This is a genomic window from Azospirillum sp. UFLA03-27 (assembly GCF_059803775.1).
Genome location: NZ_JAUQTX010000003.1, coordinates 1 through 55177, shown reverse-complemented (window position 1 = coordinate 55177; position 55177 = coordinate 1). Strand labels below are relative to the sequence as shown.

The following is a 55177-nucleotide window of genomic DNA, read 5'->3' as shown; positions in this document are numbered from 1 at the left end:
TGTCGGTGGCGAGCACAGTCGTGCTGCTGAAGGCCCTGGAAGAGCGCGACATGCTGAACACCGCCGAAGGCCGCGTGGCGGTCGGCTGGCTGATCGTCGAGGACCTCGCGATGGTCCTGGCGCTCGTGCTGCTGCCGGCCCTGGCGGAGGTCCTGGGCGGCCACGCGCCGGGCGCCGCTGGGAGCGCCGCTGGGAGCGCCGCTGGGGGCCATGGCGCCGGCTCGGACGGTCCGATCTGGCTGACGCTGGCCCTGACGCTGGGCAAGGTCGCGGCCTTCTCCGTTCTGGCGATCGTGCTCGGCCCGCGCGTCGTCCCGGTGATCCTGACCAATGTGGCGCGCACCGGCTCGCGCGAGCTGTTCACCCTGTCGGTTCTCGCCATCGCGCTCGGCGTCGCCTACGGTTCGGCGGTGCTGTTCGGCGTGTCCTTCGCGCTTGGCGCCTTCTTCGCCGGCGTGGTGCTGAACGAATCGCGCTTCAGCCACAAGGCGGCTACCGATTCGATGCCGTTGCAGGACGCGTTCGCCGTTCTGTTCTTCGTGTCGGTCGGCATGCTGTTCGACCCGTCGATCCTGCTGCGCGACCCGCTGGCGGTCATCGCCGTGGTGGCCCTGATCGTGGTCGGCAAGTCGCTGATCGCTTTCGGCATCGTGATCCTGCTGCGCTTCCCGGTGGGCATGGGTCTGGCGGTGTCGGCCAGCCTCGCGCAGATCGGTGAATTCTCCTTCATCCTCGTCGGGTTGGGCATGTCGCTCGGCCTGTTGCCGGAGGAAGGGCGCGACCTCGTGCTGGCCGGCGCTCTGCTGTCGATCACCTTGAATCCGGCGGTCTTCGCGGGGGTCGCCGCGCTGCGCAAGCATCTCCAGGCCAAGCGCGCCGCCGGCGTGCCGCCTTATGGCTGGGAGCAGTTCGAGCAGCTCCAGAGCAGCCTCGCCGACGCCCGCCACCAAGCGGAGGAGCGCGAGAAGGAGCACGACCTGCAGATCCAGGCGCTCGCCAAGACCTTCCCGGTGCTGTCGCTGCTGGACGCCCATGAGCAGGAGCGGTTGATGATGCTGTTCCGGCCCAAGTCGGCGGTGCCCGGCGAGCGCATCATCCGCAAGGGCGACCGCGCCAACGCCATGTACTTCATCGCCTCCGGCGCCGTGGAGGTGCTGATGGAGGGCCAGACCATCCGCCTGGGCGCCGGCACGATGTTCGGCGAGATGGCCCTGCTGAGCGGGCAGCGGCGCAACGCCGACGTCGCCGCGGTCGACTACTGCCAGTTTCAGGTGCTGGAGCGGCGCGACTTCAACCAGTTCACCGCCCGCCACCCGGCGCTGCGCACGGCCCTGATCGACATGGCCGCGCAACGGCGCAAGATGAACCAGCCGGACGCCGCCACCGACGAGGCCGTGGCCGCATCGGAAAACGCCGCCTGAGCGGACGCGGTTTCCGCGAGCCGGTCCGATGGCAAAGGCGATGAAAAGGCCTTGGAGGCGACCGACTCCGAGGCCTTTTCTTCGTCCGGACCATGGGGCGGAGCGACAGGATTTGACCCTGAACCGCGGGTCGCTTCAGGGTGCACGACCGTTTTCGACGCATCGTCCGGCACCGGGTTGGGGGCGACCAGGAGCCCAAGGCACCAGCCAAGGTAAAAACGAAGATCCTCATAGAACGCTTCCGGCGTGTAGATCTGAAAACCCGGACTTTCGATCATGCCGGAGCCCGCCTGAATTCCCCAGGCGAGCAGCATCCAGCCCCCTGCCACCCATGCCGTCAGTTGCGCCAACTCGGGAATGGTCTTCGCATCCCAATGGCGAAGCACCACTCTGCTGCCAAGCAGCGCGATCAGAAAGCCCGGCACGGCGCTCGTCGCCACGATCGGCCAACCCCACCCATAAGCGTGGCCGACGACGACAATCCAGACGCACGCCAAGCCCGTCGCCGGAAGAGCGAGCCGGCGCGATGTCCCCGCGACGAACCAGGCGGCTGTGACCGCCGCCGGAATCGAAGCCCACTCGCTGGCGCTGTCGATCGCCCGTGCCAGACTGGCTTGCTTGGCCCCGTCACCGGCGTGCTCAGCGCCGAGATACGCGATCATCGCTTCATGGATGCACACGACGACAATCCCAAAGACCAGCGACACCAGGACGCCAAGCAGCATTCCACCGGATGGCGCATGCGCCAAACGCCACCGCCCCGCCTTGAACCGCTCTACCAGCGGTTCGACGAAGAAGGCGAAAAGCGTGCCGATGAACAGTGCGGAAAACAGTTCCGCGGTCCCGAAATGCCCGCGCAACAGCACGAACCCTTGCCAGAGAAGTTCCGGGGCAAAGGCGCAAACCGAAACCCACAACGTGTAGACCGCATAGGCCAAGGCACGAGTGAACGGCACGGATTGCCTCCCTCATCGAACGGCCACGCCGAGGTGATGCTGGTTCCCGTCCAGTCTCGCCGGAGAAGCCCCCTACGCGGCCGGCGCAAAATTCACCAACGGAGCCGAACGTCGGCAGAAATCGGCGAGGTTGGACTGCGCCGCGACGAACACGCGCAGCGGCGTGTCGATCTCGTACCGGCAGATGTTGGGCAGGAAGCCCATCAGTGCGGTGTCGGTGCTATGCGGGGCATCACCGAACAGGAAAGGCCGGTCCGCCAAGGTCCCCGCGATGACTTCCAAGTCAGTGAGACCGCGGCTGTAGATCTGGTCGGGCTCGTAACGGCCGATGCCCTGGACATGGTAGCGTTTCAGGTTGTACTGCCGAGCCGCCTCAAGCAGTCCCTCCGTAACGTTTGGATGCGTTTTGAGAAATTCATCCCGAAACAACGGCCAGAACCGCGCATCGGACCACCGTGAGTAGGACATCACCCAATACAGATCATCGAGGGTGCGCCGGATCATACAATCCATGCGCCGTTCGGCCTCGCCGAGATCATCGTCGATCGAAAGGTGATTTCGTCGGATCAGGTGCGCGATGATGAAATCGCTGTCTCCGACCACGGTGTCACCGTCCAGGATGTACGGCAACTGCGCGCGGGGGGCGTCATGGACGTCGACGATGTGCTCTTGTCGATAGGGCAATCCACACAAGCGCAGAAACGCCACGACCTTGAGGCCATACGGGTTGTTGTCCGCCAAGCCATAAAGGTTGGGGTAGGTGTACAGCGTGATCATAGCCGGCTCCATCCACTTGCAGCCCGGCCGGGGCCAAGATCCGGTTCCGCAGGGGACCAGTCACGACCAACTCCCATCAGGCCAAATCCCCTCAGGGCCGCCGTTCAGCTTGGCATGGAGTGGCGACTGTTGGATATCCGATCATTGGAACAGGAGATGGGGGTGACCGGCGCGAAATAAGGTGAAATGGCCCCTGTTTCCATTCTTTCAGAGACCGTCCTGGTCATCCCCTCAATGGCCGGCTTCTTCCAGGCATTGGTCAGCGCCTGGAGCCAACTGCCAAATAGGATTCGCAAACAGCCGAGAATGCCGGGTCGCAAACAGCGCGGATGATGGGCAAAGAAAAAGCCTTGGAACCGTTGAGTTCCAAGGCTTCTCTTCCGATCCGGAACTTGGTCGGAGCGACAGGATTTGAACCTGCGACCCCCAGACCCCCAGTCTGATGCGCTACCAGGCTGCGCTACGCTCCGTTCGACGGACCGCCCTTCGTTCCGGAAGGGAGCGGGACTATAGCCGGGACCTTGGTCCAACGCAAGCGCTACAGTTCACTTTTTTTCATACCCCTCGAATTTCCTTATCTTCCCCCACTGCGAGCAGAAGACGCGCCTCCCTCAACTCGTCGAGGGCCTGGGCGATGGCCTGCCGGATGGTGTCCGGCAGGCTGTCCAGCGCAACATCCGGAGCGGCCTCCTCCATGGCGGACAAGGCCACGGGTGCCTCCTCCGCAGCGGCCTCGACGGCATCCGGCTCGTCCGGCCCGACGTCCACCCTGCGGGATTCGGGCCCGCGGGATTCGGAATCGTCGTCGACCTTCCCGTCCTTCAGAAGACGCTGGACACCCTTGATCGTGTAGCCCTCGCCATACAGCAGGTTCTGAATCTGCCGCAGCAGGTCCACATCCTCCGGGCGGTAGTAACGCCGCCCCCCACCGCGCTTGAGCGGGCGGAGTTGCGGGAACTTGCCTTCCCAGAAACGCAGCACATGCTGAGGCACGTCCAGATCGGACGACACCTCGCTGATCGTGCGGAACGCCGTGGCGGACTTCGTGGTGCCGCGCGCCTTCATGTCCGGGAAACCTTTCCGGGAAACCTACGTTGTCGGCCGGTCCGTGCGGCGGCTCAGGAAGCCGCCTTCACGCGCTGCGCCTCGGCTTCCTCCGCCTCCACGACCTCGTTGATACGGTTCTTCAGGACGTGGCTCGCCCGGAAGACCAGAACGCGCCTGGGCAGGATCGGAACCTCTTCGCCGGTCTTCGGGTTGCGGCCGACCCGCTGCCCCTTCTGCCGGATCTGGAAACTGCCGAAGGACGAGATCTTGACCATCTCGCCGCGGGCCAGAGCGTCGGAGATCTCCTCCAGGACGCTTTCGACCAGATCGGCGGACTCGTTGCGCGACAGGCCGACCTCTTGGTAGACCGCTTCGCTGAGCTGCGCGCGGGTGACGGTGTTCTGTGACATGGTTCGCTTCCCCCCCGAAACCATAGGGGAAAAACCGTAATCCGGGGAAAGAACCCGGTCAATTCAAAAGCTTGGATCGCGTCGTTGTGAGCGGCGCAGCAAACGCACCCGTGCCGGAAAGCGAAGTGGGTGCGCCGCTTACCAGCGCACCATCGCGGCACCCCAGGTCAGGCCACCGCCGATGGCCTCCATGAGGATCAGGTCGCCACGCTTCACACGGCCGTCGTGCACCGCCTCGCACAGCGCCAGCGGGATCGAGGCGGCGGAAGTGTTACCGTGGCGATCCACCGTCAACACAACCTTGTCGGAGGGCAGCTTGAGCTTGCGGGCGATGCCGTCGATGATCCGCTGGTTGGCCTGGTGCGGCACCAGCCAGTCCACCGCCGACGGCTCCAGACCGTTGGCCGCCAGGGCCTCCTCGACGACCGAGGACAGCTTGCTGACGGCGTGGCGGAAAACATCCTGGCCGTTCATCCGCACATGCCCGGCCGTGCCGGTGGTCGACGGGCCGCCATCGACATAGAGCAGCCCGTACTGGGCGCCGTCCGAATGCAAGTGCGTGGACAGAACGCCGCGGTCCGCCGACGTCCCGGCGGCGTCGTAGCCGTCCATCACCACCGCCCCGGCGCCGTCGCCGAACAGGACGCAGGTGGTGCGGTCCTTCCAGTCGAGCAGGCGGGAGAAGGTCTCCGCGCCGATGACCAGGGCGCGGTTGGCCTGCCCGATGCGGATGAAGTTGTCGGCGATCGCCATGGCGTAGACGAATCCGGCGCACACCGCCTGGATGTCCAGCGCGAAACCCTTGGTCCCCAGAGCCGCCTGGACCTTCGTCGCGGTGGCCGGGAAGGTGTTGTCCGGAGTCGTCGTCGCCAGCACGATGCAGTCGATGCTGGCGGCGTCCACCCCGGCATGCTCCAGCGCGCGGGTCGCCGCGGCGATGGCGAGGTCGGAGGTCAGTTCCCCGTCGGCGGCGATGTGGCGCGACTTGATGCCGGTGCGCTGGACGATCCACTCGTCCGAAGTGTCCACGCGGGCTTCAAGGTCGCGATTCGTGACGACGTTGGCCGGGAGGTAGGAACCGCAGCCGAGAACTCGGGAACGCTTGACCATGATGTTAGACCGCCGCCGCCTTCGTGTCGGGAAGAGGCTTGGCGTCGGCGAGACGCTGCATCTCTTCCTTGATTCGGTCGTTGAAACCGTTTGCCGCCAGATTGTAGGCCACACCGATGGCGTTGGCGAACCCGATGGCGTCGGTGCCCCCGTGGCTCTTCACGCAGACGCCGCGCAGGCCCAGGAACATGGCGCCGTTGTAGCGGCGCGGATCGGTGCGCTGCTTCAACCGCTTGAAGGCTCCGCGGGCCAGCAGGTAGCCGAGACGCGCCGTCCAGGAGGACTGGAACGTCCGGCGCAGGAACTCCGTGAAGAGCTTCGCCGTGCCTTCGGCGGTCTTCAGGGCGACGTTGCCGGTGAAGCCATCGGTGACGATCACGTCCACCGTGCCGGTGGCGATGTCGTTGCCCTCGACGAATCCGTGGAAACGCCCGGGCAGCGGCATTTCGCGCAGACGGGTCGCGGCGGCGCGCACCACCTCGTTCCCCTTCACCTCTTCCGAACCGATGTTCAGCACGCCGATGGTCGGCTCGGACAGGTTCAGCGCGGTGCGCGCGAAGACCGCGCCCATCACGGCGAACTGCACGAGGTTCTCGGGCTGGCATTCGGTGTTGGCGCCGAGGTCGAGCATGACGCTCTCCCCGCGCAGGGTCGGGAAGAAGGAGGCGATGGCCGGACGGTCGATTCCGGGAATCGTCTTCAGCACGAACTTGGCCATGGCCATGAGCGCGCCGGTGTTGCCGGCGGAGACCACACAGGCGGCTTGCCCGCCCGCCACCGAGTCGATGGCGAGACGCATGCTCGACTGGCGCCCGGCGCGCAACGCGACCGACGGCTTGGCGTCGCCGGCCACGGCGTCCGGGGTGTGGCGCACCTCGGCCACCGCTCTCAAGGCGGGCCGCTGCGCGAGCAGCGGCTCGATGCGGGCGGTGTCCCCGAACAGCAGGTAATGCACCTGCGGGTGTCGCTCGCGGGCGATATCCGCCCCGGCGATCACCATGTCGGGTCCTTTGTCACCGCCCATGGCATCAAGGGCAATGGTCAGGCGCTGGCTCACCGCGGACAGGCTCCCTGGCTAGGACGTAGGGCGGCCAACCAAACCGCCATCAGGCCGCCGGAGCGCTCTGAACCACTTCGCGCTGGTCGTAGTGACCGCAAGAGCCGCAGACATGGTGCGGGCGCTTCAGCTCGCCGCAGTTCGAGCACTCGGCGTAGGACGAGGTCGGGAGAGCGTGGTGCGAGCGACGCATGTTGCGGCGCGACTTGGAGGTCTTCTTCTTCGGAACAGCCATGGCCGTAAACTCTCTTCATTGTAAAAGGCGGCCCGAAGAGGGGCCGCCTGACGCGAGCGGCATTCAATACGGCAATTGCCCCCGAAGGGCAAGCCCGTTCCGCCCTCAATTCTGTCGTTTCAGACGTTCCAGCGCGGCGAACGGGTTCGGCTTCTCCGGATCGGCGCCGGCATCATCATCGGCGGGGGCCGCAGCCTCCTCCTCCTCTTCGCCTTCGCTGTATCCGTCGAACGCCACGCCTTCTGCATGAGGATAGGGGTCGAGCGCCAGGGACAAATGCTGGGCGGCCAATTCGCCGATGTCGATGCGTCCGTTGGTCATCGCCTCCGGAATGTCCTCCTCGGCGACGTTCGGGTCGATCTCGATCTCGTCCTCCTCGCCGGGGACCATCGACTCCGGCGCGAACAGAGCGCCAAAGCGGTCGGAAACCTGGGCGGGCACCGGCTCCAGCGTGATGACGCAGGTCTGCACCACGTCGGCCTCCAGTTCCCCTTCGACGCGCACCATCTGTCCGCCGCGCACGGAGCGCAGGCGGACCCGGGCGATCAGTCGTCCGATTCCCTCCAGTTCGAACCGCTCGGCCAGCGCCTTGCGCTCGGCCTCCGTCGCCTCGATGGTTTCGACCAGATCGCTGTCGCGGTGGACGGCGTCGGCGCGGACGATGCGCGAGAATTCCGGAGCGGGGCCGGCGGAGAGCGGGGGCGTGTTGCGCATATCAGGCAGTTCCTTGTCACAGCGCCCGTTCTGGAGCGGGCGCCTTCGTCTCAGTGTCAGATGAATTCGGACGCCGGGAAAGGCAAGTCCAATTGGCGCGGCCTATAGTAAGGAGAGACCCGATGGGTGCGATCAGCCGGCGCCGGGAGGCGGACCGAAGCGGACCTCTCCGGCCATGAGCGACTCCAGCGGTTGCGTCTCCAGCCCGGCGGCCTCGCGCCGGACATAGGCCGCCAGGACGGCCAGCCGCTGCGGCGGGACCTCCGATGCGGTGCCATAGACGTTGTTGTCGAGCGCAACCTGCAACGCCGCGTCGCCTTCGTCACCGTCTTCGGCGGCGAGCGCACGGTCGTAGACCTCGATCCGGCCGGCGATGCCGCGCGCCATGGTCTTGATGCGCCGCCCGACTCCGCTGTCGCCCACCCCCTGCTCCATCAACGACTTTTCGAAATGATCGATCATTGCCTCGAAGAGCAGGCGCGAGCGGTCCGCGGCAGCAGCCCCCTGCCCTTTCAGGCGGCGCATCACCAAGAAGACGTGAAGCACCACCATGTCAAAGCGCCCGTCCAGCGTGTCGGGAACCCCAAGGTCACGGTAGAAGGCCGGCAGGCGGGCCTGCGCTGCGATGGTGAGATAGAAATCGGCGACGGCGCGGGCTTCACGCCGACGCCGGAACAGGCGGTCAAGCACGGTTTCTCTCTCGCTCGGAGTTTCGTTGACAGGACAAACCGCGCGATGCGATTGTCCCGGCATTGCGGGCGGAGTCCGGCCTGCCGCAAGGGTCCGGCGGTCCTCCCGCGCCATCATAGCCTGAGCACCATGACGAGATCGATTCCTTCGGCGCTGTGCGCCTTCGCCTTTCTGGGTCTCGCCGTCTCCGCGTGCTCGCCCACCGTGGCGACCCGCGGCAACATGGCGGACCCCGACCGCATCGCCGAGATCAAGGCCGGCCAGTCGCGGCGGGAGGATGTGGCGGACATCCTCGGCACGCCGACCTCCGTGGGAACCTTCGACCAGAATGTCTGGTACTACATCGGCCAGAAGACGGAGAAGGTCGCCTTCTTCCAGCCGAGCGTGATGGAGCGCCGTGTCGTCGTCGTCCATTTCGACGACGATGGCGTGGTGACGGAGATGAAGCAGCTCGACGCCACCGACGGGCAGCAGATCGACATCGTCGATCGCAGCACCCCCACCGCCGGCCGCGAGCTGAGCTTCCTCGAACAGATGCTCGGCAACGTCGGGCGCTTCTCCGCCAAGGATTCGCGCAACCGTGGCCCCGGCCGCTGACATCAACCAGTCTGCAGAGACGCGAAAAGCCCCGCTTCCGCGGGGCTTTTCTTTTGGTGCCGATCCGGTAGGCGACCCGTCGATCCGCCTCAGCCGATCTGGGCGAGGATTGCCAGCAGCAGGATCGCTACGATGTTGGTGATCTTGATCATCGGGTTGACCGCCGGGCCGGCGGTGTCCTTGTACGGGTCGCCGACGGTGTCGCCGGTCACCGCCGCCTTGTGCGCGTCGGAGCCCTTGCCGCCGTGGTTCCCCTCCTCAATGTACTTCTTGGCGTTGTCCCAGGCGCCGCCGCCCGAGGTCATCGAGATGGCGACGAAGATCCCCGTCACGATGGTGCCCAGCAGCATGGCGCCCAAAGCGGCGAAAGCCTGCGCCTGACCGGCGATGGCCGCGATGACAATGTACAGGACCACCGGCGCCAGCACCGGCAGCAGCGACGGGATGATCATCTCCTTGATCGCAGCGCGGGTCAGCATGTCGACGGCACGGCCATAGTCGGGTTTGGCGGTGCCCTCCATGATGCCGCTGATCTCACGGAACTGGCGGCGCACCTCGACCACCACCGATCCGGCGGCGCGCCCGACCGCGGTCATGCCCATCGCCCCGAACAGGTAGGGCAGCAGGCCGCCGATCAGCAGCCCGACGACCACATAGGGATCGTCCAGCCGGAACTCGACCGCCACGTTCGGGAAATAGTGCTTCAGATCCTGCACATAGGCGGCGAACAGCACCAGCGCGGCCAGACCGGCGGAACCGATGGCGTAGCCCTTGGTCACCGCCTTGGTGGTGTTGCCGACGGCGTCCAGCGCGTCGGTCGTCACGCGGATGTCCTTCGGCATGTCGGCCATTTCCGCGATGCCGCCGGCGTTGTCGGTCACCGGTCCGTAGGCGTCCAGGGCCACCACCATGCCGGCCAGAGCGAGCATCGTGGTCGCCGCGATGCCGATCCCGAAGATGCCGGCCTGCCCGTAGGCGATGATGATGCCGACGCAGATGACCAGGACGGGAAGCGCCGTCGCCTCCATCGACACGGCCAAGCCCTGGATCACATTGGTGCCGTGCCCGGTCTCCGACGAGCGGGCGACGCTGCGCACCGGGCGGAAGGCGGTGGAGGTGTAGTATTCGGTGATCCACACCAGCAGGCCGGTCACGCCCAGCCCGACCAGGGACGAGACGAACAGGTTGCCGCCGGTCACATAGCCGCCGCCGTTCAGGGGAATCGGCCGGGTGAAGCCGAACATGATCGCGGTCACGATCAGGATGAGCACCAGCGAGATGCCCGCGGTAGCGGCCAAGCCCTTGTAGAGGGCGGCCATGATGTTGTTGTTGCTGCCCAGTTTCACGAAGAAGGTGCCGGCGACGGAGGCGGCGATGCAGACCGCGCCGATGACCAGCGGGTAGACGAGCAACAGGCGGATCACCTCGCCCGAAAAGAAAATCGCCGCCAGCAGCATGGTGGCGACGATGGTGACGGCGTAGGTTTCGAAGAGGTCGGCGGCCATGCCGGCGCAGTCGCCGACATTGTCGCCCACATTGTCCGCGATCACCGCGGGGTTTCGGGGATCGTCCTCCGGGATGCCGGCCTCGACCTTGCCCACCAGATCGGCGCCGACGTCGGCTCCCTTGGTGAAGATGCCGCCGCCCAGCCGCGCGAAGATGGAGATCAGCGAGGCGCCGAAGCTGAGGGCGACCAGGGCCTCCAGCACGGAGCGGACCTCGATCGGGTCGGTCACGCGGTAGATCATGGTCAGGATGCCGTAATAGACACCCACCCCCAACAGACCCAGCCCGACCACCAGCATGCCGGTGATCGCCCCCGCCTTGAAGGCGATGTCCAGCGCCGGGGCCAAGCCATGGGTCGCCGCTTGGGCCGTGCGCACGTTCGCCCGCACCGACACGTTCATCCCGATATAGCCGGCTGCCCCCGACAGGACCGAACCGATCAGGAAGCCGATCGCCACATGCAGGCCGAGGAAGGCGCCGAGGATGATGAGAAGAACCACGCCGGCGATGGCGATGGTGGTGTACTGGCGATTCAGATAGGCTCGGGCGCCCTCCTGCACGGCCGCAGCGATCTCCTGCATGCGGTCGGAACCGGCGGAGGCCGCCATGACTTGCTTGCCCGCGTAGTACCCATACGCCAGCGCCAACAGGCCGCTGGCGATGATGATGACGAACGCTGCTGCCATCGGTTCCCCCAAATTCTTATGGTTTCGGGCCCGATTACCGCCTTGTCGTGAGAACGACCCGTACAAACGAAGGTGGATGACGGGCGAGTTGTTCCGAAAAAGGATGCCGAAGAGAATGGCACAATGCAACAGCCGCCACGCCCGAATAGGCGCGGCGATTTGGCCGAGGCGCTCCTGACTTTCGGATAGGCTTTTTTCAGAACGGTTACAAATTGCGCTGTGTAACCACCTGAACAAGAACATTTTGCACCACACCCTCTCCCACGACTTTCGCAGCGGCGGCGGCAAGTTTTTCTTTTACGGCAATGATGTTGACCAAGTTGCCCGTCATCACCGACCGGTCGTCCACGGCGGCGTAGAGGGCCGACAGGCAGCGGTCGTAGACGAGCGGCTGGCGGGCCTGGACATAGGGAATCTTGTCGAGAACGACCTCCAGCGTGACGACCACGGTCACGAACTGCTCGACCTTCTGCGTGCCGATGGCCGGAACGACAAAGGGAGCCATGCGGACAAAGCCGGTGGGCGGCTTGGGCGGCGGCTCCTCCTTTTTGGGGGCCGACTCCTCATGCTCGACGAAATACTTGTTGTAGATCATCCAGCCGCCGAAGCCCGCGCCACCCAGCAGCAGCAGGCCCAAAACCAGCAATATGACGGCCTTGATCACACCCATCCCTTCCCGGATACGGAACGGATCGAGCCTAGTGCCGCCCTGCTTTCGATTGCGTTAAGCGGAGTCGCGCCACCGGGAGGCTGTCAGAAATGGTCCCAGCCGCGAGTCGGTAGGTCGAGAACCCGCCCCTGCGCATCGGTCACTGTGACGTCTCCCGCCGCCCCCTCCACGAGATGGCCGATGGCCGTCACCGGAACGCCGGTCTCCGCCGACAGGGCGGCGAGCGCCGGCGCGGCGTCCTCCGCGGCGGTGAAGAGCAGTTCGTAATCGTCACCGCCGGTCAGAGCCATGGCGAAGCGCACCGGATCATCGCCGATCACCGTCCTTGCGGCGTCCGAGAGAGGCACGCGACCCGACTCCAGAACGGCGGCGCAGCCCGATTCCTCACAGAGATGGCCGAGATCCGCGACCAGACCGTCGGAGACGTCCAGGCAGCCGGTCGCCAGCCCGACCAGACGCGGCCCCAGCGTGGTCCGCGGATCGGGCCGCCGCAGACGCCCCAGCAGCACGGCGCGCGCCGAGTCGTCGGTCACCTCCAGCGTTCCGTAGGCGATCCGCAGGCCGAGCGCCGCGTCGCCGATGCTGCCGGTGACGTAGACTCGGTCGCCGGGGCGCCCGCCCCAGCGCGGCACCGCCCCGCCCTTCGGCACCAGACCGAAGGCGGTCACCGACAGGGTGATGGGTCCGGAGGTCGAGACCGAGTCGCCGCCCGCCAGCGCGATTCCGAACCGGGCCTGATCCTCGCCAAGACCGGCGGCGAAGCCGGCCAGCCAGTCCTCCCCCACCGTCTTCGGCAGGGCGGTGACCAGGGTGTAGGCGTATGGAGCCGCCCCCATGGCGGCGAGGTCCGACAGGTTGGTGCGCAGCAGCTTTGCGGCGATGTCGCCGGGCGCGTCGTCGGGAAAGAAATGGACGCCCGCCACCATGGCGTCCGTGGTGACGACCAGTTCCTGGTCCGGTGGAACGCCGAACACGGCGGCGTCGTCGGCAAGCCCTCGGGCGCCCGGAAAACCGGACGCCAGCGGCCTGAAGTAACGGTCGATCCGCCCGAACTCGCCGAGCGGCTTGCCGGTCTGTGCCCTAGCGGTCTTTGGGCTGGTCACGGCTGGGGTCCGGCTGGGCCAGTTCATCCGGCCGCAGCGCGCGGGCCACATGGTCGAGCACGCCGTTCACCATGCCCGGCTCTCGCCCCGCGAAGAAGGCGTGCGCCACGTCCACATACTCGCTGATGAGGATGCGCGGGTGCGTGTCGTTGTGGACGAACAGCTCATAGGCGCCGGCCCGCAGGATGGCGCGCATCAGCAATTCCAGGCGGTCCAGCGCGTAGCGCGGCTCCAGGGCCGAGGCCAACATGCCGTCGACCTCCGCCCGGCGGTGCGCGACACCACGGACGATGTCGGCGAACAGCTGCGGATCGGCGGCGACGAACTTCGCCCCGTCGATCTCCTCACCCAGCCGGTGATTGACGAATTCGCCGATTACGGATTCCACGGCGATGCCGGTCGGTTCGATCTGGTTCAGGTCGATCTGGTACAGGGCCTGGACGGTGGCAAGGCGCGCGGCCTTGCGCCGGGCCTTGGCCGATCCGCCACCCGTCCGGTTCCGGGAGCCGCGCTTCTGTTTCGCGCGGCCAGCCGCGTCGTCGTTGCTCATGATGCTCTTACTGTCAGGAATTGCACCGCGGGGTTACCGCGGATAGAGGCGGAATTGGCGCTTGAGTTCGATCATGTCAAGGCAGGCGCGCGCCGCAAAACCACCCTTGTTCTTGGCCGTCACGGAAGCCCGCGCCCAGGCCTGCTCACGGTTCTCCACCGTCAGCACGCCGTTGCCGATGGCCAGCGCGTAGCGCAGCGCGAGGTCCTGGAGACCGCGGGCGCTCTCGTTGCACACGATGTCGTAATGGGTGGTCTCGCCACGGATCACGCAGCCCAGCCCGACATAGCCGTCGAAGCGCTTGCGCGCCGTGAAGAAGTCCATGGAACGCAGGGCGTACAGGATCGCCGCCGGGATCTCCAGGCATCCCGGGACCGAGACGCGCTGGTAGGTGGCGCCCTCCTTCTCGATCTCGGCGATGGCGCCTTTCACCAGCTCGTCGGCGATGTCCTCGTAGAAGCGGGCTTCCACGATCATCAGATGGGGCTTTTCTGTCATCTCGGGTCGCTCGGCTGGCGGTTACTGGTCTTGCAGGGGGATCGGGCGGTGGCCGAGCACGGTCAGGCCGTACCCCTCCAGCCCGATGATGGACTTCTTGCGGTTCGACAGCAGAACCATGTCGCGCACGCCCAGGTCCAGCAGGATCTGCGCGCCGACGCCATAATCCCGCAGGGCGGGAGTCGGGTTCTCGTGGCCTTCCAGCCGCGCTTTGACCGATTCCGTGAGGCTGTTCGCCATCGGCTCGCGCAGCAGGACGATCACGCCGCGGCCCTCGCGCGCGATCATTTCCATGGAGGCCTGAAGCTCGCCGTCACGCGCGGCGCTCCGGTCGCCCAGCACGTCGTCCAGCACCGACAGGGCGTGCATGCGCACCAGCACCGGCTCGTCGCCGGAGATGTCGCCGCGCACCAGCGCGATGTGCTCCGCGTAGGCCACCTTGTTGACGTAGACGTACATCTGGAAACGCCCGCCGAAGCGGCTGTCCAGCGTCGCCGCGAGCTTCTGCTCGACGATCGTCTCGGTACGGCGCCGGTAGGCGATCAGGTCGGCGATGGTGCCCACCTTCAGCCCGTGGAACTGCGCGAACTTCACCAGATCCGGCAGGCGGGCCATGGTGCCGTCGTCGTTCATGATCTCGCAGATCACGCCCGCCGCGGTCATCCCGGCCATGCGGGCGATGTCCACCGAGGCTTCGGTGTGGCCAGCGCGGACCAGCACGCCGCCGTCGCGGGCGAGCAGCGGAAAGACATGGCCCGGCGTCACGATGGCGTCCGGTCCGGCGGTCGGGTCGATGGCGACTTGGATGGTGCGGGCGCGGTCGGCGGCGGAGATGCCGGTGGTGACACCCTCGCGCGCCTCGATGGAGACGGTGAAGGCCGTCTGGTGGCGGGTGCCGTTCTGCTGCGCCATCAGCGGCAGGCGCAGCCGCTCGATGTGGTTCTGGTCCATGGCGAGGCAGATCAGGCCACGCCCGTACTTGGCCATGAAGTTCACGGCCTCGGGAGTCGCGCACTGGGCCGGGATGACCAGATCGCCTTCGTTCTCGCGGTCCTCGTCGTCGACGAGGATGAACATCTTGCCCTGGCGCGCCTCCTCGAGGATCTCCTCGGGGCGCGACAGATATTCGTGAAACTCGGACGTCATTCCTGCCCTGCCAGCCGCGCCACATACCGCGCGAGCATATCGATTTCCAGGTTCACCCGATCCCCGGCCTTCAGCGCGCCGAAGGTGGTCGCATCCTGGGTGTGCGGGATGATGTTCACGCCGAAGCGCGCACCATCGACCTCGTTCACCGTCAGCGACACGCCGTCCAGCGCCACCGAGCCCTTGGAGGCGATGTATTTCGCCAGGGTGGCCGGCGCCTCAAAGGTGAAGCGCTTCGACTCGCCGTCGGCGCGGACCTCCACGACCGTGGCGACGCCGTCGACATGGCCGGACACGATGTGCCCGCCCAGCTCGTCGCCGACCTTGAGCGCCCGCTCCAGATTGATGCGCGTGCCTTCGGCCCAGCCGCCCAGTGTCGTCTTCGACAGGGTCTCGGCGGAGGCCTGCACGGCGAACCAGCCCGGGCCCTTCTCGACCACGGTCAGGCAGACGCCGTTGTTGGCGATGGACGCGCCGATGGGAACCGTCTCCATAGCGAAGACGGTTTCGACGGTGAACCGGGTGTCGCCCTGCCGTTCCACGGCCCGAACGCGCCCAACATCGGTGATGATTCCGGTGAACATGGGCCGGCAATTTAGCAGGTTTTCAATCGTGTGAAAGATTCATCCGCACGGCGCGGCACGCAACGGACTGTTGCGCCCGGCACGGTGCCGGACGCCGCACATCCCCGACCGCTCAACCGCGCCGGACGTAGCTTTCCACGAGGTCGTCCCCGGCCTGCCGCAGGTCGGTCCGGCGGAACAGCGCCATGCTCTCCAACCCGTCCACCCCGAAGGCATGGACCGCCGGCAGCCCGTCGCCCCCCATGACGGAGGCGGCGCGGAACCACTCCAGCCGGTCGACCAGATTGGCGCGCAGCAGCGAAGCCGCCAGAGTAGCCCCACCTTCCACCAGCACGCGGGTCAGACCGCGGCGGGCCAGTATGGCGCTCGCCTCGACCAGATCCGGCAGGCCCGCGGAGTCGGCGGGCACGCGGATCACCTCGAGTCCGCAGTCCTGGAAGACGGCCAGACGGCTCGGGTCCGCGTCCTCGCGGGTGACCACCCAGGTCGGCACGGACCGCGCGCCCACGGCCAGTTTCCCGGTCAGCGGCAGACGCAGCCGGCTGTCCACCACAATGCGCACGGGCGAACGGTGGACCAGCCCCGGCAGACGGCAGGTGAGTTCCGGGTCGTCGGCCAGGGCGGTGCGGATGCCGATCATGATCGCGTCGTGGGTGGCGCGCAGCCGGTGCCCCCACGCCCGCGCCGTCGGACCGGTGATCCATTGCGACTGGCCGCTGTGGGTGGCGATGCGCCCGTCGAGCGTCGTCGCCGCCTTGAGTGTATAGAGTGGCCGTTCGTCCTGGATGCGCCGGAAGAAGCCCTCGTTGAGCGTCCAGGCCACGTCCTCGCAGACCCCGGTGTCCACCGTGATCCCGGCGGAACGCAGGCGCTCCAACCCGCCCCCCGCAACCCGCGGGTCGGGATCGCCGCAGGCCACCACCACCCGCGCCACCCCGGCCTCCACCAGCGCCAAAGCGCAGGGCGGGGTTTTCCCGTAATGGTTGCAGGGCTCCAGAGTCACATAGGCGGTCGCACCGTGCGCAGTCCCACCGGCGCGGGCCAGCGCTTCCGTCTCGGCGTGGGGCCGCCCGCCCGGCTGGGTCCAGCCGCGCCCGACCACCACACCGTCGCGCACGATGACGCAGCCCACCGCCGGGTTCGGCCATGTGTTGCCGAGCCCGCGCGCCGCCAGGGCCAGGGCAGCCCGCATGTGGCGGACATCGTCGGGATGGATGGCCTGCTTCGCCATGGGCGCCGCCCGCCCCCTCACCCGTTCTGGGCTTCGGGGGCGAGCTGCTCGACGAACTCATTGAAGTCCGACGCCTCGCGGAAGTCCTTATAGACCGAGGCGTAGCGGATGTAGGCGACCTGATCGAGCGTCTGGAGCGCCACCATGATCATCTCGCCGATCTGCTTCGACGGGATTTCGCTCTCGCCGGAGGATTCGAGCTGGCGCACCAAGCTGTTCACCACCCGGTCGATGCGGTCGGCGTCGATCGGGCGCTTGCGCAGGGCGATGCGCATGGAGCGCAGGAGCTTTTCGCGGTCGAAAGGCTCCCGCTGGCCGGTGCTCTTCACCACCGTCAGCTCACGGAGCTGAACGCGCTCGAAGGTGGTGAAGCGTGCACTGCAACTGGGGCAGAACCGCCGCCTGCGGATCGCCGAGTTGTCCTCGGTCGGTCGCGAGTCCTTGACCTGGGTGTCCTCGTGTCCGCAGAACGGGCAGCGCATGTCCGGCCTTTCCCCTTTAGTCGGTCTTGATGATTACAGGGTCGGGTAGATGGGGAAGCGGCGGCACAGCTCGCGCACCTCCTCCCGCACCTTCGCCTCGACCGCCGCGTTGTCGCCGGAGTTGCTGGCGGCCAGACCGTCCAGCGTCTCGACGATCAGGCGGCCGACCTGCTCGAACTCGGCCACGCCGAAGCCGCGGGTGGTGGCCGCCGGGCTGCCCAGACGGACGCCGGAGGTGACCATCGGCTTCTGCGGGTCGAACGGGACGCCGTTCTTGTTGCAGGTCATGCCGGCGTGCTCCAGGCTCGCCTCGGCGGCCTTGCCGGTCAGGTTCTTCGGACGCAGGTCGACCAGCACGATGTGGCTGTCGGTGCCGCCCGACACGATGTCCAGGCCGCCCTCGATCAGCACCTTCGACAGGGCGCGGGCGTTGTCCAGCACGCTCTTGGCGTAGGTCTTGAACTCCGGACGCAGCGCCTCGGCGAACGACACCGCCTTGGCGGCGATGACGTGCATCAGCGGGCCGCCCTGCAGGCCGGGGAAGACCGCCGAATTGATCTTCTTGGCGATCTCCTCGCTGTTGGTCAGCACCATGCCGCCGCGCGGGCCGCGCAGCGTCTTGTGGGTGGTGGTGGTGACCACGTCGGCATAGGGGAACGGGTTCGGGTAGACGCCGCCGGCGATCAGGCCGGCATAGTGGGCGATGTCCACCATGAAGTAGGCGCCGACCTCGTCCGCGATGGCGCGGAAGCGCTGGTAGTCGAGGACGCGCGGATAGGCGGAGCCGCCGGCAATGATCAGCTTCGGCTTGTGCTCGCGGGCCAGACGCTCGACCTCGTCGAAGTCGATCAGGTGGTCGTCACGGCGCACGCCGTACTGCACGGCCTTGAACCACTTGCCCGACAGGTTCGGAGCGGCGCCGTGGGTCAGGTGGCCGCCGGCCGCCAGCGACATGCCGAGGATGGTGTCGCCCGGCTGGAGCAGGGCGAGGTTGACCGCCTGGTTGGCCTGAGACCCGGAGTTCGGCTGGACGTTGGCGAAGCCGCAGCCGAACAGCTTGCAGGCGCGCTCGATCGCCAGCGTCTCGGCCACGTCCACATACTCGCAACCGCCGTAGTAGCGCCGGCCCGGATAGCCTTCGGCGTACTTGTTGGTCATGACCGAGCCCTGGGCCTCCAGAACCGCCTGGGAGACGATGTTCTCGGACGCGATCAGCTCGATCTGCTCCTGCTGGCGGACCAGCTCGTCGCGCACCGCGCGGGCCAGTTCGGGATCGGTCTCGGCGAGCGAGGCAGCGAAGAAGCGGCCGATCTCGGCGCGGGGGTCGGCGTTGGTCACGGTCATGGCAGGGCAGGTCCTTGGTTCAGAAAGCAGTCACGGGCCGGGTGAAGGGCCGTCTCATCCCATCTTGGCGATTCGCCGGCTGTGCCGCTCACCGCCTTCGAAATCGGTCGCCAGGAAGGCGTCCACGCAATCCTTCGCGATCTCCGCGCCGATGATGCGGGCGCCCAGAGCCACCACGTTCGCGTCGTTGTGCTGGCGCGCGAGGCGGGCGGTGGTCACGTCGTGCACCAGGGCGGCACGGATGCCCGGATGGCGGTTCGCCGCGATGCTGATACCGATGCCGCTGCCGCAGATCAAGACGCCGCGCGCCGCGCGCTTGCCGTTGATGGCACCGGCCAGCGCCGTAGCGAAATCCGGATAGTCCACCGATTCCGGACCGTTGCAGCCGAGGTCCAGCACCTCGTAGCCGGCGCCGGCCAGCCAGGAGGCGATCTGGGCCTTCATCTCGTACCCCGCGTGATCGGACGCGATCGCGATGGTGGTCATGAAAGAAAAACTCCGTGCACGAATACGAATGGCGCCGGCCCGTGGGAGCACCCGGCGGGAACGGCGGCACAGCGCGCAAGCTACCAGATATCGCCCCGAACCGCCAGAAGGACACAACGCACAGGGGCTTTGCGCCGGGCACAGAACCGCAAAAGGGGAGCGCCGGGCGTCGACACGGCGAAGGGAAGCCCATCCACGATGCATGCCGAGAACAAATGTTTCTCTATTTCCCGCCACCGTTGACGTTAACGGCCAGTAAGCAGATCGACCGATTCGGTCTCGCATCACGAATCGGTCAGTTGCGGTGCCCGATTCTCATGGTCTTGCCTAGCTTCTCCGCACTAGACGATGCCTAAACGTGGGGCAGTGCAGCCGCAGCCCGGCCATTTCCTGGGACATCTGATTTGCCACGCCTTGTAACTTCATGCAGTTTGCAAATAACTTAATTCGCTGCTCTCGAAATTATATTGACACCCAAATCACGCTGTGCAACTTGGTTGCTAGGGACAAAATGAAAAATCAGGACTAATGGCAATGAGTGACCAGCTTCGCGCCGATGTGCCCGATAACGAGCTTCTGCGGATGACCGCGGACATCGTCTCCGCATATGTCAGCAAGAACGTTCTGCCGGCGCAGCAGATTCCCGAGGTGATCAACACGGTCTACTCGTCGCTGACCGGGCTGAACACGCAGCCCCGAGAAATTCCTTCAGAGCCTCTGAAGCCGGCCGTGCCGATCCGCAAGTCGGTGACGCCCGAATACATCGTGTGTCTGGAAGACGGCAAAAAGCTGAAGATGCTGAAGCGCCATCTTCGCTCCACCTACAACATGTCGCCGGACGAATACCGGGCGCGCTGGAGCCTGCCGCCGGATTATCCGATGGTCGCGCCGAACTACGCGGCGCAGCGCTCCGAGTTCGCGAAGCGGATCGGCCTCGGCCGCAGTTCCGGCCGCCAGACCCGCCGCAAGGCCGGCTGAGCGCCAGCACCGTCCTGAACGAACAGGGCCGGCCTCCCCGATGGGAGGCCGGCCCTGTATTGTTTCGCCGTCATCTCGTTTTGGCCCGGGATCAATCCGAGCGTTACGCGGGCGGGTTTTGCCGAACCCGCCCGCGCTGCTCATCACCCACAGTTGCGACCCGACAGACGACAGTTGAATCGTTCTACATTGCGGGTCAGTTCCTGCCCTGTGCTGGTGTTTTCCTCGTTCAGGCAGCGCAGATAATCCATCGTCTTGTCCACGTATTCCTTCACCTCGAACTGACAGGCGCCCATCTTGTCCGCGCTGACGAAGGTGGTGGTGTCGCTCATGCAGAGCGGAACGCCGGGCTTCGTGCAGATGATGGTGGTTTCCGACCACGCCGCCGGGCTTTGCAGCGCCACGGCCAGCACCAGCAGCGTGGCCGCCGGCTTCAGGGTCTCTCTCAACAGCACGGGCAATCTCCGCAAGACCGTCACGCGACGCATTGCGATCGTCTCCCTCCGCATTCGGTCAGGACCGCCGCGCCAGGAAAACACTGTCTGGAAAGCACGGCGGTCCGTTCGTTCGTGGAACGGTTTCTACAGGCGTTACATCCGATGCACCAGTGCCCACGGCGCGGCATAGGTCTAGAGTCGGAGTTGAGCAGTTCACCCCTGGACCGGTTCCGCAGGTCCGGCACCGGGATGTCAGTGCTCACCATCAGCAGAAGCCAAGACTAGCCGCGCCCCCCGCCCCGCCGGGAGGGCGCGCTTCTTGGCGTCTGTATTCGCTGATAAGACTCAGCGTTTGGCTGCATCGCGCTTCATGACAAACTGGAGCTTGCTGATCGCGGTCCGTTTCAGCAGTTCCAGACTGCCGGTGGCCGGCCCGACGACCGATACCTCCGTCGCGGTGACCGGATCAATGGCCATCACCTTCAGATAGCTGCCAACCCGCTGGAACTCGAACAGCACCTCGCCCAGACCGCTTCCTGCGCCATTTCCAGCCGGCTGGCCTTTCCCGGGCGCCCGATTGCCCACCATCGCATTCTCTCCATCGCCGGCCTTCGCCGGTTTCGATACCACCTTAGCACAGCGCAACCGTCCCGGAACCCCGTCTGCCACGTCCTGTTGTTGGCGGACGACGCACACAGCAAGGGAGTACCGGCACCATGGCTGCCAAGACCATGCAGGATCTGCTGATCGAAGAACTCCGCGACATCTACCACGCCGAGAAGCAGCTCACCAAGGCCCTGCCGAAGCTGGCCAAGGCGGCGCATTCCGAAAAGCTCCGCACGGCCTTCGAGTCCCATCTGGAAGAGACCCGCGGCCAGATCGAACGGCTGGAGCAGGTCTTCGAGGAGTTGGACACCCGCACCCGCGGCAAGCATTGCGACGCGATGGAAGGGCTGATCAGCGAAGCCCGCGAGATCATGGAAATGGGCCTCGCCCCCGAAGTGCAGGACGCCGCCCTGATCGCCGCCGCCCAGAAGGTGGAACATTACGAAATCGCCAGCTACGGCACCGTCCACGCCTACGCGACCGCCTGCGGCCTCACCAAGGTGGCGGAACTGTTGGAGCAGACTCTGAACGAAGAGAAGGAGACCGACAAGAAGCTGAACATTCTGGCAATCAACGATGTGAACAAAAAGGCGATCCAGGCCAGCGGGCAGAAGGCGGCCTGACAGCGGCACGCCACGTCATAAGCCGAATCTCTTGTTACAGCGGGCGCCATTGAAGACGGGCGGGTGAAGCCCTACTATCGGGGCCATCCAATCGATTTTTCTGGTGCCCGCCAATGCGCAGGGTCGCATCCATTCTCGTTGCCTTTCTGATCGCCGCCACCGCTGCCGGTTCGGGCATGGTGGCCCAGGCGGCGGAGGGGCCGGCGGCCCTGCCGCCCTCCGTCCGCATCAAGCCGGTGATGGTTCCCATCGTCACCCGCGGGCAGGTGGAGCGCTACACCCAGATCGAGGTGATGCTGGAGGTGGCGAACGCCACCCGCCTGGGTGAAGTTCAGGTCGCCATCCCGCGGCTGCACGACGCCACGTTGCGCGCGGTCTATCTGGGTATTGAGGAGGGATGGATCGTCCGCGGCAACATCGCCAACATGCCCGCTCTGCGCCGCAAGATCGACGAGGAAAGCGTCAAGTTGTTCGGCAAGGACGTCGTCAGCCGCATCCTCATCACCCCGCTGTCCCGGCAATCCTCCTTTCCCTGACAGACTCCTCCTTCCGGTTGCCTCGTCAGCCACTTCGCGGCAGCATGGCTGCCTGACCGGTAGGGAAACGCGAAAATGGCCGTGGTTTATGTGGCGCGCAGCGCCGCGCTGACGAAATGGGCGTCCGACGTCGGACAGGGAAAACACATCTTCAAGCTGGGCGTGGCCGCCGACAATAACGAGGCCAAGGTCGCCATCGAGGCCGGCTGGGCGGGCGAAGCCGACTGGCGCCTGATCCACAGCCAGGAGGTGCCGGACCTTGAGGAGGAGGCGGTGATCGAACGCCTGATGCGCAAGGAGAAGGTCATCGATCCGACCTACTACCCGAAGCTGAAGGGCGCCACCGGCGTCTTCCGTATCACCCTGACCAACGTGCAGAACAGCCTTCTCGTCGCGAAGGCAATGTCCGCCGACGAGCCGCTGACCGACGTCAAGGTGAAGCCCAAGGACATCGGCGAATACATGATCCGCAACGCCCTGCCCTCACCGTCATGAGCAGCAGCCCGACGCTCTACACCATTGGTTACGAAGGCGCCTCGTTCGACTCCGTATTGCGCGCATTGAAGGCGCGGGGGGTCGCGGTTCTGCTGGACGTGCGCGAATTGCCCTTGTCCCGCCGCGCCGGCTTCTCCAAGAGGCCGCTGTCCGCCGGGCTGGAGGAGGCCGGAATCGGTTACGTCCATCTGAAGGGGCTGGGCACGCCCAAGGAGGGCCGCGTCGCCGCCCACCAGGGCGATCTGGACCGCTTCTGGTCGATCGTCGAAGCGAAAATGCAGACTCCGGAAGCCGAGCACGACCTGAGTCGCGCCGCCGCCCTGGCGCGGGAACGCCCGGCCTGCCTGCTCTGCTTCGAGGCCTCGCCGCACCTCTGCCACCGGCTTCGCGTCGGCGAGCGTCTTCACAGCCGTTTCGGCTTCACGGTGGAGCATCTGGCTCCGGCCGAACCTTCCTTTTAAGGGCTGACATGCACTCCCGTTGGTACCGCTTCGCCGATCTGTCCGCCGGCACCTTCCACGACATGCTCCACCTCCGCCAGAGCGTTCTGGTGGTGGAGCAGGCATCGCCTTTTCCCGACTTGGACGGGCGGGACCCGGCCGCGCAGCATCTGGCTCTTTACGACGACGGCGCGCCGACACCGGTCGGCTATGCCCGCGTCTTCGGCCCCGATCCGGAAACCGGCGCCACCTCCTTCGGGCGGTTGGCGGTCGCTCCGGCATGGCGCGGCAAGGCGCTGGGACGTCGGCTGGTCGCCGAATGCCTGGAACGGCTGGCCCGGGAATGGCCCGAGCATGACGTGCAGATCAGCGCGCAGCTTTACTTGGAGAGCTTTTACGGCGGTTTCGGCTTCCGGCGCGTCAGTGAAATTTACGACGATGTCGGCATCGACCACATCGACATGCGGCTGAGCCGATAGATTGGAAAACGGTCACCACAGAGTCTCGGAGACACAGAGAGATGTTGACTCTGTGCCTCCGTGTCTCTGTGGTTGAAATCATCACTTCTTGGCGTCGGCCAGGATATCACCGGCTTCCTTGCGGATGACGTTCAGGTTCTTCAGCAGGATCGCCAGCGCCTGATCGTAGTTGAACGCCTCCTCCGACTCGTCCGGGATGTCGGTGTCGTCGGCGGCGACGGAGACCTTGGCCTTCTTCTTCACGGTCGCGAAATACTCGCTGCCGGTCTTCTCGAACCCCTTGATCGCCTTCTGCAGGGCATCGACGTCGTTGGCCCGCGTCGCGGCGTCCAGCGCTTTCGTCGCCTTTTCCAGACCGCTCGACGCCCGGAAGGCGAGCAGGAAGCCCTCGGCCGGCTTCTTCTTGCCGGTCAGCGCCTCGAACATCTTCTTGGCGGCGGTCCAATCGGCGAAGAAGGTGGTGGCGGGCATCTCCTTGGCGCCGCCCGCCTTCTCCAGCTTCTTCAGAGCGGACAGGGTTTCCAGCTGGGCCATCTGCTCGACGTTCATGGCGCCGCCCAGCATGTCGGCCGCCACTTCGACGGCGCCCTCGTTCTTCGCCTTCTGCGCCTTGACGATGACCGCGCTGAGCTTCGCCCGGAAGATCTTGGTCGCCTGGAGCAGATCGGCCAGCGCGGCGCGCAGCGCCTTGGCGTCCCCGGCCTTGTAGGCCTTGTCCCAGGCCGCGGCGGCCTTCTCCACATCACCGGACTTTTTCACCACCGCCAGGGCGTCGCCCGAATTGGGGATCTTCTTCGCCTCGGCCTCGCACTTCGCCTTGTGCTTCTTGAACTCGGGAGCGGCGGCGAACGGCATGGTCAGGTCTCCGGCTTGATGTCTTCCCGCTCGACCGCAGCGAACGGTTGCAGAAGACTACGCGCCATCCCGTCGGCGTCAACGCGGACCCGGTTCAAAATGGAAGAAGCGCCGCTATAGCCGCCCAGCCTAGCCGACGACCATAGCCTGAAGCGTTTCCAGCCGGTCGGCCTCTGCCGCCGGCTTGTCCCAGCGGATGCGGTGGACGCGCGGGAAACGCATCGCCAGACCGCTCTTGTGGCGGTTTGACGGGTGAACGCTGTCAAAGGCGACCTCCAGAACCAGCCCCGGCTCGACCTCGCGCACCGGGCCGTAGCGGCGGGTGGTGCGGTTGCGCACCCAGCGGTCGAGTTCCACCAGCTCGGCGTCGGTGAAGCCGAAATAGGCCTTGCCCACCGGCACCAGTTCCTCGCCGCGCCAGACGCCGAAGGTGAAGTCCGAATAATAGCTGGACCGCTTGCCATGCCCGCGCTGGGCGTACATCAGCACGGTGTCGAGCGTCAGCGCCCCACGCTTCCATTTGAACCAGGGTCCCTTGGGACGCCCGGCGACGTAGACGCTGTCCTTGCGCTTCAGCATCAGCCCTTCGATGCTGTTCTCCCGGCTGCCCTCGCGCAGGTCCTTCAGCGCCTTCCACCCCTCGAACGGCACCAGCGGCGACAGGTCCATCCGCCGTGGCCGCACCGCGTCGTGCCAGCGCTCCAGCCGGGCGCGCCGCTCGGTGAAGGGCAGGCTGCGCAGATCCTCCTCGCCGTCGAACAGGATGTCGTAGAGCCGCACCCAGGCGGGAAACTCCTTGAGCATCGCGGCGGTCACCGTCTTGCGGTTCAGCCGCTGCTGAAGGTCATTGAAGGGCGCGATCGCGCCCTCGTCGCGGGCGACCAGCAGCTCGCCGTCCAGCACGGCGTCGAAGGTCATGTGGTCGGCGATGTCCGGAAAGGCGCCGGACACGTCGTCGCCGGTGCGGCTGTAGACGCGCCGCTCGCCGCTGCGGGCCGCCAACTGCACGCGGATGCCGTCCCATTTCCATTCCGCGGCGTAGTCGGTCGGATCGAGCCCGGCCATGTCCTCCTCCTCCAGCGGGTGGGAAAGCATCAGCGGGCGGAAGCCCGCCCCCTTCCCCGCCGCCGGCCGGTCGGACTTCCCCTCCAGCCAGCCGAATAGGTCCGCGTAGGGCGGGGTCAGCCCATGCCAGCACTCCTCAAGATCGCCGAGATCGACCTTGCCCCACTCCGCCAATGCCGTCTTGGCCAGCCGCGCCGACACGCCCACCCGCAGGCTGCCGGTGATGAGCTTGAGCAGCGCGAAGCGGCCGGAGGAGTCCAGCGTGTCGAGCCAGCCCTCGACCAGCCCCATCACCTGCCCGCGCTTGGCCGCGCACAACGTCTCCACCACCTCGGTCATGGAGGGAGGCAGGCTGTTCGCCCGCTCCGGACGCTCCGGCCAGATCAGCGCCACCGTCTCGGCGAGATCGCCCACATAGTCGTAGGACAGGGCGAACAGGTCCGGGTCGACTCGGGTGGCGACCAGCTGCCGGATGGCCGCCGGCTTGGCCTCGTGGAAGACCAGCGATTCCGTCAGGGCCGCCAGCGCCCAGCCGCGGTCGGGGTCCGGCGTGGTGGCGAAGAAGTCGGCGAGCAGGCGGATCTTGCCGTTGCGCGCCGGCATGAAGACCAGCCCGTCGATCAGCGCGGAGAAGTTCCTCACGCCCCTTCCTCCTCCTCGAAGCCGACCATGGCCAGGGCGCGGGCGCGGATGCCGCGCTGGGTCGCGTGGTGGACCAGCGCCTCCTCCCGACCATGGGTCACCCAGACCTCGGGTGCCGCGACCTCGTCGAGCGTCTGGGTCAGCTCGTCCCAATCGGCGTGGTCGGAGATGACCAGCGGCAGTTCGACGCCGCGTTGGCGCGCCCGCTGGCGGACACGCATCCAGCCGGAGGCCATCGCCACCACCGGGTCGGTCAGCCGACGCGCCCAGCGGTCGGCCACCGCGCCGGGCGGGGCCAGCACCAGGGCGCCCTTCAGTTCCTCCTTGGCCGCGACGGTGGCCGGGCGAAGCTCGCCTAGAGGCACGCCGAAGCCCTCATAGAGTTTGCAAATCGGCTCCAGGGCGCCGTGCAGATAGATCGGCCGGTCGTAGCCGGCGGCCCGCAGCAGAGAGATCACCCGCTGGCATTTGCCCAGCGCGTAGGCCCCGACGACATGGCTGCGCTCTGGAAAGATCGACAGCGAGTGCAGCAGCTTGTCAATCTCCCCCAGGTCCGGCGGATGGCGGAAGACCGGCAGGCCGAAGGTCGCCTCGGTGATGAAGACGTCGCAGGGCACCGGCTCGAACGGGGCGCAGGTTCGGTCGAAGCGCCGCTTGTAGTCGCCGGACACCACCACCCGCGTTCCGGCATGCTCCAGCACCACCTGCGCGCTGCCCAGCACATGGCCGGCGGGGACCAGACGCACCATCACATCGCCGATGCGGATCGCCTCGCCATAGTCGAGCGTCTGAGTCGCCGCCCCCGCCCCCTCGCCCAGCCGTTGCCGCATGATGGCGAGCGTCCCGGCGGTGGCGAGCACATGGGCGTGACCGGGCCTTGCGTGGTCGGAATGGCCGTGGGTGACGACCGCACGCTCCACCGGGCGCAACGGGTCCACGTAGAAGCCGCCGGGCTCGACGTAGAGTCCCTCGGGGCAGACCTTCATCCAGCGTTCGGCGGGGGGACGGGAGGGGCTTTGTGCAGGCATGCCCTGCAATATAGGCCGTCCTCGCGAAAGGACAAAATTCCGATTCCCCCGGTTGCGCCGGCGCGAACCACAGCGCAGGATGCGGGAGAACGAGGGAGACTCCGACCATGCACGACCGCCTGTCCCCGACGCCCGAGGTCGCCGCCTCCCTGGCCGAGGGCCGGCCCGTGGTGGCGCTGGAATCCACCGTCATCTCCCACGGCATGCCTTACCCGAAGAACCTGGAAACGGCGACGGCGCTGGAGGACGCGGTGCGGGCCGAGGGGGCGGTTCCCGCGACCATCGCTGTTCTCGACGGGCGCATCCGCGTTGGGCTGGACAGTGAGGCTCTGGAGCGGCTCGCCAAAGGCGGTACCGGCGTCATGAAGCTGAGCCGCCGCGACCTGCCCGTCGCTCTGGCGAACGGAGCGCTGGGCGCCACCACGGTGGCCGCCACCATGATCGCTGCGCGACTGGCCGGGATCCCCGTCTTCGCCACCGGCGGCCTGGGCGGGGTGCACCGCGGCGCTGAAACCAGTTTCGACATGTCGGCGGATCTCGACGAGTTGGCACGCACCAGCGTCTGCGTCGTCTGCGCGGGTGCGAAGTCGATTCTCGACCTGCCGAAGACGCTGGAGGTGCTGGAGACCCGCGGCGTCCCCGTCCTGGGGCTGGGCACCGACGAATTTCCGGCCTTCTACAGTCGCAACTCTGGTCTGCCCGTATCTCATCGCTGTGACAACGTGCACGAGGTCGCGGCCATCCTGCGGACCAAATGGGAGCTTGGGCTGGAGGGTGGCGTGGTCCTCGCCAACCCCATCCCGGAGGCTGACGCGCTCGATGGCGAGGCCATGGAACGAGCCATCGCACAGGCGCTAAAGGATGCGGAACATCATGGAATTACGGGAAAATCCGTCACGCCGTTTCTCCTCGCCGCGCTGGAGCGGATCACCGGCGGGCGCAGCCTGACCGCCAACATGGCGCTGATCCGAAACAACGCCGTCACCGCGGCGCGGCTGGCAGCGGCTTACGCGGCGCTGACGTCATGACTGGTCATAGGCCGTTACGCATAAGAGGTAAGCCGTCCGTGACGTCCGGATTTAAGTCCCCGTTAACCGAAGCCGGGTGAATCTGCGCTCGTTCTTCACGGAGGTCTCTATGCGTGCGCCCAGCCCGTCGAACCTGGTTTCCCGGATGATCGCCATGGCCGCCCAGCCCGACGAGGGCATCGGCGAAGCCGACAATCGCCCGGCTGCGCGGGTCAAGAAGATCGTCTGGGCCTCCCAGGCGGCGAAACTGCGGGGGTCCCTCTCCTCGCGCCTCGTCCATGAGATCGAATGCGCGGTGTCCGCCGACCTCGACAGCATGGAGCTGCCGGAGGTGTTCTTCACGTCCGTCGAGTTCGCCGGCCGCGTCATCACCTGCGACCTGGACGCCTCGGGCACCGCCTCGATCTTCGGCCTGATCGAGATCAGCGATTATGACGAGCTGGTGGAAGAAGCCGGCGACGACGCGCTGTTCGGCGTCGATTGGGACGGCGTCTACGTCACCCCGGCGCGCACCCGCCACTGAAGCTATCCGCCCGATCCCTTTCCAAGCGATCCAAGGAAAAAGCCGCGGGACCCGGACGCACGCCGGGTCCCGCGGCTTTTTGCGTTGGCGTCCTCAACCCAGCGCGCGGGCGAGGATGACGTCGAGATTCTTCAGCATCTCCGGGTCGCGCTTGTCCGGCGCGGTCATGATCGCGTGGTCGAGCGCGGTGTGGCAGCCCTGGGCGCACAGCCCGTCGCGCACCTGCAGCTTCGGCGCGAGCGTCTTGACCAGCGACCGCGCCTTGCCGGCGTTGGCGACCACCACGCGGATGACGGCGTCCACGGTGACGTGGTCATGGTCGGGATGCCAGCAGTCGAAGTCGGTGACCATGGCGACGGTCGCGTAGCACATCTCCGCCTCGCGGGCGAGCTTGGCCTCCGGCATGTTGGTCATGCCGATGACGTCGCAGCCCCAGCTCCGGTACAATTCGGACTCGGCCTTGGTCGAGAATTGCGGGCCTTCCATGACCATGTAGGTGCCGCGGCGCTGGTGTGGCACCTTCAGCTCCACCAGCGCCTCCTCAATCAGGTCGCCCAGCCGCCCGCAGACCGGATGGCCCAGCGCCACATGCGCCACCAGACCGGTGCCGAAGAAGCTTTTGTTGCGGGCGAAGGTGCGGTCGATGAACTGGTCGATTACCACGAAGGTGCCCGGCGGCAGATGCTCCTTCAGCGAACCGACGGCGGAGACCGACAGGATCTCGGTCACGCCCAGCGCCTTCAACGCGTGGATGTTGGCGCGGAAGTTCAGCTCAGACGGCGGGATGCGGTGACCGCGGCCATGGCGCGGCAGGAAAACCAGCTTCTGTCCATCCAGCTCGCCCGTCAGCAGCTCGTCCGACGGGTCTCCGAAAGGCGTTTCCACCTTCACCCAGCGCTGGTTCTCCAGCCCGTCGATGTCATAGACGCCGCTGCCGCCGATCACGCCGAGCACCGGCGCGGACCCGGTTTCCGCCATAGTCACATGCCTCCGTCAATGGGAGGGCGCAGTATTCCGCCCCGGCCCGGCAAAGGCAACGGTCACGGCAGGGACGGTCACAGGGTGCGCAGCAGAACCACGACCAGCGTCAGATAGACAGCGGCCTTCGCCGCGGTGCTGAGGCGCGCCACGCTCCACAGCGCCACGCCGGGACGGCGGAACAGGGCGACCAGCGCCATCCCCGCGCCGAACCCACCGAGATGGGCGGCCCAGGCCACGTCGCCCAGGCTGGAGTCCCGGGACGGCGGCATCAGCGTCATCGCCACGTTGATCGCCAGGAAGCTGCCCACCACGAAGGAGGCCGGAACGCGCGGCCCCGGCGTCACGCCGAGCGTGGCCTGCGGGTGCAGCAGCAGGAAGGCCCCCATCACCCCGCAGATCGCCCCGCTCGCTCCGACCAGCGGTGCCATGGGATCGACGGCCAAGGCCCCCTCCACCATGGCCCCCGCTGCGGCGCAGAGCAGAAAGAACAGCAGGTAGCGCAGGCTGCCCATCGCCAGTTCGACCGCGCCGCCGAAGGCCCACAGCGCCAGCATGTTGCTGACCAGATGCACAATGTCGCTGTGGATCAGGACATGGCCGAACAGGCCGCGCCACACCGCCCAGCTCGGCAGCGGCCCGGCCGTCTCCACCGTTCCGAAGAAATAGGCGGGAACGAAGGCGAGGGATTCCGGCGGCACGCCCAGCACGAAGGCCAGCGTGCAGGCCATGACGATGCCCTGGTTGACGTAGGGAATCCTTCTGGCAGCGCGCACCGCTCCCCCTTCGCCGATGACCGGAGCCTTGGCGGCCCGGCCTTCATCCTTGCTCGATATGGGGGCTCTTGCGCCGATGACCAGCGCCCGAAAGCGGCTCGCAAACAGGTTAGAAGGTCGGACCTATCAGTAATTCCACTCCCATTTGACACCGACGCGGGTGTCGGAATCGGCGCCGACATCCGCCTGGGCCTTGATGTTCTTGGTGATGTCGACCTCGACCGTGGCGCGGCTCTGGTTCGCGCCGATGCCCTGCTCCACCCCGACATAGACGCGGTCGCTGACGTAGCGCCCGGCCTGCACCGCCCCACCCTTGCCATCGGCCCCGCCGGTGAATTCCAGCCGGTCGATGCCGAGACCGCGCCGCAGGTTGCCAATCAGGCCGGGGCCGCCACCGCCGAATCCGGCCAGGGTCGCCGCGGACTGGGCGAGCTGGACCGCCTCCACCGCGTTCAGACTGCCGACCGACTTCCCGAACAGCACCGCGGACAACACCTCGTCCTGCGGCAAACCCTGCGGGGAGGTCAGCTCCAGCTTCGGCTGTCCGGCGGTGCCGGTGACCAGAACCTGCGCGGTCACGTCGTTGGCGGTGGCCTCCGCCAGGAAATCCAGCCGCGGGTCGATGGTGGGACCGCCGTCGAACTCGATGATGCCGCGCTTGAAGACGAAGGTCTTGGCGAGAAGGTCCAATTCGCCCTTCAGCATGTTCAGCCGCCCGCTGACCAGCGGCTGGCTGGAGGTGCCGGCGACGGCGAGTTGCCCGGCGAACTCCGCCTCAAGCCCACGACCCCGGACGAAGATCTGGTTCTGCGCGCTGATCGTCAGATCGAGGATCATCGCGAAGGCCGGCTCGGGAGGCGTGGCCTGCCCGTTCTTCAGGCTGACCGGCTGCGCCTTGCGGCCCCTGCCGACCTCGACGACCTTCAGGTCCACCACGTTGGGCGGGGTCTGGTTGGGGATCTGGATCTCCGCCCGCTCGATCCGCACGGGACCGGCCAGCCGCGGATTCAGGAAGCTGCCGCTCAGCGTCAGGTTGGTGCCGATGGTGACCGCTGCCAGATCGTTCTGCACCAGCCGCGCCCGGTCGGCTTGGATGGCGAGGTCGAGCTGCTGTTGCGGGTCCGCGGCGGCAGGACGGATCACACCGCGAGCGCTGATCTCGCCGCCGTTGGCGGTTCGCCCGCGAAAGGTCTGGATGGTGAAGACATCGCCGTCGCCGACGATGCGGGCGTCGATGTTGCTGATGATGGCGCCGCTCGCCCGGTTCTCGTAGCGTCCGTTGGCCAGGGTCACCGTGCCGCCCAAGCGGGGCGCCGCCACGGTGCCGTCGACGCTGACGTCCAGCCGCAGCGTGCCGCGCGCCCGGTCGCCGCTCGCCGCCAGCAGGTCGTTGGCGAGCGAGGCGTCGATGGCTCCGCGGAGCGCCGCCTCCAGCCGGCCGCGCTCCGGCACCGAGAAGGCCAGCGTGTCCGGATTCATCGCCAGCGGCGCGGCGGCGGTCAGCGTCACCCGGCCGGCGTTGTTGCTGGTGGCGACGTCGCCGTCCACCGACAGGCGGGCCTCCCGCCAGCGGGCGTTGACAGTGGCGTTCAGGCCCGGCACGCCGGCCTGGGTGGTCTGCTGCGCCTTCAGGTTCGCGACACGCACCGTGGCATCGGCCTGCGGGCGGCGGACGGTGCCGCCGAGAGTCGCCTGCGCGTTCAGCGTGCCGTCCAGCCGGAGGGCCGGGTTCGCCAGCCGGGCCAGCGCCATCGGCACGCGGTCCAGCCGCAGCTCGCCCGACAGCCGTTCCCCATTCAGGCCGAGATCGGCGGCGAGTTGGGCGTTGCCGCTGACCAGCCGCAGGCCGGACACCTCGTAGCGCCGCTCGCCCAGGGCAATGGCGGCGGGCTGGGTCAGCCGGAAGGACTCGCCGCTGTAGCGCCCTTGGAGCCGGTCCAGCCGGATGCGGTTCAGCGCTCCGCTCTGAGTGAATTCCCCGGCCAGATCGAGCCCCAGCGGGTCGCGCCCGGCTCCCGCGGCCTCCGCCCGGAAGGCCGCCTTGGCGAGCGAGCCATCCACGCTGGCCGTCACACGGGACAGGTTGTTGCCGGCGGCAGCCCCGTCCTGAAGCTCCACACGCGCCTTGCCGCTGGCACTGCCCAGCGCATCGGCGACGTCGGCGTTGGCGGTCAGGCGGCGCGCGGCAAACAGCGGCCCGCCCTCCCCCTCGACGCGGAGATTGGTAGCGTTGGCGGTCAGGTTGGCCGCCTGCTTGCCGTTCGGTGCGTCGAGCGCGATCGTGAAGCCCGCTGCCCCGGTCAGCGGCACGCCAGCCAGCTCCGACAGGGTCTGAAGCTGCGGCAGGGTGCCATCGAGCTTGCCGGTCGCGGTCATGGCGTCCAGCGCGACGCGCACCGCACCGGTGATCCGGTTCGGCCCGTTCGCCAGCGCGAGGTCGCTGATGCGCAGCGCCTGCCCCTCCAGCGCGTAGACGGCGTCCGCCGTCAGCCCGGCGCCGGCCAGTTCGGTGCGGGCCGACACACGCCCTTCCGGGGCGGCCGGCAGGTTCTGCGCGGTGGCGTTCAGCCGCGTGTCGCCGAAGCGGCGCCCCTGCACGACGAGGTTCCGCGCGTGCAGCGCCGCCTCGGCCACCAGCTTGTCCAACGGGCCTTTCGCCGTCGCGTCGAGCGTCAGGCCGCCGGCCATCTCTGTCCCGGCGGCGGTGCCCACCGGGGCGAGATCGGCGATCTCCAGCCGGGTCTTCGCGTCCACGTCCCCGTCCACCAGAGCCGCAGCACCCGTCAGCCGCCCGTTGCGGCCATCCACCGTCAGATCGGTGAGACGCATGGCGCCGCCCGGCTCCATCACCGCCTGCGCCCCCAGGCTGACGTCGCGGCCGAGCACGCCGTCGGCGGGCGTTCCGGTTTCCAGACCGCGCAGTGCGCCGCTAAGGTCCGCCGTCAGCGTGCCGTCCTCCTGCCGGCGCACCGGCCCGGCCACGGCCAGCGACCCGGCCAGCGGTTGCCCGGCGAGCGCGGAGAGGCGGGACAGGTCGTCGGCGTTCAGCGACACCATCACATCGGCGGTCTGGCCCCAGCCGGTCACGCTGCCCTGCGCCCCGGCGCTGGCCGCCGCGGTGGTCAGGGTCACCCCCTCGATTCCCACCGCTCCGGTGTCGGCGTTGATCCGCGCCCGCCCGTCCAGCCGCACCTCCGGCCCGGCGACCGAGGCCAGGGCGGGATCGTCGGCGGCGAGGTCGCGGATCAGCCCCTCCACCGCCACGGTCAGCGCGTCCAGCGTGCCCTGGGCGGTGCCCGACACGGTGCCCTCCCGCCAGGCGATGCCGGGGGCGAAGCCGTGCAGGGCAGAGTCCGGCCCGGCCTGAATCTCGTAGCGCAGATCGAGGCTGCGGCGGTCGGCGCCGATGCGCCCCGAGAGATTGGCCGTGGCGGCGGCGGTCTCGACGGCCACCGGCTGCAGGGTCAGGGCACCGTCCGGAGCGACCACCACGGTGCCCTTCAGCGCCGGCTGCGGCCCGGCCAGCGGCGCGATGTCGGGGCCGAGCAGGGAGGCCACGTCGCCGGTCGCCGCGATGGTGACGGCGTGCCCTTCCGGCACCGCCTTGATCGTGGCGTCGGCGGCCAGCCGGGCGGCGTTCTCCGCCGCCGCGGTAAAGGTGCCCTTCCAGTCGTCCAGCGAGCCCTGCCCGTCCAGCGAGGCGCTGACCGGCGGCGCGCCGGGGATGTTCAGCGCGGTGGCGATCAGCCCGCCCGCCGGCTCCGAAGCCTTCAGGTTCAGGTCGAGCCGCTTGTCGTCGGGGTTGAAGGCGACGTCGAGCGCCACGGTGCCCGGCTGTTCGCCCAGACGGTCCACATTCAGATGCGCTTCCAGCGACGACCCGCCCGACGCCAGGTCGAGCGCCCCGTCGATCTTCAGCCGCGCCTCCTGCCCGATCAGCGGCTCCGCCAGGACCAGCTCAGCGATGGCCAGCTTGTCCACGGCGACGCCCACCGGCAGGCTGGGCAGCAGGGAGGTCGGCCCCTGGTCGGGCGGCGGCTCCGGCCCCTCAGCCGGCAGCGGCGCGCGCTCCACAATCACGCGCTGCGCCTCAATGGCGTCGGCCTTGGCCCGTCCGGTCAGCAGCGCGGTGGGGGCGAGGTTGACGCGGAGATCCTCCAGCCGCAGCCACACGCCCTCGCGGTCGGCGACGGTGACGTCCGAAATGGTGAAGTTGACTGGGACCGCGCCGCCGATGGTGCCGATCCGGACCTGGAGGTCGGGGCCGTTCACCGCCTTCTCGATGGTCTGGGCGATCCAGCGCCGGACGGCGTTGGCCGGTCCCCAGCCGCCCCCTTCGGAGTCGGCCGCGCGGGCGGCCTCCGTCAGGACCGCCCCGGTCAGGACAGCGATGGCCAGAAGAAGGACGATCAGACGACGCAGACCCGACACCACGCACCCCGTTGCGGCATTCCCCGAATGGTATAACGGGAAAGAGCATGGGCGATCCCGATCCAAGTGGCAAAAATGCGACCCGACCCGGCATCACCGGTTGAAAGGACGAATCAGAAGGCCTGACCCAGACTGAGATAGAGCTGCCACTTCGCATCGCCGGAGTCGGCGTTCAGCGGGAAGGCGACGTCGGCGCGCAGCGGCCCGAAATCGGTGTAGTAACGAGCGCCGATGCCCGCGCCGACCTTCAGCGGCTCCTTGAAGTCCGGGAAGGCGCTGTCGAAGACGGTGCCGGCGTCGACGAACGGCACGATACCGACGGTCTCCGTCACCTTGACGCGCAGTTCCAGCCCGGCTTCGAACAGCGACCGCCCACCGGTCGGGTCGCCGTAGATGTCGCGCGGTCCGGCCTTCTGGAAGCCGTAGCCGCGCACCGACCCGCCGCCGCCCGCATAGAAGCGGTGATCCGGCGGGACTTGATCCAGCGACGCACCCACCGTGCTGCCGACGCCGATGCGCGCCGCAGCGACGTAACGCCCGTCGTCGGACAGATCGCGGTAGGCGGACGCGTTGATCTGGAAGCTGGTGAAGATCGAGTCCGTATCCCCGGCGTAGGGGAACCAGGGGGTGGCGAGCAGCGAGGCGCGGTAGCCCTTGGACGGGTTCAGCAGATTGTCCGAGCCGTCCCAGGCGATGCCCAGCGGCACGCCGATGAATCCCGTCTGATACTCCCGCAGGTTGGAGCGCACCCGTCCGCGCTCCCCCGACACGCCGTAGGAGATCTTGAGCTGGTCGGTCACCTGCCGCTCCAGCGAGGCCGAGCCGATGGTGGCGACGCGGTCGTAGGCCGGCGGCTGCTCCGACGCGACCTGGAAATCCAGGATCAGCGACTGGCGCGGCGCCAGGAAATCGGGCTTGCGGAAGTTGGCGGACAGCCGGATGTCCGGCAGATCCAGGGTGCCGCGTGGCCCCTGCGCGGCGCCGTTGTCGCCGCCGATCCGCCCGACCTCCACGCCCAACCGCAGCCGCTCCGCCCCGCCGAACAGGTTGCGGTGGCCCCAATAGGCCGAGCCCCCCACGCCATCCTCCGACGAGTAGAAGGCGCTGGCCCCGATGAAGCGGTGCAGCTTCTCTGCCAGGGTCACGTCCACCGGCGTGACGCCGCCCGGCCCCGGCTCCTCGGCCAGCCGCACCCGCACCGTGTCGAACACATCGAGCTGGGCGATCTGCTGGCGCGCCCGGTCGACCTTGGCCGGGCTGTAGATGTCGCCCTGCTTCCAGGGAAGACGCCCGCGGATCAGCCCCTCGTCCACGCTGGCCAGCCCGTCGATCTTGGTGTCGCCGAACATCACCAGCGGGCCGGGATTGACCGAGTAAGTGACGTCCATGCTGTGGTCGTCGTGGTCGACCACCACCCGCCGCTCGGCGACGGTGGCGAAGGGGTGGCCGCGGTCGGACATCCGACGCAGCAGCGCGGACTGGGCGTCCACCACCTGCGGCGCGCGCGCCCGCTCCCCCACCGGCAGGCCGATGTCGCCGGGGGTCACGTCGCCGCCCGGCAGCGGCGCGCCGTCGGTGGAGGCGATGGTGATGGTCTTGAAGCGGTAGGGGGTGCCGGGCGTCACCGCGACGGTCACCTTGGCCGGCGTTTGGGCCGCGTCCACCCGGATGTCGAGCACCGCGTCGTAGAAGCCGGCGGAGCGCAGCGCCGTCTGCAGGCGATCCCGGTCGCTGTCGGCGCGCCGTTCCAGCCCCAGCACCGACGGCGGCGGGTCGTTCTTCAGGCTGACCAGCGAGGAGCTGTCGCGCAGCAGGTCGCGCAGCTCGTCGTCCTCCATCCCGGTGAACTCCACCTCGTAGGGGATCTGCGGGCCGGGTGCGTTGGGCGTGGGGTCATCCTGCCCGGAACCGTCCTGCGCCGCGGGCGGCGGGGCCGCCTCCTGAACCGGGTCCGGCGCGGAGTCCTGCGCGCGCAACGGGTCGCCCGGCACGGCGGCGAGCGCGCTGGACAGGAGAATGACGGCGAGGCGGGAAGCGGAAACGCGGCTGGTCATCACCGGACCATGTGGGATTCCGCGACGCAGACGCCAATGATTCGGTCGCCGCGGCGCAAGGAAATTCCGCATAGGCGCTTTGGGCGAGTTTCCCCTACCACGCCGCTTGCGTTATGAAGCCGGATCATTATATTGCGTCGCAACAGTTTCCCCGGCAGAGCCCCCCGATCGATCTCGGAGGGTTTTTTTGTTGTGCGCGGCCGACGTGCCGCGGTGTCGGGGCGGCATTGCGCAACGGAAGCCCCAGAGCGGATTTAAGAGTCCCCGACACATGAATCTTCGTAACGTCGCCATCATCGCGCACGTCGACCACGGCAAGACGACCCTGGTCGATCAGCTCCTCAAGCAGGCCGGTTCGTTCCGCGAGAACCAGCAGGTCGCCGAACGCGCCATGGACTCCAACGACCTGGAGCGCGAGCGCGGCATCACCATCCTGGCCAAGTGCACGTCGGTCCTGTGGAACGACCTGCGCATCAACATCGTGGACACCCCCGGCCACGCCGATTTCGGCGGTGAGGTCGAGCGCATCCTCTCCATGGTGGACGGCGTGGTCCTGCTCTGCGACGCCGCCGAAGGGCCGCTGCCGCAGACCAAGTTCGTGCTGGGCAAGGCGCTGAAGCTGGGCCTGCGCCCGATCGTCGTCATCAACAAGGTGGACCGCCCCGACGGCCGTCCGCACGAGGTGCATGACGAGGTGTTCGACCTGTTCGCCTCGCTCGACGCCTCGAACGAGCAGCTCGATTTCCCGACCCTGTTCGCCTCGGGCCGCAACGGCTGGGCGACCACGGACCTGGAGAATGGCGCCCGCGAGACGCTGACCCCGCTGTTCGAGCTGATCCGCGACCACGTCCCGCCGCCCAAGGTGGAAGAGGACCTGCCCTTCGCCATGCTGGCGACCACGCTGGAGGCGAACCCCTATCTGGGCCGCATCCTGACCGGCCGCATCCAGACCGGCAGCGTCAAGGTCAACATGGCCATCAAGTCGCTGAGCCGCGACGGCAAGCTGATCGAGAACGCCCGCATCAGCAAGGTGCTGGCCTTCCGCGGCCTTGAGCGCGTTCCGGTGGACGAGGCGCACGCCGGCGACATCGTCGCCCTGGCCGGCCTGACCACCACCACTGTGGCCGATACCATCTGCGCGCCGGAAGTGGCCGAGCCGCTGGCCGCCCAGCCGATCGACCCGCCCACCCTGGCGATGACCTTCTCGGTCAACGACAGCCCGCTGGCCGGCCGCGAAGGCGACAAGGTCACCAGCCGCATGATCCGCGACCGCCTGATGCGCGAGGCCGAAGGCAACGTCGCCCTGCGCGTCAGCGACACCGAGGGCGGCGATGCCTTCGAGGTGGCCGGCCGCGGCGAACTGCAGCTCGGCATCCTGATCGAGACGATGCGCCGCGAGGGCTACGAGCTGGCCATCAGCCGTCCGCGCGTGCTGTTCAAGACCGACCCGCTGAACGGCCAGCGCCTGGAGCCGATCGAGGAAGTCGTCGTCGACGTGGACGAGGAGTTCTCCGGCACCGTCGTGCAGAAGATGGCGGAGCGCAAGGCCGACCTCATTGAGATGCGTCCGTCGGGCGGCAACAAGACCCGCATCGTCTTCCACGCCCCATCGCGCGGCCTGATCGGCTATCAGGGCGAGTTCCTGACCGACACCCGCGGCACCGGCATCATGAACCGGCTGTTCCACGGCTACGCCCCCTACAAGGGCACGATCGCCGGCCGGCGCACCGGCGTGCTGATCTCCAACGCCGACGGCACCGCGGTCGCCTACGCGCTGTGGAACCTGGAGGATCGCGGCCCGATGCTGATCGATCCGGGCGTTCCGGTCTATCAGGGCATGATCATCGGTGAGCACACCCGCGGCAACGACCTCGAGGTCAACGTCATCAAGGGCAAGCAGCTCACCAACATCCGCACCACCAGCAAGGACGAGGCGGTCCGCCTGACCCCGCCGATCCAGATGACGCTGGAGCGCGCCCTGTCCTACATCGGCGACGACGAGCTGGTGGAGGTGACGCCGAAGTCCATCCGCCTGCGCAAGCGCTACCTCGACCCGAACGAGCGCAAGCGCCACGCCCGCGCGGCGGAAGCCAGCTGAGGCTGACGGGCAAGGCAGCGTTGAGATCGCGGGAGGGCTTCGGCTCTCCCGCTTTTTTTATGGCCCGTTTTCTTTTCAGCGGCGGTGGCCGCGGTTACCCTCCCGGAAACACATCCGGAGGGACCAATGTCAGGGCGCGAACACCGGTACGAAACGACGCTCACCTGGACGGGCAATCAGGGAACCGGGACCTCAGGCTACAAGGCGTACAGCCGCGACCTTGAGATCGTGGCTCCCGGCAAGCCGCCGATCCCCGGCTCGTCCGATCCGGCCTTCCGCGGCGATCCTGGGCGCTACAATCCCGAAGACATGCTCGTGGCCTCGCTCTCGGCCTGCCACATGCTGTGGTACCTGCATCTGTGCGCCGTGAACGGCGTCAGCGTGATTGCCTACACGGACGAGGCCGCCGGAACGATGGCTGAGGATACCAATGGCGGGGGCCGCTTCACCGATGTCGTCCTGCGCCCCCAGGTCACTCTCGCCGCCGGAAGCGACTCCGCCAAGGCCGTGGCCCTGCACCACGAAGCCCACGAGAAATGCTTCATCGCCAACTCAGTGAATTTCCCGGTTCGGGTCGAGGCGCGGATCGCCGTTGAATGACAAAGAAAACCCCCTTCCGGATGGAAGGGGGCGATTCCTAGTCCCGCAAACTCTTCTTCTTGATGTCGGGCTTCTCGCCCAACTCGTCGAACTTCTCCTGAACGGGCTTGTCCGGGTCGCCCGAGGCTTGCCCGGTTTCCTTGATGAGCTTGTCCTCGATCCGCTGGGCGGCGTCGGACGGGGCGTCGTCCTTGCGATGCCCCCGCTCCTCCGCGCCCATCACTTGTCGCCTTTGAGGATGTCCTTCACCTTGCCGACGACCTTGTCCAGCTTGCCCTCGGCCTTGTCGGCGCGGCCCTCGTCCTTCAGATCCCGGTTGCCGGTCAGGTCGCCGGCCTGCTTCTTGACTTCGCCCTTCAGCTCCTTGCCGGCACCGGTGATGCGATCGGTGTTCATGGTGCCTTCTCCTTCGATTGGTGATTGTTTCAGCGACCGTAAACAGGGCCGCAAAAGAAACGTCACGCCTTCGCTTGTTCGCAAAGGGAGAGGGGTCCGTCGCGTTCAGCTTGGCCGGGCCTCACTTTTGGCCCAACCCCTCCCCGATCTTTCGGATAAGGCTGTCCCGCTCCTTCGGGCTGTAGCGCTCCGCGAAGCCCGACCCCCACACCGGCCCCGGCCATGCCGGGTCCGCCTTGGAGCGGGCGATGACATGGATATGAAGTTGCGGGACCAGATTGCCCAAGGCCCCAACGTTGATCTTGTCAGGGCCGAACAAGGTTTCCAGCGTGTGCGAGGCCAGGGCGATCTCGTCCACCAGCCGGTGCCGGTCCTCACGGGGCAGTTGGTGGATCTCCGTCAGGCCATGCCGGGCGGGAACCAGGATCAGCCACGGCCACATTCGGTTGTCCATCAGCAGGACGCGGCAGAGCGGCCATTCGGCGATCGGGGCGGTATCGGCCTGCAAACGGTCGTGGAGATGGAACATCGTCATGGGGTCCCGTGTCTTCCCTGTGCTGACTTCCCTTCGGTCCGTAAGGATTTCCTTGCGGTGTCCGGGGAAGAAAACGCCCATCCGGCACGTTCGTCCAGTGGGGATTGCCGCCGCTGCAGGTCTGGGCATCGGCGCGTCGGAGTGGGACTGGTTGCGGGACTAGGAAAAATGTATAAACTGCCGCACGATCTTTATTCGGTCCGGTGATGTTCCGGTCGGAGGCGTTCGGTCTTCCGGCTTATACGGATCGCGCGGCGGATTGAGACGTGTCCTGCAACCAGGGTGGTGGGTACGGGTGTTCGGTCCGAAGGCGGTGTCGGGGCGGCGAGTCCCCCTGCGTGCCGATCCGGTTGAACCCCTTCGCTGAATTGAAAGATGCCCGGCCGGGGCGGACAAAGCCAGGACGGCCGGCAGACGTTTGGGACAAAGAAAGACGGTCATGCGCAAGTCGGCGATCGCGGCTCTTCTTCTCGTGATCCTGGGCAACATCGGAGTCTGGGCGCTGTGGAACCGCCCGGTCGCCGAACGGTCCTGGGGCGGCGCCATCAGCGGCGTCGGCTACACGCCCTTCCACCCGGACAAGAGCCCGTCCAAGGGCGACAAGGCCTCGGCGGAGGACATCGAGAAGGACATGAAGGCCCTGGAGGGGTCGGTCAAGGGCGTGCGCATCTACTCCACCACCGACGGGTCGGAGCAGACGGCGCCCATCGCCCGCAAGTACGGGATTCCGATCACCGCGGGCGCCTGGATCGCCGGCAAGCCGGAGATTGACGAGCCGGAGATCAACGGCCTGATCAAGCTGGCGCGCGACAACAACAACGTCCGCCGCGTCCTGGTCGGCAACGAGGCGATCCTGCGCGCCGACGTCACCGTCCCGCAGGCCATCGAGTACATCAAGCGTGTGAAGAAGAAGGTCAACGTCCCGGTCTCCACCGCGGAGCCGTGGCACGTCTGGCTGGAGCATCCGGAACTGGCCGACGCCGTGGACTTCCTGGCCGTCCACCTGCTGCCCTACTGGGAAGGCGTGCCCGCCGACCAGTCGGTCGATTACGCCATGTTCCGCTACAACGAGCTGAAGACCAAGTTCCCGAACAAGCACATCCTGATCTCGGAAATCGGCTGGCCGGCGGACGGCCCGTGGCGCCGCGGCGCCGAGGCGAGCCAGGTCAACCAGGCCAAGTTCATCCGCACCTTCCTGAACGTCGCGGCGCAGAACAAGCTCGACTACTTCATCATGGAGGCCTTCGACCAGCCCTGGAAGCGGGAGATCGAAGGCACCGCCGGCACCAGCTGGGGCCTGTGGGACGCGTGGCGCAAGCCGAAGTTCCCGATGATCGGCGAGGTGACGGAGTTGCGGAACTGGCCGCTGCTCTGCGGCATCTCCATCGCCGTAGGCTTCCTGCCGCTCGTCTTCTTCCTGTGGCGCCGCGGCGGCGACCTGAAGTTCGGCGGGCAGGTCTTCTACGGCGCGATGATCCAGGGCGTGTCGTCGGTGCTGGTCTTCACCTTCACCGCGGCCAGCGTCGCCGGCCTCGCCACCACCACCGAGATCGCTTGGGGCATCCTGGTCTTCTGCCAGCTCGTCCTGCTCGCCGTCATGCTGATCGACGGGCTGGAGCTGACGGAGGTCGTCTGGCAGGACCGCTTCAAGCGCAAGTTCCAGCCCTGCTCGGCCGCGCCCCTGCCCAACGCGCCGAAGGTGTCCATCCATGTGCCCTGCTACAACGAGCCGCCGCACATGGTCATGGAGACGCTGGACGCGCTGGCCCGGCTGGACTACCCGAACTACGAGGTCCTGCTGCTCGACAACAACACCAAGGACCCGGCGGTGTGGCGCCCGGTCGAGGAGTATTGTCGCAAGCTGGGGCCGAAGTTCCGCTTCTTCCACTTGGACAACTGGCCGGGCTTCAAGGCCGGCGCGCTGAATTTCGGCCTCGCCCAGACGGCGCCGGACGCCCAGCACATCGCTGTCATTGACAGCGACTATCAGGTCCACCCCGACTGGCTGAAGGCGACCATCCCCCATTTCAACCGGCCGGAGGTCGGCTTCGTGCAGTCTCCGCAGGACTACCGGGACTGGAGCCACGACCTGTTCCAGCGGATGATCAACTGGGAATACGCCGGCTTCTTCCACATCGGCATGATCCAGCGCAACGAGCGCAACGCGATCATCCAGCACGGCACCATGACCATCATCCGCAAGTCCGCGCTGGAGGAGGTCGGCCGCTGGGGCGAGTGGTGCATCACCGAGGACGCCGACCTCGGCCTGCGCCTGTTCGAGCACAAGTACGAGGCCGTCTACATGCCGGAGAGCTACGGCAAGGGCCTCGTCCCCGACAGCTTCTCCGCCTACAAGACGCAGCGCTTCCGCTGGGCCTACGGTGCCGTTCAGATCCTCAAGCACCACTGGCGCGACCTGCTGCCGGGCGGCCCGCGCCTGACCGCCGGGCAGAAGTATCACTTCATCACCGGCTGGCTGCCCTGGTTCGCCGACGCCGCCCACATGATCTTCGGCATCGCCGGCATCATCTGGTCGCTCGGCCTGCTGGCCTTCCCGAAGTATTTCGAGTTCCCGCCCAGCGTCTTCATGATCCCGACGCTCAGCGTCTTCGCCTTCAAGGTCGGCGCCTCGCTCTGGCTGTACGAGGCGCGGGTGAAGTGCGGCTTCTGGGACAAGGTCGGGGCCGCCATCGCCGGCATGGCGCTGACCCACACGGTGGGCCGCGCCATGTGGCTGGGCATGTTCACTTCCGGGCGCCCCTTCGTCCGCACGCCGAAGTGCGAGAACCAGCCGGCGCTGATGCAGGCCTTCCTGATGGCGCGGGAGGAGATCGCGCTGCTGCTGGGCCTTTGGGGCGCCGCTCTGGCCATCGTGGTGGTGTTCGGTCACGAGAATCGCGACGCCTTTATGTGGTCGGGCCTGTTGGTCGTACAGTCGCTGCCCTACCTGTCCGCCTTCATCACCGCCCTGATCAACGCCTTCCCCAACATCGGGCTGGGCAAGCGGCGCCCTGAACCCACGGAAGCCGCCGGAGCCGGGGCGGACTGACCGCCCCATCGGATCGCCAACCCGAATCGCACGCATGAAGGGAGCCCCGCCGGAATGGCGGGGCTCCCTTCATTTCGCCCGGAAATGCGTGCCGTACGCTTTCTTAGTCCTGGGAACCGCCGTCCGCCATCTGCCCGATCCCGACATGCGCCGACGCAGGATGGGTGGCGTTCACCTGGATCATCAGGCGCTCAACGATCTGCAACGCCACGCGATGCAGATTTGGATCCTCACCCTTTGGATCGCGATTCTGGTGGGCGGCAGCGGCGTCCTCAAGCGCGGCATGCGCTTCCTCGAGCCGTAAGACCCCGCGTTCCACCAATGCGAGCATAAGGGATTCACAAATCGAGAGGGCAGCCAGTCCCGCCGCATCCCGCTCCGCCGCCATGCCGCCCCCCGCACTGATCTGTTACCACCGCCGGCCGTTCAAAACCCCATACGGCCAATGCCACCAACAGTTTTGTATATGATCCCTCACCTGTCCGGTCGAGAAAATCTAACCCCTATTAACCTATGTTATAGATGGTTTTATCGTTTGGCTTAATCGTTCGAGGCCGCCCGGAATTGGGCTGGCAGTGGCACTCGCTTCGGGGCCATAACAATTGGACGATCAAAGGCTGGAACAGAAATGACCCGCGCCCAGGCCAACATACCGTCATCTCCACTGGGGCGCAAGATAACCAGTTACATGAGCCTGACAGACGAGGAGAAGAGTTTCCTCAACGAGTTGGAGCGCAATGTTACCCGGCACGGTTCGCGTTCTGATCTTCTCCAGCAGGGGGAACGCTACGGTTGCGTGCGAGTGATGCGCAAAGGCTGGGCAATCCGTCACAAAGCGCTTCCCGACGGGCGGCGGCAGGTCGTCAATTTTGTCCTGCCCGGGGACATCATCGGCTTTTACTGCAACCTGTTCGAGACGGCGGACCATGGCGTCACCACCCTGACCCCGGCGGAGGTCGCCAACTTCCAGCCGGAACGAATCATCGAACTGTTCAAGCTCTTCCCCCGTCTGGCCGCCGCCCTCGCCTGGTCGGGCGCCAAGGAGGAGGCGATCATCGCCGAACGCCTGCTCAGCGTCGGCCGCCGCACCGCGCTGGAGCGCACGGCCCACCTGATCGTGGAACTGCTGCGGCGGTTGAGCATCGTCGGGCTGGTCGAGGAGGGGCGTTTCACACTGCCGGTCACCCAGGAAATCCTGGCCGACGCGCTGGGGCTCAGCATCGTCCACATCAATCGGACGCTCCGGCGGCTGCGTGACATCGGGCTGATCGATCTGGCCGGACAGCAGATCACCGTCCACGATGTGAAGCAGCTCGCCTCCGTCGGCCAGTTCGACGAGTTGTACCTGCACCTGATCCAGGCACCCAAACAGCTGGAGCACGCCTTGGACGCCAAGTCCGACCGAAAGCGCGCGGGGGACTGATCGGTTTTTCAACCCTCTTCGATATTCCCTTCCGATTAACCTATGACAATGCGTCGGCGCGCCATTCGATATAGAATCTTAATTACCTGCACAGATAACTGAGCAGACCGACCACGGAGCGGACAGCGGCCACCCCCGCAACAGCTTTCCCAAACACGCTGGACGGGCGGCATCGGGCAGCCGGTATCGCCGTCCTGCTGTTCACCGGTTTCCCCGCTGTTCATTGGATAACGCATGACCGACGCCCCCCTCGCCGGCCGATCCGCAAGCTCCGGCACACTGACCGTCGCCCTTCTTGAGGACGACATGGTGCTGTGCCTGTGCATGGAAACCCTGTTCGAGGATTGGGGAATGGTGCTGGTCAGCGCCCCGACGCCAGACGCGCTCCTGGACGCGCTGAACGGCGGGGCGCTCCCCGACATCCTGGTCGCCGATTACCATCTGGGACGTCACGGCAAGGCGCCGGAGTCGGTGCGGGCGGTGCTGGAGGACGTCGGCTCCGCCCTGCCCGTCATCATCACCACCGGCGACGAATCCGCAGCCACCCAGGCGGAGATCCGCGCCGCGGGCTGGCATTTCCTCCCCAAACCCTATGATCCCGAATCGCTTCGCGCCCTGATCCTGACCGTTCTCGGGCGGACGGACTGATACGCCCTTTCCGGCTGCCATCCCCTCACGCGCCGGCCCGGACATCCTCCACCAACGCCTCCAACCGGTGCAGGTCGCGCACGACCAGCGCATCGGCCCGCCGCTCCACCAGCCCATCGCGGGCAAGATCGTTCAGCACGCGGGCGACCGTCTCGCGTGCGGTGCTGACCCGGCTGGCGATGTCGGCATGGAGGGGAATCGGAGCGATCACCGCCGTCGCCCCTTCCACCCGCCCGCGTTTGGCGAGCCGCAGCAACTCGGCGTGGACACGGTTGTTGGCCCCCAGCGTGGACAATTCCATCACCCGGTCGGTGGCGATGCGGACGACCCGGCACAGCCGCCGCATCACCGCCATGGCGAGTTCCGGGTGGCCGGACACCAATTCCTGAAAGGGTTGGGGCGCCAGGAAGGCGATCAGGGTCCCCTCCTCCAAAGCCATCGCGGAGGCCGAGCGGGGAAGCCCGTCGATGGCCGCCATCTCTCCCAGGAACCCGCCGGCCTCGATGTCGTCGAAGCTGATCTCGCGACCCGCCGGGGAATGGCTCAGCACCCGCACGCGCCCGTGGACCACCAGCACGACGTCCCGCGATTCTCCCTGGTGGTCGATGATCTGCTCGCCGGCGTGGAAGCGGCGCCAGCGGCACTGGCGCGCCAGGGCGACACGCTCCTCCTCGGACAGTGGGCTCAACAGCGTGATCGCATCCAGCCGGGACAGTCCAGCGTCAACAGGCACGGGGCTACATCCTTTTCTGACAGCCACCCTCAAGCACAACCCTGAGCATAGCCGGGCCTGCGCAAAGGTGGAACCGCCTCCCTCCAACGGGTGTTGCTAACGTCCCGTTAACCCTGAAAGCGGCAGAACGGACGGGACGCGCCCACCGGAATTGAGAGAGCCATGTCGTTCCAACTGCCCTCCGGCCCCGTTCCCCGCAGCCTGATCCCTTATGCCGGCCGCGTGGATTCGCAGCGCCTGCTGTCGGTCGTCGCCATCCCCTTCGCCGCGGCCATCGCCATGGCGACCGCCGTGGCGGCGATGGGCGGCGTGACAGACCCCATCGCCGAGGCCGGCGGGCCGATGTACTTCGTCCTGAACTTCGTGAAGTTCTGCTATCTGGCGGTGTCGATGGCCCATCTGTCCGGCGCCCTGGCGGAACGCGCCAACGGCGGCTTGCCCGCCGGCCTGTGGCTCGACGAGATGGACCGCTCGGAGCCGGAATCCCGCGAGTCCTTCTGGCACGCCTTTCCGAACCACCTCGACGGGGCGGCCATCGCCGGCTGCGTCACGATGCTGTGCTTCCTGCTGACCTGAGCGCGCGCCGTCCGGACAGCGCGCCGTCCTCGACACGGATGCGGTGCAGGGTCAGCGGCACGTTCAGCAGCGTGGCCAGCACCGCGATCCACCACGCCCCGAAGACCAGGGGCAGCACGGCCAGTTCGCCCGCCACGACCAGATAGTTGGGGTGGCGGATCCAGCGGAACGGCCCGCGCCGCACCAGCGGCGCGCCGGGCAGGGTGACGATGCGGGTGGTCCAGAACCGCCCCAGCGTGGCGATCACCCAGACCCGCCCGGCCTGCAACAGCACGAACAGGGCGAGCAGCCAGCCGTTGATCGGCGCGTCCGCCGGAACGACGGCGAACAGCAGCGCAAGCCAGCCGGCGTGCAGCCCGACGAACAGCGGGTAATGGGCGGCCCCGACCTCCTGCGCGCCCTCGGCCAGGAGGCAGCGCGTGTTGCGTTGGGCGATGACGAGTTCGCCCAGACGCTGGGCCGCGACCAGCAGCAGGATGACGTGGGGCCAGCCCAGCGGCAGCGTTTCCATTCCAAGCGCTCCTAGAGGTCGACCTGGGCCATCGCAGCGGTGAAGCCGGGGCCGAGCGCGGTCATCAGGTGGGGACCACGGGCGCCGGACGCGATGCGCCGCTCCAGCACGAATAGCACGCTGGCCGCCGACATGTTGCCGCAGCGGCGCAGCACCACCCAGGCGTCGTCCAGCCCGGCAGAGACCGGGGCGCAGACCTCCTCCAGCGCATGCAGTACCTTGGCGCCGCCGGGGTGGCAGATCAGCCCGGCGAGGTCGCCGCGAGCCAGCCGCCGCCGCTCCAGGAAGCCGTCGAGGACCGGTTCCAGCCGGTTGCGGATCAGCGCCGGGATGCTCTGGCTGAAGATCACGCCGAGACCGTCATCCTCGACCCGCCAACCCATCACGTCCTGCGTTCCCGGCCAAGTGTGCTCCGCACCGTCCACAAGGCGCGGCCCCTCTCCCTCAGCATCGGCACGCAGCACCGCCGCCGCTGCGCCATCCGCGAACAGGGCGCTGGCGACGACGTTGGTCGGAGTCGCCTCTGCCGAGCGGAAGGCCAGCGTGCAGAGTTCCACCACCAGGAACAGCACCGTCTGCCCCGCCATCGCCTGGGCGATCTGGCCGGCGCGGGTCAGTCCCAGCACGCCGCCGGCGCAGCCCAGCCCGAACAGCGGCAGACGCACCGTGTCGGGAGGGAAGCCCATGCGCTCCAGCAGAAGGGCCTCCAGGCTGGGCGTGGCGATTCCGGTCGTCGAGGCGCAGACGATGGCGTCCACGTCCTGCGGCCTCAGGCCGGCACGGGCCAGCGCCTGCCCCGCCGCTTCTTCCAGCAAGGCCAGTGCGCCGTCGCGAAAGGCGGCGGTGCGCTCCGGCCAGCCGCGCGGCTCCATGTACCAGTCGATGGGCATGACCGCGTGGCGCGTCTCGATGCCGGTGTTGGCGAAGACCGGCACGAGCCGTTCGAAGTCGCGCATCCGCGGCCCGAAGACGGCCCGCGCGACGCCGAGCGCCTCGTCCTGGCCGAGACGATGGGGCGGCAGGGCCGTGGCGAGCGAGAGGATGCGGGGGGTATGGGTCATCCTCAGCGAAGTGATGCGCGCGGGGGTGGCGGACCAGCCCCCCGGAGGGAGTTCCTTCGCTTGCTCTCCCGCGACTCTTTCCCGCCGTCCGATACGTCGTTGTGGATTGAGCAGAAGCCATGTCCTGTATCACTATACCGGGCGTCGGATTTTCGGGGGTGGGGCGGTGGATCGGAACGAGCAGGACAGCCAGAGCGTGGCGGACGAGAGCACGTCCCACCGGCCCGCCGGCATCGGCCTGACGGGGCGGCTGCGCGCCTATTTCCTGGCGGGCGTTCTGGTGACGGCGCCGATCGCGGTCACGGTCTATCTCGGCTGGTGGCTGCTGGCCTTCATCGACGGGCATGTGCGCCCGCTGATCCCCTCCGCCTACAACCCCGAGAACTACCTGCCCTTCTCGATCCCCGGCATCGGGGTGCTGACGCTGATCATCGTGCTGACCCTGATCGGCGCCTTCGCCGCCGGCTATGTCGGGCGGCTGGTGGTGCGCATCGGCGAAGGTGTGGTGGAGCGCATGCCGGTCGTCCGCTCCGTCTACGGGGCGGTGAAGCAGATCGTCGAGACGGTGCTCGCCAAGAAGTCCAAGGCCTTCCGCGAAGTGGTGCTGGTTGAGTTCCCGCGCAACGGGATATGGTCGCTGGGCTTCATCACCGGCGCCGCCCACCCGGAGATCCAGAAGATCTCCGAGGAGGAGATGGTGCACGTCTTCATCCCCTGCGCCCCGCCGACCGCCGGCTATCTGGCGATCCTGCCGCGGCGCGAGGTTACCGTTCTGGACATGACGGTGGAGGACGGGTTGAAGCTTGTGATGTCCGGCGGCATCGTCACCCCGCCCGACCGCAAGCCCCGCGAGGTGAAGGCCGCGCTGCTGGACGAGCGCAAGCGGGCATAAGAGCCGGGGTCTTCCGGCGTTTCTCTCAACCCGACCTTAGCGTCTTCGCCGCGGCGTCCCGCTCGAACAGGTACAGCAGGGTGCGCAGCGCCTGACCGCGCTCGCCGGCCAAGTCCGGATCGCGGTCCACGATCAGCTTCGCGTCGTCACGGGCGGCGGCCAGCAGGTCGCCGTGCACCGCCAGATCGGCCATGCGGAATTCCGGCAGGCCCGACTGGCGGGTGCCCAGCACCTCGCCGGCGCCGCGCAGCCGCAAATCCTCTTCGGCGATGACGAAGCCGTCCTCGGTGTCGCGCATCGTCTTCAGGCGGGCGCGCGCCGTCTCCGTCAGTTGCGGGTCGAACATCAGCAGGCAGGACGACGGCTTCTCGCCGCGTCCCACCCGGCCGCGGAGCTGGTGAAGCTGGGCGAGACCGAAGCGCTCGGCGTGCTCGATCACCATGACGGTGGCCTCGGGCACGTTCACGCCGACCTCGATGACCGTGGTGGCGACCAGAACATCCAGGTTCCCGGCCTGGAAGGCGGCCATCACCGCGTCCTTGTCCGGACCGCGCATCTTGCCGTGGACCAGCCCGACCCGGTCGCCGAAGGTGGCGCGCAGGAAGGCGTGGCGCTCCGTCGCGGCGGCGAGGTCGGTCTGTTCCGACTCGTCGACCAGCGGGCAGACCCAATAGACCCGTGCCCCCTCCTGCACCTTGCGGTGGATGCCGTGCACCACCTCCTCCAGCCGGTCGAGCGCGATGGTCACGGTCTGGATCGGCTTGCGCCCCGCCGGCTTCTCGGTCAGGCGCGACACGTCCATATCGCCGTAGGCGGTCAGGGTCAGCGTGCGCGGGATCGGCGTCGCCGTCATCACCAGCACGTCCACCGCCCGCCCCTTGGCCGAGAGTTGGAGCCGCTGGTGGACGCCGAAGCGGTGCTGCTCGTCGATCACCGCCAGGGCGAGGTCCTTGAAGGCGACGTCCTCCTGGAACAGCGCGTGGGTGCCGACCAGCAGCGGCAGCTCGCCCGAGGCCAGACGGTCCAGCACCGCCTGTCGCGCCTTGCCCTTGTCGCGCCCGGTCAGCAGGGCGAGGTCCACCCCCGCCGCCTTGCACAGCGGGGCGAGGCTTTCGGCGTGCTGGCGGGCCAGGATCTCGGTCGGCGCCATCAGGGCGGCCTGATGACCGGCCTCCACCGCGTTCAGCATCGCCATCAGCGCGACCACCGTCTTGCCGCTGCCGACGTCGCCCTGGAGCAGGCGCAGCATCCGCCGCTCCGCCGCCATGTCCTCGTAGATTTCCTCCAGCGAGCCGGCTTGGGACTTGGTCAGGGAAAAGGGCAGCGCCGCGGCCACCTTGGCGCGCAGCCGCCCGTCGCCCTGGATCACGCGGCCCGACAGGCGGCGCTGCTGGATGCGGACCAGCGTCAGGGCGAGCTGGTTCGACAGCAGCTCGTCATAGGCCAGCCTTCGGCGGATCGGGTTGGTCGGGGCGAGGTCGGCCTCGTCCTCCGGCGTGTGGGCGCGGCGGATCGACTCGTGCCACGTCGGCCAGCCGTTGCGGGCGCGCCACGCGGCGTCCTGCCATTCCGACAGTTCCGGCACATCGTTCAGCATGGCTCGAACGGCCTTGCGCAGCGTCTTGGCCGGAAGCCCGGCGGTCATCGGGTAGACCGGCTCCACCGCCTCGATCTCGTCCTTCGACTCCAGCGGGACCACGGCGTCGGGGTGGGTGATCTGCGGCGTGTCGTGGAACCACTCGACCTTGCCGGACACCACCACCGTCTTGCCGACCGGCATCTGCCGTTCCAGCCAGTCGCCCTTCACATGGAAGTAGATCAGCTCCAGCACGCCCGTCTCGTCGGTGCAGCGGACCTTGTAGGGATGGCGGGAGTTGTGCGGAGCGGCGTGCGAATCGATGCGCACCGTCATGGTGGCGATCCGCCCGTTCGGCGCCTCGGCGATCTTCGGGGCGTAACGGCGGTCGATGACACCGCAGGGCAGGTGCCACAGCAGGTCCACGACCTGCGGACCGGCCAGCTTTTCGACGAGCTTGCCCAGCCGGGGACCGAGGCCGGGGAGTGCCGTCACCGGGCGGAACAGGGGGAAGAGAACGACGGGACGCACGGGAATGGAGTCTCGGGAGCGAGGATACGGGGGCCTGTGGCACCCATTCAAGCCCGCCGAGGGGGCTCCGCGTCAAGCGCGGCGGTTTCCGAAAAAGGCTGGGAGGGGAAAAGAAGACGGCGGTGTGCATGGGTTTGGGGGGAAGCCTGGGCGGGGGACGCCGATCCAAGGCAAAAACCCAATGCACACCGCCGCAAGAAACGATCCGAGGATATGCGGGAACATTCCGGATCGTGTGTGGCCGGCGGCGGGAACCGCCGGTGGATGACTCGCCAGTAATCAAACGTCGTCAATGACTGCAGTTGTAGCGCCTCCCGCCTGACCCCAGCGTTGCGGGATCATGAAATCGGTTTCATGAAGCGCCTGCTCACCGGGCCGCGGCCAGCAGGGCGTTGATGTCCACATGCTCCTCCAGCCGGGCGGCGATGCGGTCGAGCGCCTCTTCGACCGTCGCGACGTAGGATTGGCCGGACGCCTCGGCCCCCAGTCCCGTCAGGAAGGCGGCGCGGAAGCCGTCCGCCCCGAACAGGCCGTGCAGGTAGCAGCCCATCACCCGCCCGTCGGCGGACACCGCGCCATCGGTCTGCCCGCCCGCCAGCGTCAGCATCGGGCGGTCGCGGTCCGGCCCCTCCGTGCGGCCCATGTGCATCTCGTAGCCGGCGACCGTGGCTCCCGTGGCGGTCTCTGTACCAGTCGCTTCCTCCAGCACCTTCGGCCCCTTCAGCACGGTGTCCACCTCCAGCAGGCCCAGCCCCTCGGCCTCGCCCGGCGGCCCCTCGATGCCGTCCGGATCGGCGATGCGCCGGCCGAGCATCTGGTAGCCGCCGCAGATTCCCAGCACCCGCCCGCCGCGCCGGCGATGGGCGGCGAGATCGACGTCCCAGCCCTGGGCGCGCAGCACCGCCAGATCGGCGATGGTCGCCTTGCTGCCCGGCAGGATGACCAGATCGGCGTCGCCCGGCAGGGGCTGGCCACGCGGCACCATGGACAGGGCCACGTCCGGCTCCTGGGCCAGCGGGTCGAAATCGTCAAAGTTGGCGATGCGCGACAGCATCGGCACGGCGACGCGCAACCGCCCCCCGGAACGGGTCTTCCAGGTGTCCAGCGCCACCGCGTCCTCCGCCGGCAGCAGGGCGGCGTCGGCCAGCCAGGGCACGACGCCGAAGCTCGGCCAACCGGTGCGCTCGGCGATGACCGAGAGGCCGCCGTCGAACAACCGCACGTCGCCGCGGAACTTGTTGATGAGGAAGCCGGCGACCAGCGCCCGCTCCTCCGGCGGAATCAGGGCGTGGGTGCCGACGAGGCTGGCGATCACCCCGCCGCGGTCGATATCGCCCACCAGCACCACCGGCACGCCCGCCGCGGTGGCGAAGCCCATGTTGGCGATGTCGCCGGCACGCAGATTGACCTCGGCCGAGCTGCCCGCCCCCTCGACCACCACGATGTCCGCCTCGGCCTTCAGCCGCTCGAAGCTGTCGAGCACGGTGGGGAGAAGCTGCCCCTTGCGCGACTGGTAGTCGCCGGCCCGCGCCGTGCCCGCCACCACGCCGCGCACCACCACCTGGGACCCGACGTCCGACTGCGGCTTCAGCAGCACCGGGTTCATGTGGACGGACGGCGCCACCCCGCAGGCCCGCGCCTGGAGCGCCTGGGCGCGCCCGATCTCGCCACCATCGGCGGTGACGGCGGCGTTGTTGGACATGTTCTGCGGCTTGAAGGGCCGCACGGTCAGGCCGCGGCGGATCAGTGCCCGGCACAACCCGGCCACCAGCAGCGACTTGCCGACGTCGGACCCGGTGCCCTGAAGCATAATCGCGCGTGGGGGGACCTTCGCTGCGGCCATGGCTCAGAACTCGATGCCCGGCTGGGCCTTGATGCCCGCCTGGAAGGGGTGCTTGACCAGGGTCATCTCGGTCACGAGGTCGGCGGCCTCGATCAGCTCCGGCTTGGCGGTGCGGCCGGTCACCAGCACATGCAACCCCTCGCGCCGCCCGGTCAGCACGGGAAGCACCTCCTCCACCGGCAGATAGCCCATGCGCAGGACGATGTTCAGCTCGTCCAGCACGACGAGGCCGTACTTGGGGTCGGCCATGAGTTCCTGCGCCTTGGCCCAGGCGGCCTTGGCGGCGGCGATGTCGCGCTCGCGGTCCTGAGTCTCCCAGGTGAAGCCCTCACCCATCGTGAAGAAGTCCACGAGGTCGTCGAAGCGCTCCAGCGCCACCGTCTCGCCGGTGGACCAGGCGCCCTTGACGAACTGCACCACGCCCACCCGCATGCCGTGACCGGCGGCGCGCAGGATCAGGCCGAAGGCGGCGGTGGACTTGCCCTTTCCATTGCCGGTGTTGACCATCAGCAGGCCCTTCTCCTGCGTCTTGCTGGCCATCACCCGGTCGTGCAGCGCCTTGCGCCGCTTCATCTTCTCGGCGTGGCGTTCGTTCTGGTCGGCATCGTTCCGGTCGGCGTCTTCGGTCATGGTTTTTCTCCCTTCAGCAGCAGCGGCAGCCCGGCGGCGACGAAGGCCACCCGCTGGGCCGCGGCGGCGATGTCCTGATGCAGTCGCCCGGCATGGTCGCGGAAGCGGCGGGCCAGCGCGTTGTCCGGAACGATGCCCAGCCCCACCTCGTTGGAGACCAGCACCACCCGCCCCTCCACCGCCGCCAGAGCGGCCAGCAGCTCGGCGGAACGGGCGGGCACGTCGGCCTCGGCCATCATCAGGTTGGACAGCCACAGCGTCAGACAGTCGACCAGCACGCTCGTTCCGGGCTTGGCGTGGCGGCGCAGCGCGCCGGGCAGGTCGAGCGGCTCCTCCACCGTCGTCCAGCCGGGGCCGCGGTCCTCCTTGTGGCGGGCGACGCGGTCGGCCATCTCGGCGTCCCAGATCTGGGCGGTGGCGATGTAGACCCGCGGGCCGGGCGATGCGGTCACCAGCCCCTCGGCGTAGCGGCTCTTGCCGGAGCGGGCGCCGCCCAGGACGAGGGTGATGTCGGTGCTCATGACGGTCGGCTCACCTGGACGCTTGCGGGTTTGGGCGACGCTTGGCGGACGGGCGCTTGCGGAACCGGATGGTTAGCGCAGTTGGCGCCCCGGCGCAAACCGCCATGGCGGTTGTCCTCCGCCACCTCCGTCCCGTACCATCCGCCGCCTTCCTTCCCGAACCATCCCGGAGCCGCCGATCGTGATCGACACCACCCGGCCCCGCCCGGCCCTGGCCCGCGCCTGTCTCTTATACACATCTCCGAGCCCACGAGACTATAACAGCTATCTCGTATGCCGT

General features: G+C 67.6%; 56 protein-coding genes and 1 tRNA gene (1 of these 57 cut by a window edge). 17 read left to right on the top strand and 40 right to left on the bottom strand.

Annotation, left to right across the window (positions count from 1 at the left end; translation table 11 throughout):
- Window positions 1-1421: the 3' portion of a cation:proton antiporter domain-containing protein gene (locus Q4I23_RS01075; RefSeq protein WP_498525028.1), read on the top strand. 370 nt of this gene lie to the left of the window's left edge; the window shows 1421 of its 1791 coding nt (coding positions 371-1791); the start codon falls outside the window, past its left edge; it ends in the stop codon at window positions 1419-1421.
- A 1028-nt stretch (window positions 1422-2449) separates the two neighbouring features.
- On the opposite strand, the gene Q4I23_RS01070 is transcribed toward Q4I23_RS01075, so the two are convergent.
- From Q4I23_RS01070 to Q4I23_RS01030, 9 genes are all read right to left on the bottom strand, one after another.
- On the bottom strand, window positions 2450-3154 hold the full coding sequence (locus tag Q4I23_RS01070; RefSeq protein ID WP_498525027.1) for a glutathione S-transferase family protein: 705 nt from the start codon (window positions 3152-3154) through the stop codon (window positions 2450-2452).
- A 393-nt stretch (window positions 3155-3547) separates the two neighbouring features.
- Window positions 3548-3624, bottom strand: a tRNA-Pro gene (locus Q4I23_RS01065).
- An 85-nt stretch (window positions 3625-3709) separates the two neighbouring features.
- Entirely contained in the window at window positions 3710-4219 is a 510-nt protein-coding gene (locus tag Q4I23_RS01060) for a MerR family transcriptional regulator (protein ID WP_498525026.1), read from the bottom strand.
- Between the two features lie 53 nt (window positions 4220-4272).
- Window positions 4273-4611 carry an integration host factor subunit alpha gene (locus Q4I23_RS01055; protein ID WP_174439151.1) on the bottom strand — a complete coding sequence of 113 codons (339 nt, stop codon included), beginning with the start codon at window positions 4609-4611 and terminating at the stop codon, window positions 4273-4275.
- Window positions 4612-4749: 138 nt separating this feature from the next.
- Complete coding sequence (locus Q4I23_RS01050; protein WP_454018468.1) at window positions 4750-5721, bottom strand: beta-ketoacyl-ACP synthase III; 972 nt, start codon at window positions 5719-5721, stop codon at window positions 4750-4752.
- A gap of 4 nt (window positions 5722-5725) precedes the next feature.
- Complete coding sequence (plsX, locus tag Q4I23_RS01045; RefSeq protein WP_014240745.1) at window positions 5726-6778, bottom strand: phosphate acyltransferase PlsX; 1053 nt, start codon at window positions 6776-6778, stop codon at window positions 5726-5728.
- Between the two features lie 49 nt (window positions 6779-6827).
- Window positions 6828-7013, bottom strand: a complete 186-nt coding sequence (rpmF, locus tag Q4I23_RS01040) for a 50S ribosomal protein L32 (RefSeq protein ID WP_014240744.1) — start codon at window positions 7011-7013, stop codon at window positions 6828-6830.
- A gap of 105 nt (window positions 7014-7118) precedes the next feature.
- Window positions 7119-7727, bottom strand: coding sequence for a YceD family protein (locus Q4I23_RS01035; protein WP_454018469.1), 609 nt, complete (start codon window positions 7725-7727; stop codon window positions 7119-7121).
- Between the two features lie 132 nt (window positions 7728-7859).
- Window positions 7860-8417 (bottom strand): ubiquinol-cytochrome C chaperone family protein, encoded by a 558-nt coding sequence (locus tag Q4I23_RS01030; RefSeq protein WP_454018470.1) that lies wholly within the window; start codon window positions 8415-8417, stop codon window positions 7860-7862.
- A gap of 129 nt (window positions 8418-8546) precedes the next feature.
- Here Q4I23_RS01030 and Q4I23_RS01025 point away from each other — a divergent pair, with 129 nt between their 5' ends.
- Complete coding sequence (locus Q4I23_RS01025; RefSeq protein WP_498525025.1) at window positions 8547-9014, top strand: outer membrane protein assembly factor BamE; 468 nt, start codon at window positions 8547-8549, stop codon at window positions 9012-9014.
- 89 nt (window positions 9015-9103) lie between these two features.
- Here Q4I23_RS01025 and Q4I23_RS01020 read toward each other — a convergent pair whose 3' ends face one another.
- From Q4I23_RS01020 to rpiB, 11 genes are all read right to left on the bottom strand, one after another.
- Window positions 9104-11206 (bottom strand): sodium-translocating pyrophosphatase, encoded by a 2103-nt coding sequence (locus Q4I23_RS01020; protein ID WP_498525024.1) that lies wholly within the window; start codon window positions 11204-11206, stop codon window positions 9104-9106.
- Between the two features lie 205 nt (window positions 11207-11411).
- Window positions 11412-11876: a hypothetical protein gene (locus Q4I23_RS01015; protein WP_237903487.1), complete on the bottom strand. Its 465-nt coding sequence runs from the start codon at window positions 11874-11876 to the stop codon at window positions 11412-11414.
- An 83-nt stretch (window positions 11877-11959) separates the two neighbouring features.
- Entirely contained in the window at window positions 11960-12979 is a 1020-nt protein-coding gene (gene thiL, locus Q4I23_RS01010) for a thiamine-phosphate kinase (RefSeq protein WP_454018473.1), read from the bottom strand.
- Entirely contained in the window at window positions 12957-13529 is a 573-nt protein-coding gene (nusB, locus tag Q4I23_RS01005) for a transcription antitermination factor NusB (RefSeq protein ID WP_454018474.1), read from the bottom strand. The genes thiL and nusB overlap by 23 nt, the downstream gene beginning before the upstream one ends.
- Window positions 13530-13562: 33 nt before the next feature.
- Window positions 13563-14027: a 6,7-dimethyl-8-ribityllumazine synthase gene (locus Q4I23_RS01000; RefSeq protein WP_014240735.1), complete on the bottom strand. Its 465-nt coding sequence runs from the start codon at window positions 14025-14027 to the stop codon at window positions 13563-13565.
- Between the two features lie 21 nt (window positions 14028-14048).
- Complete coding sequence (gene ribB / locus Q4I23_RS00995; RefSeq protein WP_454018475.1) at window positions 14049-15173, bottom strand: 3,4-dihydroxy-2-butanone-4-phosphate synthase; 1125 nt, start codon at window positions 15171-15173, stop codon at window positions 14049-14051.
- The gene (locus tag Q4I23_RS00990) at window positions 15170-15757 is read right to left on the bottom strand and encodes a riboflavin synthase (protein WP_014240733.1); all 588 of its coding nucleotides are present in this window, start codon (window positions 15755-15757) and stop codon (window positions 15170-15172) included. The genes ribB and Q4I23_RS00990 overlap by 4 nt, the downstream gene beginning before the upstream one ends.
- Window positions 15758-15869: 112 nt before the next feature.
- Window positions 15870-16988 carry a bifunctional diaminohydroxyphosphoribosylaminopyrimidine deaminase/5-amino-6-(5-phosphoribosylamino)uracil reductase RibD gene (ribD, locus tag Q4I23_RS00985; RefSeq protein WP_498525023.1) on the bottom strand — a complete coding sequence of 373 codons (1119 nt, stop codon included), beginning with the start codon at window positions 16986-16988 and terminating at the stop codon, window positions 15870-15872.
- 17 nt (window positions 16989-17005) lie between these two features.
- The gene (nrdR, locus tag Q4I23_RS00980; protein WP_014240731.1) at window positions 17006-17470 is read right to left on the bottom strand and encodes a transcriptional regulator NrdR; all 465 of its coding nucleotides are present in this window, start codon (window positions 17468-17470) and stop codon (window positions 17006-17008) included.
- Between the two features lie 33 nt (window positions 17471-17503).
- Complete coding sequence (gene glyA / locus Q4I23_RS00975) at window positions 17504-18814, bottom strand: serine hydroxymethyltransferase (protein WP_454018477.1); 1311 nt, start codon at window positions 18812-18814, stop codon at window positions 17504-17506.
- Window positions 18815-18868: 54 nt separating this feature from the next.
- Window positions 18869-19300, bottom strand: coding sequence for a ribose 5-phosphate isomerase B (rpiB, locus tag Q4I23_RS00970; protein ID WP_498525022.1), 432 nt, complete (start codon window positions 19298-19300; stop codon window positions 18869-18871).
- 534 nt (window positions 19301-19834) lie between these two features.
- Here rpiB and Q4I23_RS00965 point away from each other — a divergent pair.
- A complete protein-coding gene (locus Q4I23_RS00965) occupies window positions 19835-20278 on the top strand; it encodes a Ros/MucR family transcriptional regulator (protein ID WP_014240726.1) in 444 nt (147 codons plus the stop codon).
- 143 nt (window positions 20279-20421) lie between these two features.
- On the opposite strand, the gene Q4I23_RS00960 is transcribed toward Q4I23_RS00965, so the two are convergent.
- Together Q4I23_RS00960 and Q4I23_RS00955 are read right to left on the bottom strand one after the other, a co-directional pair.
- On the bottom strand, window positions 20422-20733 hold the full coding sequence (locus tag Q4I23_RS00960; protein ID WP_237903480.1) for a hypothetical protein: 312 nt from the start codon (window positions 20731-20733) through the stop codon (window positions 20422-20424).
- A gap of 327 nt (window positions 20734-21060) precedes the next feature.
- The gene (locus tag Q4I23_RS00955) at window positions 21061-21303 is read right to left on the bottom strand and encodes a DUF6898 family protein (RefSeq protein ID WP_454018478.1); all 243 of its coding nucleotides are present in this window, start codon (window positions 21301-21303) and stop codon (window positions 21061-21063) included.
- A 128-nt stretch (window positions 21304-21431) separates the two neighbouring features.
- On the opposite strand from Q4I23_RS00955, the gene Q4I23_RS00950 reads away from it, so the two are divergent.
- The 5 genes from Q4I23_RS00950 to Q4I23_RS00930 all read left to right on the top strand — a co-directional run bounded on the left by Q4I23_RS00950 (window position 21432) and on the right by Q4I23_RS00930 (window position 23894).
- Window positions 21432-21944: a YciE/YciF ferroxidase family protein gene (locus Q4I23_RS00950; RefSeq protein ID WP_237903478.1), complete on the top strand. Its 513-nt coding sequence runs from the start codon at window positions 21432-21434 to the stop codon at window positions 21942-21944.
- 113 nt (window positions 21945-22057) lie between these two features.
- The gene (locus tag Q4I23_RS00945) at window positions 22058-22480 is read left to right on the top strand and encodes a hypothetical protein (protein ID WP_237903477.1); all 423 of its coding nucleotides are present in this window, start codon (window positions 22058-22060) and stop codon (window positions 22478-22480) included.
- A 75-nt stretch (window positions 22481-22555) separates the two neighbouring features.
- Entirely contained in the window at window positions 22556-22975 is a 420-nt protein-coding gene (locus Q4I23_RS00940) for a hypothetical protein (protein ID WP_498525021.1), read from the top strand.
- Window positions 22972-23436 carry a DUF488 domain-containing protein gene (locus Q4I23_RS00935; protein ID WP_454018480.1) on the top strand — a complete coding sequence of 155 codons (465 nt, stop codon included), beginning with the start codon at window positions 22972-22974 and terminating at the stop codon, window positions 23434-23436. The genes Q4I23_RS00940 and Q4I23_RS00935 overlap by 4 nt, the downstream gene beginning before the upstream one ends.
- A gap of 8 nt (window positions 23437-23444) precedes the next feature.
- Window positions 23445-23894, top strand: a complete 450-nt coding sequence (locus tag Q4I23_RS00930; protein ID WP_498525020.1) for a GNAT family N-acetyltransferase — start codon at window positions 23445-23447, stop codon at window positions 23892-23894.
- 81 nt (window positions 23895-23975) lie between these two features.
- On the opposite strand, the gene Q4I23_RS00925 is transcribed toward Q4I23_RS00930, so the two are convergent.
- From Q4I23_RS00925 to Q4I23_RS00915, 3 genes are all read right to left on the bottom strand, one after another.
- Window positions 23976-24749 (bottom strand): hypothetical protein, encoded by a 774-nt coding sequence (locus Q4I23_RS00925; RefSeq protein ID WP_498525019.1) that lies wholly within the window; start codon window positions 24747-24749, stop codon window positions 23976-23978.
- A gap of 129 nt (window positions 24750-24878) precedes the next feature.
- Window positions 24879-26456: a cisplatin damage response ATP-dependent DNA ligase gene (locus tag Q4I23_RS00920; RefSeq protein ID WP_498525018.1), complete on the bottom strand. Its 1578-nt coding sequence runs from the start codon at window positions 26454-26456 to the stop codon at window positions 24879-24881.
- Complete coding sequence (locus tag Q4I23_RS00915) at window positions 26453-27442, bottom strand: ligase-associated DNA damage response exonuclease (protein ID WP_498525017.1); 990 nt, start codon at window positions 27440-27442, stop codon at window positions 26453-26455. Before Q4I23_RS00915 ends, Q4I23_RS00920 begins: the two co-directional genes overlap by 4 nt.
- A 149-nt stretch (window positions 27443-27591) precedes the next feature.
- Here Q4I23_RS00915 and Q4I23_RS00910 point away from each other — a divergent pair, with 149 nt between their 5' ends.
- A complete protein-coding gene (locus Q4I23_RS00910; protein WP_498525016.1) occupies window positions 27592-28512 on the top strand; it encodes a pseudouridine-5'-phosphate glycosidase in 921 nt (306 codons plus the stop codon).
- Between the two features lie 109 nt (window positions 28513-28621).
- The gene (locus tag Q4I23_RS00905; RefSeq protein WP_145676656.1) at window positions 28622-29035 is read left to right on the top strand and encodes a hypothetical protein; all 414 of its coding nucleotides are present in this window, start codon (window positions 28622-28624) and stop codon (window positions 29033-29035) included.
- A 93-nt stretch (window positions 29036-29128) separates the two neighbouring features.
- Here the strand turns inward: Q4I23_RS00905 and Q4I23_RS00900 are convergent, their stop codons facing one another.
- From Q4I23_RS00900 to Q4I23_RS00885, 4 genes are all read right to left on the bottom strand, one after another.
- Complete coding sequence (locus Q4I23_RS00900) at window positions 29129-30013, bottom strand: S-methyl-5'-thioadenosine phosphorylase (protein WP_498525015.1); 885 nt, start codon at window positions 30011-30013, stop codon at window positions 29129-29131.
- 77 nt (window positions 30014-30090) lie between these two features.
- Window positions 30091-30789 carry a rhomboid family intramembrane serine protease gene (locus Q4I23_RS00895; RefSeq protein ID WP_498525014.1) on the bottom strand — a complete coding sequence of 233 codons (699 nt, stop codon included), beginning with the start codon at window positions 30787-30789 and terminating at the stop codon, window positions 30091-30093.
- Between the two features lie 126 nt (window positions 30790-30915).
- Window positions 30916-35220, bottom strand: coding sequence for a translocation/assembly module TamB domain-containing protein (locus Q4I23_RS00890; protein ID WP_498525013.1), 4305 nt, complete (start codon window positions 35218-35220; stop codon window positions 30916-30918).
- 113 nt (window positions 35221-35333) lie between these two features.
- A complete protein-coding gene (locus Q4I23_RS00885; RefSeq protein WP_498525012.1) occupies window positions 35334-37274 on the bottom strand; it encodes an autotransporter assembly complex protein TamA in 1941 nt (646 codons plus the stop codon).
- Window positions 37275-37545: 271 nt separating this feature from the next.
- Between Q4I23_RS00885 and typA the strand changes: the two genes are divergently transcribed.
- Both typA and Q4I23_RS00875 read left to right on the top strand, forming a co-directional pair.
- Window positions 37546-39372, top strand: coding sequence for a translational GTPase TypA (typA, locus tag Q4I23_RS00880; RefSeq protein ID WP_014240708.1), 1827 nt, complete (start codon window positions 37546-37548; stop codon window positions 39370-39372).
- A gap of 126 nt (window positions 39373-39498) precedes the next feature.
- Window positions 39499-39972 carry an OsmC family protein gene (locus Q4I23_RS00875; protein ID WP_454018490.1) on the top strand — a complete coding sequence of 158 codons (474 nt, stop codon included), beginning with the start codon at window positions 39499-39501 and terminating at the stop codon, window positions 39970-39972.
- Between the two features lie 37 nt (window positions 39973-40009).
- Here the strand turns inward: Q4I23_RS00875 and Q4I23_RS00870 are convergent, their stop codons facing one another.
- The 3 genes from Q4I23_RS00870 to Q4I23_RS00860 all read right to left on the bottom strand — a co-directional run bounded on the left by Q4I23_RS00870 (window position 40010) and on the right by Q4I23_RS00860 (window position 40903).
- Window positions 40010-40192: a hypothetical protein gene (locus Q4I23_RS00870; RefSeq protein WP_188259348.1), complete on the bottom strand. Its 183-nt coding sequence runs from the start codon at window positions 40190-40192 to the stop codon at window positions 40010-40012.
- Window positions 40192-40368, bottom strand: a complete 177-nt coding sequence (locus tag Q4I23_RS00865; RefSeq protein ID WP_014240705.1) for a CsbD family protein — start codon at window positions 40366-40368, stop codon at window positions 40192-40194. The genes Q4I23_RS00870 and Q4I23_RS00865 overlap by 1 nt, the downstream gene beginning before the upstream one ends.
- A 121-nt stretch (window positions 40369-40489) precedes the next feature.
- On the bottom strand, window positions 40490-40903 hold the full coding sequence (locus Q4I23_RS00860; protein WP_498525011.1) for an HIT domain-containing protein: 414 nt from the start codon (window positions 40901-40903) through the stop codon (window positions 40490-40492).
- Window positions 40904-41342: 439 nt separating this feature from the next.
- Here Q4I23_RS00860 and Q4I23_RS00855 point away from each other — a divergent pair, with 439 nt between their 5' ends.
- Window positions 41343-43952: a glycosyltransferase gene (locus tag Q4I23_RS00855; RefSeq protein WP_014240703.1), complete on the top strand. Its 2610-nt coding sequence runs from the start codon at window positions 41343-41345 to the stop codon at window positions 43950-43952.
- 103 nt (window positions 43953-44055) lie between these two features.
- Here Q4I23_RS00855 and Q4I23_RS00850 read toward each other — a convergent pair whose 3' ends face one another.
- Entirely contained in the window at window positions 44056-44340 is a 285-nt protein-coding gene (locus Q4I23_RS00850; protein WP_237903460.1) for a hypothetical protein, read from the bottom strand.
- Window positions 44341-44640: 300 nt separating this feature from the next.
- Between Q4I23_RS00850 and Q4I23_RS00845 the strand changes: the two genes are divergently transcribed.
- Window positions 44641-45375, top strand: a complete 735-nt coding sequence (locus tag Q4I23_RS00845; RefSeq protein ID WP_246653612.1) for a Crp/Fnr family transcriptional regulator — start codon at window positions 44641-44643, stop codon at window positions 45373-45375.
- Window positions 45376-45609: 234 nt separating this feature from the next.
- Window positions 45610-46023 carry a response regulator gene (locus Q4I23_RS00840; protein WP_174451834.1) on the top strand — a complete coding sequence of 138 codons (414 nt, stop codon included), beginning with the start codon at window positions 45610-45612 and terminating at the stop codon, window positions 46021-46023.
- Window positions 46024-46048: 25 nt separating this feature from the next.
- Here Q4I23_RS00840 and Q4I23_RS00835 read toward each other — a convergent pair whose 3' ends face one another.
- Window positions 46049-46756 carry a Crp/Fnr family transcriptional regulator gene (locus Q4I23_RS00835; RefSeq protein WP_454018493.1) on the bottom strand — a complete coding sequence of 236 codons (708 nt, stop codon included), beginning with the start codon at window positions 46754-46756 and terminating at the stop codon, window positions 46049-46051.
- 162 nt (window positions 46757-46918) lie between these two features.
- Between Q4I23_RS00835 and Q4I23_RS00830 the strand changes: the two genes are divergently transcribed.
- Window positions 46919-47332, top strand: coding sequence for a hypothetical protein (locus tag Q4I23_RS00830; protein ID WP_174451832.1), 414 nt, complete (start codon window positions 46919-46921; stop codon window positions 47330-47332).
- Here Q4I23_RS00830 and Q4I23_RS00825 read toward each other — a convergent pair.
- Both Q4I23_RS00825 and Q4I23_RS00820 read right to left on the bottom strand, forming a co-directional pair.
- Entirely contained in the window at window positions 47304-47843 is a 540-nt protein-coding gene (locus tag Q4I23_RS00825; protein WP_498525010.1) for an isoprenylcysteine carboxyl methyltransferase family protein, read from the bottom strand. The two genes, Q4I23_RS00830 and Q4I23_RS00825, sit on opposite strands and share 29 nt — an antisense overlap.
- An 11-nt stretch (window positions 47844-47854) precedes the next feature.
- The gene (locus tag Q4I23_RS00820; protein WP_498525009.1) at window positions 47855-48904 is read right to left on the bottom strand and encodes a type III polyketide synthase; all 1050 of its coding nucleotides are present in this window, start codon (window positions 48902-48904) and stop codon (window positions 47855-47857) included.
- Window positions 48905-49070: 166 nt separating this feature from the next.
- Between Q4I23_RS00820 and Q4I23_RS00815 the strand changes: the two genes are divergently transcribed.
- On the top strand, window positions 49071-49796 hold the full coding sequence (locus tag Q4I23_RS00815) for a DUF502 domain-containing protein (protein ID WP_454018495.1): 726 nt from the start codon (window positions 49071-49073) through the stop codon (window positions 49794-49796).
- A 25-nt stretch (window positions 49797-49821) separates the two neighbouring features.
- On the opposite strand, the gene recG is transcribed toward Q4I23_RS00815, so the two are convergent.
- The 4 genes from recG to cobU all read right to left on the bottom strand — a co-directional run bounded on the left by recG (window position 49822) and on the right by cobU (window position 54897).
- Window positions 49822-51903, bottom strand: coding sequence for an ATP-dependent DNA helicase RecG (gene recG, locus Q4I23_RS00810; protein ID WP_498525008.1), 2082 nt, complete (start codon window positions 51901-51903; stop codon window positions 49822-49824).
- A 367-nt stretch (window positions 51904-52270) separates the two neighbouring features.
- Window positions 52271-53746 (bottom strand): cobyric acid synthase, encoded by a 1476-nt coding sequence (locus Q4I23_RS00805; protein WP_498525007.1) that lies wholly within the window; start codon window positions 53744-53746, stop codon window positions 52271-52273.
- Window positions 53747-53749: 3 nt separating this feature from the next.
- Window positions 53750-54376, bottom strand: coding sequence for a cob(I)yrinic acid a,c-diamide adenosyltransferase (gene cobO, locus Q4I23_RS00800; RefSeq protein WP_498525006.1), 627 nt, complete (start codon window positions 54374-54376; stop codon window positions 53750-53752).
- On the bottom strand, window positions 54373-54897 hold the full coding sequence (gene cobU, locus Q4I23_RS00795; RefSeq protein ID WP_498525005.1) for a bifunctional adenosylcobinamide kinase/adenosylcobinamide-phosphate guanylyltransferase: 525 nt from the start codon (window positions 54895-54897) through the stop codon (window positions 54373-54375). The genes cobO and cobU overlap by 4 nt, the downstream gene beginning before the upstream one ends.
- Window positions 54898-55177 lie beyond the last annotated feature (280 nt).

Bases quoted from the DNA above. Each gene is read 5' to 3' on its own strand.
- Q4I23_RS00955 (WP_454018478.1), bottom strand. From the start codon at position 21,303: ATGGTGGGCAATCGGGCGCCCGGGAAAGGCCAGCCGGCTGGAAATGGC.
- Q4I23_RS00905 (WP_145676656.1), top strand. From the start codon at position 28,622: ATGCGTGCGCCCAGCCCGTCGAACCTGGTTTCCCGGATGATCGCCATG.
- nrdR (WP_014240731.1), bottom strand. From the start codon at position 17,470: ATGCGCTGCCCGTTCTGCGGACACGAGGACACCCAGGTCAAGGACTCG.
- Q4I23_RS00870 (WP_188259348.1), bottom strand. From the start codon at position 40,192: ATGGGCGCGGAGGAGCGGGGGCATCGCAAGGACGACGCCCCGTCCGAC.
- Q4I23_RS01015 (WP_237903487.1), bottom strand. From the start codon at position 11,876: ATGGGTGTGATCAAGGCCGTCATATTGCTGGTTTTGGGCCTGCTGCTG.
- Q4I23_RS00950 (WP_237903478.1), top strand. From the start codon at position 21,432: ATGGCTGCCAAGACCATGCAGGATCTGCTGATCGAAGAACTCCGCGAC.
- Q4I23_RS00860 (WP_498525011.1), bottom strand. From the start codon at position 40,903: ATGACGATGTTCCATCTCCACGACCGTTTGCAGGCCGATACCGCCCCG.
- Q4I23_RS01060 (WP_498525026.1), bottom strand. From the start codon at position 4,219: ATGAAGGCGCGCGGCACCACGAAGTCCGCCACGGCGTTCCGCACGATC.
- Q4I23_RS00935 (WP_454018480.1), top strand. From the start codon at position 22,972: ATGAGCAGCAGCCCGACGCTCTACACCATTGGTTACGAAGGCGCCTCG.
- Q4I23_RS00850 (WP_237903460.1), bottom strand. From the start codon at position 44,340: ATGGCGGCGGAGCGGGATGCGGCGGGACTGGCTGCCCTCTCGATTTGT.
- Q4I23_RS00915 (WP_498525017.1), bottom strand. From the start codon at position 27,442: ATGAAGGTCTGCCCCGAGGGACTCTACGTCGAGCCCGGCGGCTTCTAC.
- Q4I23_RS00865 (WP_014240705.1), bottom strand. From the start codon at position 40,368: ATGAACACCGATCGCATCACCGGTGCCGGCAAGGAGCTGAAGGGCGAA.
- rpmF (WP_014240744.1), bottom strand. From the start codon at position 7,013: ATGGCTGTTCCGAAGAAGAAGACCTCCAAGTCGCGCCGCAACATGCGT.
- Q4I23_RS00910 (WP_498525016.1), top strand. From the start codon at position 27,592: ATGCACGACCGCCTGTCCCCGACGCCCGAGGTCGCCGCCTCCCTGGCC.
- Q4I23_RS00965 (WP_014240726.1), top strand. From the start codon at position 19,835: ATGAGTGACCAGCTTCGCGCCGATGTGCCCGATAACGAGCTTCTGCGG.
- Q4I23_RS01050 (WP_454018468.1), bottom strand. From the start codon at position 5,721: ATGGTCAAGCGTTCCCGAGTTCTCGGCTGCGGTTCCTACCTCCCGGCC.
- Q4I23_RS01025 (WP_498525025.1), top strand. From the start codon at position 8,547: ATGACGAGATCGATTCCTTCGGCGCTGTGCGCCTTCGCCTTTCTGGGT.
- Q4I23_RS00930 (WP_498525020.1), top strand. From the start codon at position 23,445: ATGCACTCCCGTTGGTACCGCTTCGCCGATCTGTCCGCCGGCACCTTC.
- Q4I23_RS00925 (WP_498525019.1), bottom strand. From the start codon at position 24,749: ATGCCGTTCGCCGCCGCTCCCGAGTTCAAGAAGCACAAGGCGAAGTGC.
- Q4I23_RS00875 (WP_454018490.1), top strand. From the start codon at position 39,499: ATGTCAGGGCGCGAACACCGGTACGAAACGACGCTCACCTGGACGGGC.
- Q4I23_RS01035 (WP_454018469.1), bottom strand. From the start codon at position 7,727: ATGCGCAACACGCCCCCGCTCTCCGCCGGCCCCGCTCCGGAATTCTCG.
- Q4I23_RS01055 (WP_174439151.1), bottom strand. From the start codon at position 4,611: ATGTCACAGAACACCGTCACCCGCGCGCAGCTCAGCGAAGCGGTCTAC.
- Q4I23_RS00885 (WP_498525012.1), bottom strand. From the start codon at position 37,274: ATGACCAGCCGCGTTTCCGCTTCCCGCCTCGCCGTCATTCTCCTGTCC.
- nusB (WP_454018474.1), bottom strand. From the start codon at position 13,529: ATGAGCAACGACGACGCGGCTGGCCGCGCGAAACAGAAGCGCGGCTCC.
- cobU (WP_498525005.1), bottom strand. From the start codon at position 54,897: ATGAGCACCGACATCACCCTCGTCCTGGGCGGCGCCCGCTCCGGCAAG.
- Q4I23_RS01070 (WP_498525027.1), bottom strand. From the start codon at position 3,154: ATGATCACGCTGTACACCTACCCCAACCTTTATGGCTTGGCGGACAAC.
- Q4I23_RS01020 (WP_498525024.1), bottom strand. From the start codon at position 11,206: ATGGCAGCAGCGTTCGTCATCATCATCGCCAGCGGCCTGTTGGCGCTG.
- ribD (WP_498525023.1), bottom strand. From the start codon at position 16,988: ATGGCGAAGCAGGCCATCCATCCCGACGATGTCCGCCACATGCGGGCT.
- Q4I23_RS01000 (WP_014240735.1), bottom strand. From the start codon at position 14,027: ATGACAGAAAAGCCCCATCTGATGATCGTGGAAGCCCGCTTCTACGAG.
- ribB (WP_454018475.1), bottom strand. From the start codon at position 15,173: ATGACGTCCGAGTTTCACGAATATCTGTCGCGCCCCGAGGAGATCCTC.
- Q4I23_RS00855 (WP_014240703.1), top strand. From the start codon at position 41,343: ATGCGCAAGTCGGCGATCGCGGCTCTTCTTCTCGTGATCCTGGGCAAC.
- Q4I23_RS00830 (WP_174451832.1), top strand. From the start codon at position 46,919: ATGTCGTTCCAACTGCCCTCCGGCCCCGTTCCCCGCAGCCTGATCCCT.
- Q4I23_RS00900 (WP_498525015.1), bottom strand. From the start codon at position 30,013: ATGGCGGAAACCGGGTCCGCGCCGGTGCTCGGCGTGATCGGCGGCAGC.
- Q4I23_RS00805 (WP_498525007.1), bottom strand. From the start codon at position 53,746: ATGGCCGCAGCGAAGGTCCCCCCACGCGCGATTATGCTTCAGGGCACC.
- Q4I23_RS00990 (WP_014240733.1), bottom strand. From the start codon at position 15,757: ATGTTCACCGGAATCATCACCGATGTTGGGCGCGTTCGGGCCGTGGAA.
- Q4I23_RS00825 (WP_498525010.1), bottom strand. From the start codon at position 47,843: ATGGAAACGCTGCCGCTGGGCTGGCCCCACGTCATCCTGCTGCTGGTC.
- Q4I23_RS00940 (WP_498525021.1), top strand. From the start codon at position 22,556: ATGGCCGTGGTTTATGTGGCGCGCAGCGCCGCGCTGACGAAATGGGCG.
- cobO (WP_498525006.1), bottom strand. From the start codon at position 54,376: ATGACCGAAGACGCCGACCGGAACGATGCCGACCAGAACGAACGCCAC.
- rpiB (WP_498525022.1), bottom strand. From the start codon at position 19,300: ATGACCACCATCGCGATCGCGTCCGATCACGCGGGGTACGAGATGAAG.
- Q4I23_RS00845 (WP_246653612.1), top strand. From the start codon at position 44,641: ATGAGCCTGACAGACGAGGAGAAGAGTTTCCTCAACGAGTTGGAGCGC.
- Q4I23_RS00840 (WP_174451834.1), top strand. From the start codon at position 45,610: ATGACCGACGCCCCCCTCGCCGGCCGATCCGCAAGCTCCGGCACACTG.
- Q4I23_RS00820 (WP_498525009.1), bottom strand. From the start codon at position 48,904: ATGACCCATACCCCCCGCATCCTCTCGCTCGCCACGGCCCTGCCGCCC.
- Q4I23_RS00945 (WP_237903477.1), top strand. From the start codon at position 22,058: ATGCGCAGGGTCGCATCCATTCTCGTTGCCTTTCTGATCGCCGCCACC.
- glyA (WP_454018477.1), bottom strand. From the start codon at position 18,814: ATGACCGTGACCAACGCCGACCCCCGCGCCGAGATCGGCCGCTTCTTC.
- typA (WP_014240708.1), top strand. From the start codon at position 37,546: ATGAATCTTCGTAACGTCGCCATCATCGCGCACGTCGACCACGGCAAG.